The organism is Vibrio plantisponsor (genome assembly GCF_013041605.1).
Taxonomy (GTDB): Bacteria; Pseudomonadota; Gammaproteobacteria; order Enterobacterales; family Vibrionaceae; genus Vibrio; species Vibrio plantisponsor.
Window position 1 is genome coordinate 9,117 of record NZ_JABEQC010000014.1, and the last position, 57,671, is coordinate 66,787.

Genomic DNA, 57,671 nt, shown 5'->3' on the forward strand with positions numbered 1-57,671 from the left:
TAAGTCTATTCCTCGTTGGCGTTGGGTCGATGCGACACCGATTCGTGAGGACAACCCAGAGCAAATGAAGCAGTTATATCGTGCGTATACAGACCTCATCAAGTTAATGGAAGCGCGTGATTTCGAAGGACTCAAAATGGCGTATTCGCTGTCGATGCGAGAATATGCGATGGCCGACGGATATTTTTCCTCACCAGAAGACTGGTTTGATGCAGTTGGGTTTGAAACCAATTTCAGCCATTGGGAAGACGCGGAAGTAGAACCTCGCCGTGACTGGAGTGAATATGAGCTGAAGTCGTACATGGGAGGGCGTCTTGTTCGCCTAATGGATAACCGAAGCCATTCCCCGCTGAGAATCGGTTCCAACGAAAACAACAAAATCGTGTCCATTCTTCCATATTTTTCAATGATCGACGGCCGGGTTGTCGTTTCTCGTTAGGAGGCTCTATGCCAGGTGCAGCAAGACTGGGCGACATCGGCTCTGAACATGACTGTTTTCCGCCAACGTCCATAACGGCGGGGAGCTCTGGGGTCATGATTAATTACCAGCCGGCGATTCGACAAGGAGACCCGTTGCAAGATCATGGTTGTCCCTGTGACAAAACGCCGCACGGTAATCATCCCAGAGCGGTGTCTGGCGGTTCATCGGGTGTGTTTATCGATGGGAAGCCAGCGGCTCGTTTAGGTGATGCGATTGATTGCGGAGGCACGATAGCCTCCGCATCTTCGGATGTGATGATTGGGTAGTAAAGTGATAAAAAACATACTCGTTTCCTTATTTTTACTTTCTATGCCTCTCTCGATTGTGTCGGCGATCATTTTTAATGAACAAGGTGGACTTATTATCGCGCTCTGGTTTGCCATTGCGATCGGACTCACTGGGTTTGGGGCAGTTCGTCGATTTAGAGAGGAGCTGTCTTGGCGGTATGGAGAAACGACGGGGATCATCGTCGAATTTGAGGAGTCCGTTAGATACGAGCAGGCTGGAGAGTCAATCACTGATCGAGAGTACTATTACACACCGATCATTGAGTATACGTGGGAGGAAACAGTCTACCGAACGGAAACACTAGTGGGGTACGGGCCGAATGCCCTTCGGCTTTCAGGGCGAAATGTCGGAGATGAGGTTGTCTTGCGTGTTCCGATTGAATGTCCTGAGCAAGCGAGGGAGAAGACTTTCTTCTCCGTCTACGTTCATTTGTTTATTGGTATAGTATCGTGCTCTCTGTCTTTGGGGCTCATCTGGATGATTGTTTTAATGCCTCGCCCGATATAGACGCAAATCACTTCTAGTGTATAGGTTGGGGCGTCTGAAGAGACGCGCCTCAAAGGGATACTAGCCTCTCTACTCCGTGATGATTTGACTCTTAATCAAACGCCATACCTGATCGACGTATGACCAAATGAGACCAACTGACTAAGGGAATAATGACAGTGGGTAATCATGAACGCCGCATAGACTAGTGCAATTTTGACTAAGAGGTGTTTATTAGAGCATGAGTTATTCTCAAATCTACGAGTAAGGTATTTTTCATTGTCGATTATTCTATGTCATCATCTTTTAATCTTGCCCTATTTTGATTGAAATCATGCCATTCTTTATCAATAATTTTACGTATGGTGGTTTTTATAGGTTTTCCATTCGACATTATTTTTAGCTTTCTATAGTGATCTTCAGTTAATTCAATTGAAAAATCAGGGGTGTTTTTAGTTTCAAAAGCTATTTTTTTTCGAGAAAATTTGCTTTTTATATTTTTTAGTTCTTTGTCCCTGTCTTCAAATTTGTTGAGGAATATTATAATATCTAAGTAGTTTTGTATAAAGATATTAATGTGGTCACTATCAGGTTCTGCATAATGATGTATGTTTAAACTTGATTTTAAATTATTGTATACCCAAGAGCTCAGTTCGTAATTCGATGAAGTGGTAATATCCCAGTTTTCAGGAATTTTTAATCTGACCTTATCATAGCTTTCTTTGATGCTAGATATTGTTTCAAATAGCCAACACTCACCCTTTCTCGATGATGTTTGATATTTAATAAAGGCATCTATAATTATCTCATCTATATTTTTATTATTTTCGTTTAATGTTAAAAGTTGTGATAAAAATGGAAATCCAAGATATTTCCTTTTCTGGCTAATACCTAATCCTAATGTATATGTTCTTGTTCTGTTTTTTAATTTATCTTTTTTTGAATGGCATTCATTTGGATGGTTTACATCTAATTCGATGATTAATCTTATTATCGTTAGAGTAAAGAACGTTGCTCGTGGATTTTTGTTTATCCAAGATATATTTTTCCTAAGATCGCTAAGAGTTATTAAATCTCTTCTTAATTGGTCAAGACAATAGCTAATGTCTTCTATCTCTTTATTTCCTAAATGCCCTTCAGAAAAATCAATACTTGTTATTCCAACCTTTATATAGAGAGATGAGGTGAATTTTTCTTGAAGTTGACTTCTTTTTAAATTAATTAAATCTTCATTTTCCTTTATTACTCTTTCTCCGCTATAGGAATTTAAAAGATTGATCATGTCGATTAGGTTTTCATTAATTTCATTATTGAATTCCCTTATTCTATTTCTAATAAATGTAATTTTATTGTTAATCATTCTATTGTCATTCTCTGTGGTTTTCGTACATTAATTTCTACATTTTTATGTAGAAATGTCGAGGTTTTGTTGTGAAAAAAGTGAGATTTTTAACGCTTTTTTATGTCGATAAAATGTAGAAATCTTTTGATAGACCCCCGTGATAACTAGGTTTGTTCGGTTGAGAGGGAGTGGAGGTGAAACGGATTATTGGCTTTTTCTATCAATGTCGAAATGTGGCTATCAAAGATTTTTTCACAAGTGAAATTATGAGGCATTTTATGTCCTGTTGAATTTATATATTCGGGCTTGTCTATTGGGCAATAGTTAGATTTTTAAACTTTTTAGCTTTGAAATTTAATTTTGGTATTATCTATCTGTAAATTTTAAGTGTTGCAGCGTTTTTGTAATGTGATATTTCTAACTAATTTGGTTTTAATTAACGCGATGGACTTTACTATAGGTGAGTGGTGGGGATCTTTGTTAATTTTGTATAGGGGTTCGAAATCAGTGTAGGCGGTGCTTGTTGTATATCCTGCTTAATCTGTATATATCAGAGATGAAGAATTAGGTAAATGGTCTGTAATTACTCTTTAAATGTGATTATTTTCTATACTTTAATTTGAAACCTAATCAAAGGTCTTTCTACGATGTTTTTGGGATTTTTTAATTATTAATTTTTTTATTTGAGTGTATTGAGGTCTTTTTTTGTTCTTTCTGGATTAAGTGTTTCTGTTTTTAAGTTTTAAATGTGTCTGTTTGGTTAATATTATTAGCATCTTGTTGTTGATGTCTTATCTAAAACACATACAGCACAAGTTGTTGTTAAATTTAATAGTGATGTTTACTTTAAATAACGGCATGAGGCTATCTATGAACCAACTAGTAGGAGTAGGTAGAAATGAATGTACGATCTAGAAAAAATAAGAACCTAAAAATGACAACCAAAAGTACTTTTTTAGGTAGGCCGATTCAAACAACACATGGCCCTCTGTGTATTGATTATTTAGAGAAAATACACGATACCATTGAACGGGCACTGGATGATTATCCACGCCTTATGGCTTTACGTGTGGATCTAAAATTCCCCCAAATGCGAGAGCGAGAAGATTTGGGTTATTTAATGACGGACTTTATTCGTTCATTACAGTCGCAGATCGATCATTCCGGTCGAAAAAAGAAAAGAGAAGGGGGGAGAGTGCATCCTTGTAGGGTGCGAAGTATTTGGGTGAAAGAGCGCTCAACATCGATCAATGACCATTACCACCTGGTTCTGCTTTTTAATAAGGACAGATTCAACTGGTTGGGAAAGACTCTATCCCATCCAGAGAATTTAGGCGGATTTATCGTCGAGGCTTGGGCTAGAGTCGTTGGTGTTGATTATGACGAGGCTAACGGACTGGTGTATTTCTCTAAGGACAAGAGGAAAGATAGCGTAGTGATCCATCGTTTAGATCGTCATTCGGCGAACTTTGACGATGCATTTGATGACCTGTTCAAGCATGTTAGTTATTTGGCAAAAGAAGATACCAAACACTTTGGTAACCGTAAGCGAAATTTTGGTTACTCGCTACGGTAACTAGTTCTATCAAATATTCCAGTTCAAATATTCAGTACCTTCTTTTTTTACCTCAGGTTCTTATCTGTTGAAGAGGAGCAATAACGTGACTCATTAAGTTAAGAAGGTACATGCTATGACTCAATCACATTACACGCTTTATATTGGTGTTTCGGTCAATAAAGATAAAACTCAAGGAGCAGTCGGAGTGGCTATTTACGATGAGGAACATCAATTAGCTGATAGTTTCGCTGTGCTGGTGGATCGTAACATTGATAGTACGGAGCTAGAGCTTACTGCTATCGTCGAGTGTTTACGTTACGCATTTAATGACGATGTCATTTACAGCACTAGCGACTTCTGTGTGCGTGGCTATAACGAATGGCTAGATGATTGGAAGAAAAGAGGGTGGCGTAAATCAGATAAGAAGCCAGTGGCCTACCGTCAGCTTTGGCAGTTGGTGGACGAAGAGCGTAGCGAAAAGTTCGTTGATGTGCGCAAACAGCGTTCGTCTCCAGAATTAGATTTAGCCTATAGATTGGCAAAAGAGGAACTAGAAGAAGAAGCTCGTTAACTTTAAAAATTGAAGAGATAGGCCAACCAGCCTTATCGGTGAGCCTATCTCTCGATGGTGTTACTTTTTGTAGTTCACTTCCAGTTTGTCGGCCAAGGGATACTTGGCAATTTCATAATCAGGGTTCAAGGTTGCCAATTTGTGTGCAGCGATTGAGGCGGCTGAAGCCAGTCCAAAAATGGCCGCAGGACCTGATGCTAATGCGGCTACCATAGTCGCGGAGCGCCCAGCGGTATACACACGACATTTCAGTCCCTGACGTTCTATAAGATCTTCAATTTTCTTCACGGTTTGAGAGAAGTTTTTCACGTTGGTGAGTGTGAATGATTCTCGACGAGAGATGTGCTCTTTCAGAGCGGCTTCGTCAAGGTGGTGTAATACATTGCCTTTACTCATAATTTGTCCTTAGCGCTCTCGTCTGAAAGCATGATAGTGGGTTGACGTTAGAATACGAACGAGTGAGACATAGGCTGTCTCACTGAAATTGGTTGATGCGCTTTTGTGAACTAGCTCAGATTTTAGAGTGCAGAGCCGATTTTTCATGGCTAAATTAGCAGGGATAAGAGTGGTTTTTTTGTAAATGGGCTTTTGGTTAAGTTGTTGTTATTTAATGATTTTGTTGTGCCCGAAGAACGACCTAAGCGCTTTGTTTGAATAAGGGGGATTGGTTCCCCCATCTGTTGACTGTATTCGATTTACTCTCTGTGCTCGGGGCTAAAGGTGGCGAAGTTTTGGGCATCTTTACCTTGGGTTTCGAGCTGTGCTTTAAGCCAGTTAAATACTTCCAGAGTGCCAACCGGACCATCTGTATGGATACGGTCATCGGGGTCAAACGCGGTTTCTATCAATGTCACGCCTGCCAATCTTTGTTTGGCTGTTTCACGCAATTTTTCCAAATCTCGTGGGCGCACCATATCGACCTTGTTTAGACAAACGACAATCGGTTTGTCCAAACGGGTAAGCTTATTTAAGATTTGTACATCAATATCAGAAACGCCTCTGGCAAGGTCTATGATCATGACAAAGATATCGACGTTGTGCAGATGTTCGTGAGTCAGGCTGTTGACCGACGGGTTAATATCATTAAAACCCGGAAAGTTGATTAAGTTAATTGCGTAATCTTCATCGAGTGGATAGAGCTCAGCTTCACTCGTTGCCCCTGCAATCGGGTCGACATTTTGTGTATCTAACCCAAACACGGCATTAAAGAAAGCATCTTTCCCTACCGAACCATCACCGACTACGCCAATATTAATTCTGTTCAGGACAAGTTGTCTTAACGCGGCGATGTGAACAACAGCAGGAATCGTTTTGCGGTAAGCGGGACCTGCGAGAGCCGTAGCAGCCCAGAGCCCACTAGCCGTCCATCCCACAGGACCTAAGAATGACGACACGGCTCTGGCTATGATTGGGCTTGCAGCAAAAGGAAGTCCTTTACCAATAATGGCCTTGCTAATCCAATGTGCGACGATGATGGAATATTTATAGACGACAAATCCCCCGTATTTTTTTAAAAGCAGTTGAATGAGTAGTATGCTGGATGCACCAACAGGGATTTCTTGATAGTCGATACCTAGGCTGCGAAAGAGTGCATCCCTTTCACTTTGACTCATCTGCTCATAAGCATCGACAAACAGTTTTTCAATGATCCGCTTTTCGAGCTCTTCCGTGGAGTATTGTTCGTAGTTTGCGCCTTGAATGAGATCTACGGCTCCAGAAACAAAAGCGCCTGTGTTGGAAGTGATGCCCCCTATGGCATCGACAATAGAGTCGGCGGATTGACTGATAAACGATGAGTAATTAGGCGTGGCTTCTGCTTTGACTTTTTTAGCCACATCTATCACCACTTCTCGATAAGTGGCGACGTCGGTGTCCGTGTCTTTTCCTAGGGCTTCTTTGAGCTTGTGCTTTGCCATTCTTGTCGTGGTGGCAAGGGTGTTGCTGCCCGCTTTACGTAGGTGCCAAGCAATACGCTGAGCATCTTGCCGTAAGGTATCGGGTTTAAACTGACATTCGCTCTCGCTGAGTTTGAGGTATTCCAGAATAGGAAGCACTTCTTCAGGATTGTAAGCCAGAGCGCGTTGGAGTACATCGACTTCACTGAGGGATTGCGGCATAGGGAGGCTCCGTGGTATTGGCTATCGTGTGAGCCACCAGCATACGGATGAGCGAGACATATCGTGTCTTGCTTGTTAGCGGAGGTGAATGTCGAGTAGGAGTTGTGAAAAGAGTCACAAAAAAAGGTGGGAGATTTCCCACCTTGGTCGTTGGCAAGTGGTGACTAATTACCAACTAAGTTTAAGCAGCTAGTCATGTCCATGACAGTAAGGCTCGTTTTATCCAAACCACACGACACGGTATAGGTGCCATTCGCGGCGGTGTTGGTTATTATCCATAGCCCAGTCGAGCGATGCTCGGTGTAAATCATGCTGCCATCGTTGAGATAATCCCAAGCTGAGCGTATCCAACTGAGCGCGCCATATCCTTCCGTTAAATCAATCTCTGGACTAATAGTGCTGACGCCATCAAAGGCGGTAGGCGCATCAATCAGTTGATTGGTCAGGGCGTAGTTCAAACCGTCGACATTGGCATTATCTCCTGACTCAAAATCAAACTGAGCGTAGGTAATGTAACGGCCGTATTGGTCTTTTGTCATGGCGGTGAGCGGTGTGCCTGAACGATTGGCATCGATATCGAGCGCTTCACATTCTGCCGCATCATTGACGCCACCTTGCGCGTTTATCGCAAATTCATAATAGACGTCACCGACTGTATTGCCTTTTTGATTGGCTCGCAGTTGCTTGGTGCAGTGATAAGCCGAACTTGGGTAACTGTTCGAAGTATATTCATCCATCACCACAAATGTCTCGCTGTCATTGTATTGACCAAGTGTGGTGTTGGTTTTTAGGTAATGAGTCATGGTGACAATGGTGTCTAAATCATTGCTGACCTGATACACGGTTTCCTGTGCGTACTCAGGGTGACCGACATACTCTTTTCGATACCAAGTATCCGCCACACTGATGTCGTTTGAGGCAGGATTACCTAGCCAATACTCCACATACGCAACATGAGCATCGGGGTAAAGGGCTTCAAAGACGCGCGTTTCTTCATACGCTTTGGCCAGACCTATGGTGAGCGACTGAGCCAATTGATGTTGAGCGGTATTGCCTTGCTTAATGAAGTCTCCATATAAGTCACTGACGGCAATGTTATAGCGGTTTGCTAAACGATACTCTTGCTCGGCAACGCGCTGTTTGATTTTTCCTTGCAAGGATGAATTGGCGGCCAGTGTTTGGCAGCCGTCCGCACCAAGTTCACTCAGCTCAGTTTTAATCGCATTCCAAATCACGGTGGTGAATGGCGTCGTGTTCAAAATGTCATTGCTGTAGTTTGATGAAAACTTCGGTGGAAAGGTGAGTCGGTAGGCTTCACTGACCACACCATAGTCGGAATCGTAAGCGCCGACAGGCACATCAATGATAACCGGCGCGTAATCGGCGCAAACACCGTCTACGCCTGAAAATTCAAACTGACCATTTTGGTCGGTCAGTGCCGAAGGTTCGTTGTCGTCTAATTGACCATTAAGATTGTAGTCGACAAAAGCGGTGGCCCCTTCGACATAGCCGTCAATAGCCACACCCGTGAGGTCCGCTTGACTGCCTGATGTGCTATTGCTGTCGCTACTGCCGCCTCCGCATGCGGTTAAGCTGGCAGTGACCAATGCTAGTAGCACCGTATTCAATTTGAATGATTGCATAATGGTGTCCTTGAATGATGAAAAATAGGAGTAACTCAGCGAACTTATCGCTGAGTGGGAATAACCGTATCGGAGAGTGAGAAGTCACTCGGGTACTCAAAAGTGAAGGTGGATATGTCCGCCTGAATAATGTCGGAGAAGGCGAGCACGTCACGCTCGTGTTTGTGTTCGTACACAAGGTAGAGCATGCCTTTTTCCCAAATCAGGCCGAGTGGGGTGAGGTAGTCAGTATGGGTGTCATCAATGAGTGTTAAGCGAACCTGACGCTTAGCATTAATGGCTTGGCTGAGCCGCTCGAACACATCAAAGTCGTAGTCGTCTTGCTTGGGTAGCGCGAGACGCACCTCAATTTTGGCTGGCTCCATCACATCGTCAATTTGCAGTGGCATAAAAGTTTCGTGAATGCCTTGCTCAAAGTGAACCGGCAGCAGACCTTTCACCGATGAAAAGCACAGCCCGAGCAGCATGGTTTCCCATGAAGCAGACGAGACTTTGTTGTGGTATTTACGCTTGTAGGTGTAACTGTTACGCGCACGTTCAAACCGTTCGACTTGGAAATAGTCGGGGTAGTACATGATGACGTTGAGGTAGCGCTGAATGGTGCGCTTAGTGCGATTGACGCCCAGCTCGGATAAGCGAACTCGCAGCTCTTCAGCCGAAATTTCTCGCAATCGCGGAATGTGTGAATAGATTTCAAAGATGAGCTTAAAGTGCTCATCGGTTGTGAGTGTGTAGTCTGAGGGTTGCATGGCATCACCAACTTTCGTCTACCCAGCCACACGCACTGAGCGCAGTGCTTCAGTGAATGTCACGGATAGGGGTTAAACGAAGACTGGTGGCCACACAGTCTTAACGGGTCCTTATTGCAATGAGGCTAGGGTATGGATGAGCGAGACATATTCTGTCTCGCTCGGTGGAGAGGTTGCATATCTGTGATTGAGTTGGCATTTTGCGACGTATTACAGCATTGCTTGGCGGATTTCTTTGAGTAGATAACCGCGCTCGAGCAGTTCGCGCACGGCGGCCCAGCGCAGAGCCTGAGTCGATGAGCAAGACCGGACGAGCTCAAGCAAGTCATGGTCACTGTGTTCTCTCACCTCATCGCGAGCCTTTTGGTATTGAGCATGAAGATAATGACCGCCTTTTGTGATGACTTGCAGTAAGAGCACAGACAGCGTTCGGCGTAGTGATGGGGGATGTTTGTTCATGGGCTACCTTTTGATTATTGAGCGGTGATGTTTATCTCATCAAAGGCGTCCATATCGACGTAAGCCAGAAAGTTACTTTCCCATAACTGGTACAGCTCTTTTGCATCAGGGCGGCCTTGCATGGGCAACCAACCTCGATGAGCGACAAAGAACTCACCGACACGAAAATCAAAATCTAAGGTTCGTTCAAGCTCCGGGTAGTAATTTCCGATGTAGGCAAAATCGGTGATGTACTCGATGCTCCAATCGCCGCTGGTGGTGTGACAAATACCCACCTCAACCGGATGAAAACCACCTTCATCCGCGCTGTAACTCTTATCGCGAAAGTTGAACACCAGATAACGACTGGCGGCGAGTGTGCCACTGCTGTCATTGACTAACTGCTCGGTGAGTTGCTCACTCAGTAGGGCATGCAGTTTGTCTGAAATCGGTAAGAGGGAAGATGTAAAGGTTAATGAAGACATAGCAAGACCTCCTTAGGTCAGGATGAAGTCGAAAAAGAAAAAGGAAATGGAGATAAAATAGGTGTGGAGCTAAAACTCACGAACCATGGTTAGCTGCACCTCATCAAACACGTTGCGTGAAAGGTGGCGAGCAAAGGCTTTCATCCACACCATGAGCAGTTCAAGTACCTCAGGGTGAGATAGGTCAGCGGCCCCCGAATCGGGTTGATAGCACCAACGATTGACTAGATGGAAATAGAGCTCAGGTTCAACCGCGATACTGCTTTCATTGGGATAAGAAAAACTGGCAAAACACACTATCTGCCAATCACTGGATGGTGACTCACGTTTAAGCTGTACTTCAATCGGGTGCAATCCTTGTCGATGTAAGTAATAACCTTTTTGGCGGCAGTTCAGCACAATGCGCTCAGCAGACTCTGAAATGCAGTAGCGAGCCAACAATTGCTCTAGTGCCTGGTGAAGGGCTCCATCGAGTTCAATGTCGCCATAGCATTGTTCAATCATAACCAGCCCCTCTCAGCAAAAGAGACACTGTCTTTCCCCACTACTATGTGGTCCAGCACTCGGATATCCACCAGCGCTAAAGCGTCTTTCAACCTTTCGGTAATGCGTCTGTCGGCTTGTGACGGCGTTGCATCTCCAGAAGGGTGGTTATGGGCCAATATCACGGCCGCGGCATTGACTTCTAGCACCGTTTTCACCACTTCACGCGGATAGACGCTGGCCGCATCAATGGTGCCGTGGAACAGCTCTTTAAACTCAATCAGTCGGTTTTGGTTATCCAGCAGCAACAAGGCAAACACCTCGCGCTCATAGGTCCCGAGTTTGCAGCGAATGTACTCCTTAGTGGCATCTGGATTGGTGAGCGCGTCGCCGCGCACGTAACGGTGAGCGAGTATCTCAGCGGCATGTTCAAGAATTTGGTTTTCTTGATAACGCTGCTCTTTTGTGTAATCGGTCATATCAGGCTCCAAGTGAGGTTCATTAACGGGATACACGTTAATGACATATGCCTGAGAATTTTTTGATTAAGCCTTGATGCGACAAGGCTTAACACATCACCGTCTTTTTTTACGCCAGCGCTTTATCCCATGAGGACCACAGACATAGGAGAACGTCCCATGAGATTTCTAAAGCTAAAAGAAGTAATGGAAAAGACAGCACTGAGCCGTTCGGCAATTTACCGCAAGATGAATGACGGGGAGTTCCCAGAATCGGTGAGTTTGGGTGATAGGGCGGTGGCTTGGGTGGAAAGTGAAGTGGATGAGTGGATGGTGGAGTGTCTGAAAAATAGATAACAATAGGAAGATTCGTAACAGGAAAGGTGAGAATTATTTATCAATTTGATTTTACGATATTTTTGAACTTTATTAATTGGTGGATGATTTACTTACATTAGGGCATAAAGGGTATGGCTACGCTTACAAAAACAAGAAAGGAAAAACTTTCAATTTATCTTGCAAGAGATAGCCATAAACCAATATCAGAACTCATCAGATTAGATAATGTGAAAAGGCCAATTCAGCTAAATTTACCAGATACAGAGTTGGCAGAGCTTTACATTAAAATCCAGCCTCCCAAAACCGTGCCACCTTGGACAAAAATCTTTACTGATAGCAATCAAGTTGAATCTGAAGAATTTGGCACATCTTCTAACGTCGGAGCTGTACTCGTGGTGATAGTGGCTGGTTCAACTTTCGTATTGTCATTTGGTATGGGATTTCACCTAATTAAACAAGAGGCTATTGAACGAGATTTTGGGCTCAAGGTGACCTTGAACTCAGTCGATCCAGACAAGCTCAGAAGCCTAGACAAAGCAAGCTATGACCACAACCCTTTAAACTCTAGAACCCAGAGTACTAGAGATGTGGATATATTTAACCTTCACCTCGATTCAGAAAGCGAGATGCTGTACGCCATTACTGGAGTTTCTCAAGTCGATCTATTTGGTAGTCATGTAACCGGTCGTGATGCCTTGACCATTGCAGTCGAAACCGATTTAGCTAATCTTCCTAAAATACTGTTGGAGTCTGTGCAGCGTTATCGAGCAAAACTACCGGCTAAGTTTAGTTGGGTTGAAGACATAAACAGAGTTCGAGATCTTGATGAGGTAGAAGTTCTCGATATGGAACTCGATAGTCACTTTGAGTTGGGGCAATACGATGGGTTTTGGCTAGGTGAACCTGAAGTGGTTGATTGGGAGTCTCAAATTGGTTACTCCTTCCATATGTCCTCAAGAGCGGTTCGCCATGTAGTGCTTTCTTTAAACGATTATCTTGTTTACTTGGAAGGCGCTGTACCAAGCGTAGAAGCAATGAAACATCATGTTGTTCACGTTAACAATAGTGAATATAAGTCTGTGAAGAGTTGGCCTGTATATCGTTGCTTATACGCAGAAATTAGCTATGGTTCAGACCAGTACATTTTGCGAAACGGCATTTGGTACAAGGTTAATCAAGATTTCGTTACTAGGGTAGATGATTACCTTGCGAGTTTGAATGTTCATCCTTACCAGTTTCCTATTTATAATCATGATAGGGAGGAGGATTACAACCAGCATGTGGTTGCCAATGATTCTAGTTTCTGTCTTATGGACAAGAAAAATATCAAGATTGGAGGTATTTACGACAAATTAGAACATTGTGATCTGATTAGAAATGGTAATGAGTTTATTCATGTGAAGCTGTATAGAAGCTCAAGCACATTGAGTCATCTTTTCTCTCAAGGCTTTGTTGCGGCAGAAGCGTTTATCAAAGACGAATGGTATCGAGAAAGGTTGAATCCTAAGTTACCAGCATCAATCAAGCTTCAAGCGCCAAAAGATAGACCTGATCCTAGCAACTATCATGTGGTCTATGCTATTGCGACAACAAAAAATATTCCTGATGAACTTCCATTTTTTTCCAAAGTAACACTGAAAAATGCGCTAAAAACTCTAGTCGCGCTCAACTACCAGATCTCACTAGCAAAGATAGATGTAGATCCTTTGCTATTAATGAAGAAGAAGTGCAAGCCTAAGCTATAAGTAGCAATCTTCTAAAGTCAAATTGACTTAATTGTATATCAATCGTTCGAATGAGTGATAGATGCGATGTCCATTATTGTCCATTCCCCAATTTTCCCATATTCTCTCACCATTAATTCTGATGAATAAAACCAACATGAGATAACACTCTGAATGGTAGACCAAATTTTAACCTTGAAAGAGGTAGCGGCGTATCTAAAGCTTGCTGAAAAAACCGCCTATCGGCTTGCTAGTGAAGGTAAGCTACCTGGCTTTAAAGTGGGTGGCTCTTGGCGCTTTAAACGTGAAGATCTCGAAGCCTGGATAGAGAAGCAAAAAGGTGTGGCCGAATAGCCTATTGGCAACCAAGCCCATCTATCTTTAATCCATTATCGAATTTAACGGTTCCGCACTGGCTGAACACAATCATTGAGAAAACTATGCAAAAACTGACGCTTAATAAACTGTCCAGCAAGCTCTTCAAAGCTTGTGACATCCTTCGGGGCAAAATGGATGCCTCTGAGTACAAAGAATACATTTTCGGCATCCTGTTCCTTAAGCGCATGTCAGATCAATTCCATAAGGACTATCAAGCGAAAATCAGCGAGCTAAAGAAAGAGGGGCATGACGATGATGAGATCGAACTTCTGCTAGAAGACGAAGAACAGTTTGATTTCTTCGTGCCTGAAAAAGCGCGTTGGGAAAACCTCAAGCACTTGAAAACCAACGTCGGCTCTGGGCTTAACAAAGCGCTGGAAGCATTGGAAGAGAGCAATACCAAGAAAGGCTTGGAAGGCGTACTCAAGCACATTAACTTCAACCGTAAGGTGGGTAAAAAGCCTATCCCCGATGAGCGTCTGGTTGAGTTTATTCAGCACTTTGACAGCATCCCTCTCTCAAATGACGATTTCGAATTCCCCGATCTATTGGGCGCAGCCTACGAATACCTAATCAAATACTTCGCCGACAGTGCAGGCAAAAAAGGTGGTGAGTTTTATACCCCTGCTGAAGTGGTACGCTTGCTGGTGGAAATTCTTGAGCCAGCTGAAGGCATGGAAATCTACGATCCGACCTGTGGCTCGGGCGGTATGCTCATCCAAAGTCGCAACTACGTGCAGGAAACGGGCGGTAACGTTAAGAAAATTCACCTGTTCGGCCAAGAAGACAATGGTGGCACCTGGTCTATCTGTAAGATGAATATGATCTTGCACGGAACAGGTGGCGCAGACATTGAAAATGGTGACACGCTAGCCACACCGCTGCACCGAACCAAAGATGGTGAAGTACGTCCTTTCGATCGCGTAATTGCTAATCCTCCGTTTTCACAAAACTATAAGAAAGCGGATATGCAGCTCAAAGAGCGCTTCAACACCTTTATGCCAGAGTCTGGTAAGAAAGCGGACTTGATGTTTGTGCAACACATGGTGGCTTCGCTCAAAGCCAACGGTAAAGCTGCTGTGGTGATGCCTCATGGCGTATTGTTCCGTGGCGCAGAAGAGCGTACTTGCCGCCAAGACTTTATTGAACGTGGAATTCTTGAAGCCGTGATTGGCCTACCGCAAGGTTTGTTCTACGGTACGGGCATTCCTGCCTGTGTGTTGGTGTTGAATAAAGCAGGGTGTAAAAACCGTGATTCGGTGCTGTTTATTAACGCTGACCGTGAATATCGTGAAGGCAAAAACCAAAACAGCCTACGCCCTGAAGATATTGAGAAAATCACCAGCGTCTATAAAGCCATGCTGGAAGATGATAAGCATCCTGGCGTCGAAAAATATGCGCGTTTGGTTCATAAAGACGAACTCAAGCGTGAAGACTACAACTTCAATATTCGCCGCTATGTCGATAACAGCCCAGCACCTGAGCCTCAAAATGTTAAAGCGCACTTAAATGGCGGTATTCCAACCCAAGAAATTGATGCGCTGCAAAGCACTTGGAATGATTACCCAGGCTTGAAAGAAAGCCTGTTTTTTCCGCGTTCTAACAACGAGTTCCAAGACTTTTTTGAAGAGTTTGAAGCGCTGTCTTCGCTCAAACCACATATTGAAAGCTACCCAGCAGTTCTGAAAAAACATGCGGATTTCCAAGCCGCGTTGGATGATTGGAAACAAGACTTTGCGGGCTTTGAAGCGTTGGGCGACAAAAAGCTCGGCGATGAAGGTGTATTTGCTCTGCGCCGTGAATCTCTGAATACCATTGAAAAGCACCTAATGCCAATCAACCTACTGAACCAATACAAGGTGCGTGGCGCATTGGCAGATTGGTTTAAGACTTTGGAAGCAGATTTCAAATCTGTTGCTGCAAGCGGCTGGAATGCTGAGCTTATTCCTGACGAAGTGCTGTTTGCCAGCCAGTGCGCGGATGTAGTGGAAGAGCTGGAGACCAAACAGGCGCGTATCAGCGAACTACAAGCCTTTGTGGATGCAGCAGATGAAGAAGACTACGAGCCGACCGATGAAAACCCTGCGTTGCCATCTCAATATGTTAAACAGCTGAAAGACGGCCTGAAAGATCATAAAGCGACAATCAATTCTAGCCTGGCAGTGCTGAAGGCTCAGATCAAAGATGCGTTCATCCAACTGAAAAACAGTACCGAGTTACCCACAGGCACCAAGCAAGGGGATTTTACGAAAGGGCTGACGGGCAAAGAGCTGAACTTTGCTGTCCATAGCGAGATCTTTGCGCTTGCGGATGAACTAGAAGTTCAGTTGGATAACCTTGAGCTGCTCAAAGAGCACGCGCGAAAAGGTGCAGTTGCTGTGGCTGAAGCAACAGCGATTGAAACCAAGCTGGCAGCACACAAAGCGTTAGAAGATGAGTTGAAACAGCTGAAAGCGGAAATCAAGGAAACTGAAAAGCTTCGTGATGAACTGCTTGAAGTTGCGCGCAATGAAATTACTGCTGAAGAAGCGAAAGTGTTGATTCTGGACAGGTTCAAAACCGAATTAGACCGCCAATACCAAAGTTATGTCCGTGCATTGTTGCTTGACCGTATTGCTGCAATCGAGAACCTACATCGCAAATACCTAGTTACCGCCAAAAGCATTATTGCTAAGCGAGAACAGGAAGCGTGCAAATTAGCTGGCTTTATGAAGGAGCTTGGCTATGAGTGACTTTTGGGAGGTTCGGATTCAAGATATTGCTGAAGTATTGGTCAGTAATGTAGATAAAAAAAGCTATGCGGGTCAAAAGGCTGTAGTTCTTTGTAACTACATGGATGTCTACTCGAATGATTATATTTCTTCTGATCTTAACTTTATGGAATCAACTGCCTCAGAGGCTGAGATTAAGAAGTTTTCGCTGAGGAAAGGCGATGTCGTTATAACCAAAGATTCAGAGTCCCCTTTCGATATTGGGATTCCGTCAGTTGTAACTGAAGATATTGATGATCTGGTTTGTGGTTATCATTTGGCCATAATTCGACCAAACCTAGATAAGGTTGATCCGTTGTTTTTGGCTAAACAATTGAGTAGTGAAAAAAGCACTCGGTATTTCGCCCGAGTTGCAGCTGGTTCGACACGCTTCGGATTGTCGATTGGTTCCATCCATGCTTTACCGATACAAATTACTTCTCTGGAAGTACAGAAAAAAATAGGCGAAATAGGGCTGACCATCGACAACCAAATTGAAGCCACTCAAGCCCTTATCGACAAATATACTGCCATCAAACAAGGCATGATGGCGGATTTGTTTAGCCGAGGTATCGACCCAGATACCAAAGCCCTTCGCCCAACGTTTGAAGAAGCGCCAGAGCTTTATCATGAGACACCATTGGGAATGTTGCCAAAGGGATGGAATGTCGACACGTTATCGAAATTAGCTGAAAAAATTACTGATGGAGATCATCACACTCCTGAGCGAAGTTCCGAAGGTCGTTATTTGTTAAGCGCACGAAATATTCACGATGGTTATCTAGATTTCTCTAAAGTGGATTATGTCCCAGAGTATGAATACCAGAGAATGATAAAGCGATGCTTCCCCGAAGCTGGTGACATCTTTATTTCTTGCTCAGGTTCAATAGGGCGAGTTTGTGAAGTTCCTGAAAACTTTAGTTGTGCCTTAGTCCGAAGCGTAGCGTTAGTAAAACTGGATAACAACTTGGTGCAGTCCAGTTACATATGCTGGTGGCTCAGGACAGAGAAAATGCAAAAAGCCATGATAAATTCGGCATTACAGGCAGCGCAACCTAACTTGTTTCAAGGTGCTATCGAACAGTTGGACGTAGTTATATGTGCTCCTGAGGAACAACTTTTAATATCAGAAAGGCTCAATGTAATAGAGAACATGATGCTCTTGAATAAAAGTGATTTAAAAAAACTTAAAGTTCAGAAAGCAGGCCTAATGCAAGACCTCTTAACTGGCAAAGTCCCCGTATAACAAAAAAATAAGAAAATGGCAGCAGGCAAATGCCTCGCTGCCAGTAATAAGGATATCAAACAATGTCAGAGTACCAATTGGTTGAAAAGCCGCTGCTAAACCAGCTTAGTAGCATGGGCTGGGATGTAACGGATTTAGGGCAAGGTGTGCCCACCGACCCAACCACCAGCTTTCGCAGCTCTTTTCGTGAAGTCATCTTAAAAGACATTTTTAAAACCGCAGTACACCGCATTAATACCACTGATGACGGCAAGCCTTGGCTGACGGATAGCCAACTCGATGTCTTGCTCGATGATGTTACCGACTTTGGTACTCACAAATTACTGGCGGCCAATGAAGAGTTTATTGGTCGTCTCCACAAATGGCAGCTCGATCGCAACGAACTGACCGGAGAAGAAGATCCGGTTGTTAAGCTGATTGATTTTGATAACTGGGAAAACAACACTTTCACCGCCATCAATCAGTTCCGTGTTGATACCCCAGGGCTTGGGAAAGAGCACATTCGCCCTGACATTGTACTGTTCGTCAATGGCCTGCCGCTGGTGGTGATTGAGTGTAAAGAGCAGTCACAGCATTGCTGTAATCCCATGGCAGCAGGCATTGACCAATTGCGTCGCTATGCAGACTTGCGCGAGCCTGAACACAGCAAACTGCGTGAGGGTGAACCCGCACTGTTCTTTACCAACCAGTTGATGATCAGCACCTACGGTGATGATTGTAAAGTCGGCACCATCACCTCAAATGAAGATTACTACTTCAACTGGAAAACCATCTACCCCGATACCGAGCCCTATGTAGCACCCGAAATCGGCACCCATCGCAGTCAGGAGAAGCTAGTTCAGGGCATGCTTCACCCACAACGGCTGCTTGATATCACCCGTTGTTTTACCCTGTTTATGGATACTGACAACGGCCCACGTGTAAAGGTGATTTGCCGATACCAACAATTTCGCGCGGTGCAGAAAATAATTGAGCGTATGGAGCAGGGCGAAACGGGCATTCAACGTTCAGGCGTGGTTTGGCATACCCAGGGAAGCGGGAAAAGCCTGACCATGGTGTTCTTGGTGCGTAAGCTTCGTCGCCATCCAGAGCTGAAAAGTTACAAGGTACTGATGGTTAACGACCGGAGTGATCTTGAAGAGCAACTGACCAATACCGCAGCGTTAATTGGCGATACGGTAGTTGAGATCAAGAGCACCAAGGATGCAAAGGAGAAGCTGGCGAACGACACCTCGAACACCAACATGGTGATGGTGCATAAGTTCCGCGAGCAAGACAGCAGCTTCCTGCCGGAATCCGTTCGTAAGCTGTTATCTAAGCATCTCGCAGAAGCAAAAGAAGCGGGTGACGTTGAGCGCATTGAAGAGCTGGAAGCGGATTTTGATGCTGAAATCGTCATGCATCGACCTTTCGGCGTGATCAACGCCGGTGAAAAAGTCCTGATCTTGGTGGATGAGGCGCACCGTACCCAGCGAGGCGGCAAAGACCGCCCCAGCCTTTCTGACAACCTGTTTGATGCTTTCCCAAAATCAACCCGAGTGGCATTCACGGGAACGCCGCTTATTGCTGACCATCACACTTATCCAACCTGGAAGCGTTTTGGCGTCAGCCAGGAAAAAGCCTATATCGACAAATACAAGCTTCAGGATGCCGTCGATGATGGCGCGACGTTAAAAATCCTCTACGAAGGCAAAACCGCAGATAGCGCGATTTACGATAAAGCGGGGTTTGATACCAAGTTTGAAGATCTCTTTGCGGACAAAACAGAAGAAGAGCTAAGAGAGATCCGTAAGAAATACGGTGCGGAAGGGGATATTCTTGAGGCAGAAAAGCGCATTGAAGAAATCGCTGAGGACCTAGTAAAACACTACATAAGGCAGATTTTACCAGCTGGCTTTAAAGCACAGGTGGTGTGCTCTTCCAAGCAAGCTGCTATTCATTATCAAACCTACATTGAAAAGGCGCTGGCGAAAGAAATCGAGCGATACAAAAAGCAGCCAGAGCAATGTATCGACAAAGCCTGGCTTGAACGCCTTGAGTTTTTGAAAACGGCGGTAGTGATTTCCAGTGATGACACTAATGAAGCGGCGTCTTTCACCTATGCCAGAAAGCAAGCCAAAGAGCTAAAAGCCGTTGAGAGCTTCAAGAAGAAGTTTGATCACAGCAAGCCCAATACTGGCGTTGCTTTCTTGATTGTCTGCGATATGCTGTTAACAGGCTTCGATGCGCCTATTGAACAGGTGATGTACCTCGATAAAAAGCTGCGAGAGCATAACTTGCTGCAAACCATTGCCCGTGTGAACCGCACTGCGAGAGAAAAGCAGCGTGGGTATATCGTCGATTATATTGGTCTGGCTCATCACCTGAGAGATGCGTTGTCAATGTACTCGCAGGATGACCAAGACGACATTCTGGAAAGCTTGCAAAACATTGATAGCGAAGTGCCGGTTTTGGAAAGCCGTTATCGCCGATTGCTTCAGCTGTTTACCGAGCTCAAGGTCCACAACATCGAAGCGTTTGTGAACCAGAAACTTAGTGTCGATGAACACTATCAAGTTCAACTTCAAGCGATCGCAGTACTAGAAGATCCTCGCCAGCGTGACAGTTTCAATGTGTTCTTGAAGAAGTTCCTTCAAAGCATGGACATCATTATGCCCAATTCCCTGGCGGACCCTTATAAAACGCCGATGTACCAGTTTGTACATATTCAAGCGAAAGCGCGCCAGCGTTACCAAGATGACAGTATGAGCTTCCAAGGCGTGGGCGCAAAAATTCGCCACCTTGTGAACGAGCATCTTATCAGCCTGGGTATCAACCCTAAAATTAAGCCGATTGACCTGTTCAGTGATGCGTTCATGACGCACATGGGCAAAGAGCCGGATTTACAAGCGCAAGCGAGTGAGATGGAACACGCCATTCGTAAGCACTGCAAAGTCAATGCGGATGATGACCCAGTCTTCCACAAAAAAATGAGCGAGAAGCTGGATGAGATAATCAAAAAGCACTCTGGCAACTGGGAGAAGATGATCCTAGAGCTGAGTGCTTTGCGAGATGAAATCGACGCGGGACGCGGCCCTAACGCTCAAATCTCCGACCCATTCTTCGATCTGATTGTCAGCATTGCATTCCCAGATGGCGAGCCTGTTAAGCCTCTGGACAAGGTGAAAGCCTGTGTCGATGCCATTATGGAAGAGCTAGGTGAGAATATCAGTAGCCTAGACTTCTGGGAGCGTGAGGACTTAGTGTCTGAGTTGAGAGGGCGTATTAAAAAACGCTTTATACTCAGTAAAGTACCGCAATTGAAAGACGCGCGTGAACAGCTAACGATAGAAGTGGTGGCGCTGGCGCGTAGACGGGAGCAAATGCTTTTGTCTGATCATGAGCTGACCATCAAAATTGAAAGGCTCATTAACGCCATAAAAGAGCTAAGTATAGTAGGGACAGCGGAAGACGATCGAAGAATACTGGACATGCTGAAATATTCGGTAAGTGGCTCGGAGCTCTATTTAGCAAGCGAACTTGAGCAATATGAGCAGTTCATCCGAGTGGCTTCTGTGACTGTCAGAACTGACATTGACGTACCCAATGCGCCGGAAGCTCTCTTATCAGAAAGTACCATGCCTTATGAAGTGAAAACAGAATATGACCTTATGTCAGCACTCTCTCAAGAAGCTCTATCAGATATTGTTTCCGCTTTACAAGATGAATTAACAGTAGATGGACTTGGTACCCCTCTCATTGCTCTCAAACAGACAAGAAGAGGGAGCCAAGATTTTGATGTTGTAGCATTTTATCAGTTATCCGCTATGGCGGGGATTATTGGCAATGTCGCAACTTATATTGTAGTGGCTGCATGCAAGAAACTTTTTAAAAGAGTTGCAGAACTCCCAGAAATGTTAGCGGGCGCGATGGAAAAGAGCAGAGTGAAGAGGGAACGCATTGAACCGACTTACAATGCACTCGAAGTGAGGTCGCAAAAGGAACTTGAGGAAGCTGTTGAAGAACGGAAAAAATTGAAAAAAGAGCAGCTGCACTAACATGCAATATAAAGATATCAAATACAGCTTGAAACAAAGCAAGCGAAAGACCACCAGCATTCTTATCGAACGGGATGGGAGTGTTACTGTGCTTGCGCCCGAAAATTACGATATTGAAAAAGTAGAGAGCATCGTTGAGGAAAAACGGAGCTGGATTTATCGCAACCTTGCAGAGTGGGAAGATCTCAACCGCACGAAAGTCGAGAGGGAGTTCGTGAGCGGTGAAGGCTTCCCCTACCTGGGCTGTAATTATCGCTTAAAGCTGGTGGACGAGCAGAAAGAGGATTTGATCCTGAAAAATGGTTACTTCTTGATGCGCCGCGATAAAGCGGAATATGGTAGCGAGCTATTCAAACACTTCTATCGCACCAAAGGGCTATCTCGCATTAGTAAACGGGTAGAGCATTTCGCCCCAAAGCTAGGAGTGGATTATCGTGCAATCCGAGTCATGGAGCTTCAGCACCACTGGGCCTCTTGCTCACCAAAGGGCGACTTAAACTTTCACTGGCGTTGTCTGATGGCACCACTCGCAGTTCTGGATTACATCGTGGTGCATGAGCTAGCACATCGCATTGAGCGCAATCATAGTGCTGCTTTTTGGAACCTTGTCGATAAAATTATGCCGGACTACCAAAAACATGTTTCTTGGTTGAAGCATAATGGTGCAGGGATGGATCTTTAAATTAATAGGGACAGAGTAGCTTAGTTCCCAACGGCAGCGAAAGATGCTAAGGATTGATAATGATAAACACTATATATCGCCTGTTGCTGACATTTAACGCTACGTCATTGTTAGTGATAATCTTCTTAGTGCAGAAAAAGTACACCTTGGGTCATTTTTACCCCCAATATCTTTTGTTAGCTGAGATGCCTAATTTTGTGTCATATGTCGGGTACTTTTTGATTCCCGTTTTATTGACGGGATTTAGTATTTTTCTGAGCTCTTTGCTTGGTCAGGATGATTTTAAACCACAAGAAATTAGCAGCATTGAGCATGCAAATAATAGCTTCCTTCCAAGCTATCTTGGATACTTTTTCGTCGCGTTGAGTGTTGGCAACTGGGAAACACTTTGGTTTGTGTATGGAGTCTTGTTTGTGTTCACATTTCTATCGCAAGCTTTGTATTTCAATCCATTATTCTTGCTTTTTGGCTTTGAGTTTTACAATATCACTACAAAAAGTGGCACATCTATTTTCTTAATAAGTCGATATAAATACAAGAAGCCCGATGAAGTGGATGTTCCATTGGCAAGTCGGATCAACAATTATACGTTTATAGAGCGAGGTGGTAATGGATCATGTGTTGGCGAAGGTTAAAGGCTTGCGTAAGAAGCCTTATTTTAAGCTTATATCCAATAATTGCTTGTTTGATGAGGTTCAAGTAGATGTTGCTACCTGTGTACCTTATGACCCAGATCATAACTTGGATGAAGATGCTTGGTTCAAAGTTGAAGGATTCAGTAAAAAAATTTTTTGTCTTGATTTGCTAAAGTCCCAATTTGACTCTAAGGATTATGACGATCTGAAAAAAGAACAGTTTGGGAAGATTGGTTTTGTTTTTTCAGTTCAAGGTGGAGACTTTTACTTTCAGAAGGTTACGCCATCACTATTTATTCGTCGTAAAACACTTGTCTTTGGTGAAGCCGCAACAATTGAGGAGGGTGCAAATCGTTTGGTTATCAACTCCGAACCGGATGCAATTTATTGTACTCAATCAGATACGCTCATATTTACTAACCTCGCGGCGATTTCGAGTATTTTTAAGGGAATTGATATCCTTTATAAAGAAGCTACAGATCAAGAGGTTGAGCAGTTTTTGAAAGAAGACTTCATTGAGTTAGCTGACGATTATAACCTGGCAAAGGTATCAAAACCGAATAGAAAGCGTATTGCCCTAGCAATGGATACATTGAACGCAATGGAACCAGAAGAGCGGGATCAGATGCTTTCATATATTCACAGCTATTGTGATCAAAAATTACGTTTCGATGCCGATAACGGAAAATTCGAAATTAAAACTGACGATGAACTAAAATATCTCCTTTACGGTATTGAGCAACGTTTTTACACTACGCCTCTAAGCCATGAGAGGCGTTTAGCAAACTCAGTTCAGTCGATGGATTAAATCACTTTTAATTGCTTAGTCCCTGTCACAGAGAGACTGCCTTTGGCGGCCTCTTCTATATATCCGCTCCACCAGCACATCATTGGCTTTCTACGCTCAAGGTAGTCAGTACGGTTATAAGCACTGCGTACCTGGTTATCGTCCACGTGTGCTAACGCTGCTTCAATTAAATCGCGATCAAAACCTTGTTCATTAAGTGTGGTACTTGCTAAGGAACGTAGACCATGGCTAACCAGCCTTCCAGCAAAACCCATACGTTTTAGAGCCATATTTGCCGTTTGGCTGTTACATGGTTTCTTTGGATCGCGATCTGAAGGAAAGATAAATTCACGATGGCCGCTTATCGGCTTCATTACTTCTAATAGCGCCAGCATCTGCTCTGTGAGCGGGATGCGGTGCTCTCTTCTTTTTTTCATTCTCTCGGCAGGAATGGTCCAAATTTTCTCATCCCAGTCAATTTCGTTCCAACGCGCGCCAGAGGCTTCTGCAGGACGTGTCATAGTGTGAAGTTGCCACTCAATTAAACAACGAGTAGTACGCTTTATACTGGCATTAGCGATAGCTCCCATGAGTTCAGGGAGCTCTGTCGGCGCTAATGCGGCCATATTTTCTTTTTTGGGCTTTTTAAAAGCAGCACGAATACCAGTCAAGGGGTTGGCTTGGATGAGGCCACAGTTGGCAGAATAGTTCATTACCTCATTTAGCCTTTGAACTAGTCGCTTAACTGTTTCCAAGCTACCTTTGGCCTCAATTGGCTTAAGAAGGTCTATGACTTGTGGAGCTGTAATTTGTTTAACCGGTGTATCAGCGAGGGAGGGGAAAATGTGTAAATCAAGAGAACGCCAAATATCAACGGCATAGTCAGGGGTGACATCGTGTTTTTTGATTTCAAACCATTCTTTAGAAACATTCAAAAATGTATGTTCATGAATCGCTTTGTGTTCCTGTAACTTTTGCTCTTTATGTTCCTGAGGATCAATTCTTTGTGCGATCAACTCTCTTGCTTCTAGAGCACTTTTTCGTGCTTGTACAAGAGAAACATCTGGATAGCGTCCTAAGTTGAGATTTGCTCGTTTACCATTTGTTGGTCTGTAGTAATTGAGTTGCCATTGCTTAGAGCCACTTGGCAAAACCCTCAGTTTGAGACCTTGGCCGTCAACAAGGCTGTACTCTTTTTCTTTAGGCTTCGCGTTTTTGACTTCTGTTGCTGTGAGCGGTTTCGTTTGTCTAGGCATGTTAGGAACCAAAAGTAAGGAACACAATACTAAGGTTCCTACAATGGTTACTAAAAGTCAAAGATGTAGTGAAACACCTTGAGATACTATTGGATGCTAAGTTATTGATTTTTCGTTGGTGCGGGTACAAAAAAAGACGTCCTGAGACGTCTTTAAATGTTGAATTGGTGGAGCTGGCGGGATTTGAACCCGCGTCCGAAAATCATTCACCATTGGTACTACATGCTTAGTCGATCTTTAATTTCGCCACCCACCTGCGAACCGACACGCTAATGAATGACTATCCTGAATTATAATTCGCTGTTCATCTCTCAGGCGGGAGAATCCGAGCTAGCTTGTTTGGGTTTGACTCTTTGTTATTCCCCGTCTTACGAGCGGAAGCTAGGGCAAAGAGGCTCTTAGCAGGGTATTAAGCTGCTAGTGCGTAGTTTTCGTCGTTTGCGACTATTTTTTTGCGGTTTGTTAACGAGGCCTACCGCACCTCGGCATGCACCTCAGACTTCAAAATTCCCGTCGAATCCAGAATCAGCCCCAAGGTTGTTGATGCATAGTACCAGAAAAGCATTGCCTGTCTAGCGCTGTGCGTCTGTTTGGTCAAGATTAACGCAATGAGCTCTTCATTACGCGTGCTTTCTCTCTCGCCCAATCTTTTTCTTTTAAATCATCACGTTTATCGTGAAGTTTTTTACCTTTCGAAACGCCAACTTTGAGTTTTACCCAAGAGCGAGACCAGTAAAGAGACAACGCAGTTAAAGTCATACCTTCACGGTTAATTCGACCGAATAGGTTGTCGAGTTCACGACGACTTAATAGCAGTTTACGAACGCGAGTAGGGTTAGCTACAACATGCGTTGAGGCTTGTTGTAGCGGAGTAATAGTCATACCAGAAACAAAAGCTTCTCCGTCTCGCATGAAAACGTAGCTTTCAGCGATATTTGCTTTGCCTTGACGAAGAGATTTAACTTCCCAGCCTTGTAGCTCAAGCCCTGCTTCTAGTTCATCTTCAATAAAGTATTCATGGCGAGCTTTTTTGTTAAGCGCGATAGTGTTGCTACCCGCTTTTGTCTTTGAATTTTTCTTTACCATAGTGGGCGCATTATACGGATTTGGTGAATAGATAGGAAATGCTTTTCTTTGCGTAGCATAAGGTTAACTGCGTTGCCTAACAAGTAGCAATGTGCGTTTACTTGAGGTGACATAAGTATGACAGTACAATCAGCGCTAACCGATATGTCCGGGCAAAGATGAGGAGTAAAGATGAAACAAATTAGTCGTTCTGCGTTGGTGTCGTTTAGTGCAGAGCAGATGTTTCATTTAGTTAATGATGTCGCTCGCTACCCTGAGTTCTTGCCGGGTTGCTCAGGTACTCGTGTATTGGAATCATCGCCGGAGGCAATGATAGCATCTGTTGATGTGTCTAAAGCCGGTATAAGCAAAACATTTACTACATCAAACGAGTTGCGTCATGGAGAGTCTATCATGATGAAATTGGTTGATGGCCCGTTTAAAACCTTACGCGGTGGGTGGCATTTTACGCCACTAGACGATCAGGCTTGTAAGGTCGAACTGAAGTTGGAGTTCGAGTTTTCGAGCAAGATGATTGAACTGGCGTTTGGTAAAATTTTTAATGAGTTGACCAGCAACATGGTTAATGCTTTCACGAAACGCGCAAAGCAGGTGTACGCATAATGAGTATTGAATCGGATATTATTCATGTTGATGTTGTTTATGCCTTGCCAAATGAACAACGAGTGCTGAATCTTGTCGTAAACAAAGACATGACGGTAGAAGAGATCATTCAGACGTCTGGTATTTTGTCCATGTATCCAGAGATTGACTTGAAAGTAAACAAAGTGGGTGTGTTTAGCCGTAACGTGAAGCTTGACTCAACAGTGCGTGACAGAGACAGAATTGAAATTTACCGCCCGTTGTTGGCTGACCCGAAAGAAATTCGCCGTAAGCGAGTAGAGCAGCAAAGAGCTCAAGCAGCCAGTTCGAAATAATGTATGCGAATAAAAAAGAGCTTGTATGAAACAAGCTCTTTTTTTTTTGCATTTAAGGTCTGAAATTCTGTAGAGAAACCTTATATGGTAATTACTCTAGTTGATGCCTTCGAAAAACGAATCACCCGCTGGAAAATCACCCGAAACGTTGGTCAACGTACCCGCAGGGTTGAAATTGACGATAAGGTTCTTTTGCTCGGAATCTTTGTGCCCTTCAGTATGGTGATAGATATAGTACCAAGTGTCAGGGTAACCATTTTCTATCAGCATTGGTGATCCAAGAACGAAACGTACCTGCTCTTTGCTCATACCAAATTTCAATTTATTTACGGATTCTTGTTCAACATAGTTGCCTTGGTTGATGTCGATTCGATAAACCAATTTTTCTAGTAATGAGCAGCCAGACAAGGTAGTCACTGCTAGGGGAATGGCAATAAGCCATTTGGTAAACTGCATATTCAAACTTCTATAAACCGTAAAATAAAACTCGCAAGATAATAAACAAGCTCACAGCGAATGTAAAAACATCAAATCACTATGAGCTAGTTGAGACTACGAATTTTGAATTTGGTTGCAAAGCGTAGACAAAAAATCGCTACTTTTGTGTGCTATGCAGCAATTAGCAGCTCTTTTGCGTTGGCTAGTGTCGATTCAGTAATCTGACTACCACCGAGCAGACGTGCTAATTCAGAGACTCGTTGCTCGTTATTGAGTTTTACCATCTGTGTTTCGGTTTTACCGCCCTTGGTTTGTTTTGCAACAAACATTTGGTTATGACCGCAACCCGCAACTTGAGGTAAGTGAGTCACACAAAGAACCTGTGTTGATTCCCCTAACTTTCTCAGCATTTTGCCAACCACAGCCGCCGTTGGACCTGAAATACCCACATCCACTTCATCGAAGATCAAGCTAGGTGTATCGACTTTCTGTGCAGTGATCACTTGGATAGCGAGTGATATACGAGATAGCTCACCACCTGATGCTACTTTAGCAATAGGTTGAAGCGGCTGGCCTGCGTTGGTTGACACCAAGAAGGTCACTGAGTCGATACCTAATGGGGTTGGGTGATCCACTTGGCTATGAATATCAATTTTGAATTGGGCTTTCTCCATGCTCAATTCATGCATGCTTTGACTAATCAGTTTATCCAACTCTTTAGCGTAGCGAATGCGAGATTTATTTAACTTCTCAGCTTGAGTAAGAAACTCTTGATACTGTTTTGCTACGTCAGCTTCCAGTTCAGCGAGTTTTTCATCAGAGCTATCAAGTTGCTCAATTTGTTTGAGTAGATCTTGATGATGCTGATACAACTCTTCAGGGAGAACGTGATGCTTACGCGAAAGAGACATGATTTTTGAGTAGCGTTCTTCTACATAAGCCATTCGTTCAGGGTCTACATCAATATGATCGAGGTATGAACGAAGTTCGTTGTTTGCTTCTTCCAACTGAATAATCGCTTCGGCAATCATATTTGGTAGCGCTGAAAGTGAGCTGTCCATTTCTGCCAGTTCTATTAAGGTGTGACTGGTGGACTGTAATAAGCTCAGTGCGTTCACTTCTTCACCTTCATCAATCAAAGTGATCGCTTTTTGGCAGTTCAATGCAAGATCGCCACTGTTAGATAAGCGCTTATGCTCTTGTTCTATTTCGCTATATTCTTCTTCACCAATAGAAAGCTCATTCAGCTCTTTAATTTGGTATTCCAAAAGTTGTAGCTGCGCTTGGTTTTGTAAGCGGTTTTCTTTGAGTTGCTTCAATTGGTTATTCGACTGACGCCAGTTTTGGTAACTGATACGCGTACTTTCCAACAGGTTTGTGTGGTTAGCATATTGATCCAACATCGCCAGTTGTTGTTCTGGTTTCATCAGTTGTTGATGCGCATGTTGACCATGGATATTTATCAGTAACTGACCTAGCGCTTTTAGTTGAGAGCCCGGAACAGGGCTACCGTTGATAAATGCGCGTGAACGACCATCTTTAGTAATGGTTCTGCGCAATATGCAGTCTTTGCCGTCCAGCAGATCGTTGTCTTCCAACCAACGAGTGGCGTTAATATTGTTATCTAGGATGAATGAAGCGCTGACTTCGGTTTTGTCTTCACCTTGTCGAACCATGCTCGCTTCTGAACGCCCACCAAGACATAAGCTTAGGGCATCAATAGCAATAGATTTACCAGCGCCTGTTTCGCCAGTAATGGTCGTCATTCCTTGTGAAAGCTCAAGCTGCAAAGATTTCACGATTGCAAAGTTGTTTACGCTTAAATGAGCCAGCATTTTCCGTCACCTGTACAATTAAACAATACTGTATTTTTGAACAGTATATACTGTTTCTTTATACAGTAAAGATGGATGTGTGAAAATTTTTAGCGTTGGAAATGGTACTGTGCTTGGTCCATTTGATGAGGCTTAAGTTGAGTTGCTTGGTAGCGCTGGCTTTCTCGAAATAGACGCTTTGTTTAATGCGAGATTCGGTTTTGTATTGATTACTAAATGTGCATTAAATAGTTTGACGAGGTTCACAAAAAAGATAGAATACGCAACCTGTATACAATGTGACAAGGTGTAGTAAATCATGAACTCAGCACTTCTTTCGCTTTTAGAAAAGAAAAGCACTTCGGAAAAAAGTAAATCGCAATCGACATTGGCTGACAAACTATCAAGTATCATGATGTTTGGCGCGACACTTGCTGTAGTTGGTGTATTAGGGCTAACGTACATTGCATAAATTCAAATAAAAAAGACGCTTTAAGCGTCTTTTTTATTATCTAGCGAATAGCGCTTACTTGGTCGCTATCACTTCAATTTCCACTTTCGCATCCATAGGCAGGCGAGCGACTTCTACGCATGAGCGTGCTGGAAAAGAGGCTTGGTGGCTTTCAAAAAACTCGCCATAGACTTTGTTTACGACTGGAAAGTCATTTAAATCTTTGACGAAAACCGTAGTCTTAACAATGTTGCTTGCACTTAAACCGGCTTCTTCAATGATAGCCAAAGCATTATTGAGTGATTGCAAGGTTTGTTCTGCAACATCTTCAGGCATCTGTTTCGTTTCTGGATTAATTGGTAATTGCCCCGAGGTAATGACCATTCCACCCAGATTGACACCTTGTACATAAGGTCCAATTGCCAGTGGTGCTTTTGTTGTATTGAGTATTTCTGCCATGGTAAATCTCGTAATTAGTGGGTTGTCATTGGTGTAGTAAATCTGACTTAACCGCTGAATGTAGGTAATAGGTTCATCATTGACATAAAGTGGAACACAGCGGTTGCGATACCAAATAAGATCAGCATGCCGATCATGGCGTTGCCACCCGGTGCCATAAATCCTTCTTGTCCACCTTCTAAAGTACGTGATTTACGAGCCAATAAAGCCGGAATTAAACACGCCCAGATTGTTGCTGCTGCACCGGCATAGCCAATCGCCAGAACAAAGCCGAAAGGGAACAATAAAGAAAGGACGAGTGGTGGAACAAATGTTACGACCCACGTTTTAGTGCGGCCTTGTTTGTTGTCTTCAAATTTGAACAGGTCTGCCAGAAAATCAAAAACACCTAAGCCTACACCGATGAACGACGAAAGAATGGCTGCCATAGAGAAGGTGTTGATTGCGTGCGATACCTTGTCTGAATCAATCACAGAACCTAATGCAGCTAGCAGAACTTCAACGTTACCGCCTTGCTCGATCACTGGACCGAAGTTGCTGCGTGGTAGGTTACCGTAAATACTGACCATCCATAGGAAGTACAGACACAGCGCGATAACAGTACCACCGAGAATGGCGTATTTTGCGCGATGCTCACATCCGTAGTAAGAACGCATACTGGCTACTGAGTGATGATAGCCAAACGAAGTTAACGCCACAGGCAGCATAGCCATAGCGTATGGAGCGTAATTAGATTCTTCGCTGATGCGGTCGAACAGTACGCTCGCATCGATGTTGACGGCTAAACCCGAAACACCAAAAACAAAACTCAGTACCATAAAGGCTATAAGAACAATAGAGATCCTGTCGACTGCTCGAGTAGAGTGCCAAACGAAAAGAGAGAAAACAGCAACAAACAGGACTGACGCGATTTTATTATTAATGCCTAAGACACCTTCCAGAATTAAACCTGAAGAAGTGATGTACGCATAAAGTAAGATACCGCCTACAAAATACACCGCTAAATTATTAATTCGGTTGACGTTATCGCCGAGAATATCTTTGGTTACAGTGTTAAAAGACACTTTAAGATCATAGCGTTTGAATGCTTCCAATAGCATCCAGCCTGAGAGTGTCATCATGATCATGGTGAAGGTAATTGCGATAAGAGACCAAGTAGTCCAAGCGCCTGCTCCTGCGCTCGGTAAACCTAACATTCCAGCCCCTACACAGACGCTTGCTATGATACAAGCTCCGCCTACTAAAGATGGATTATTGTTCATAATCGTTACTCTTGTTTAAGTTTCATGTTGAGGAAAAAGCCCGCTAAATTTATAGATTTTGTTTTGCTCGATTTAGAGGGAAATAGCGCGCCAATTAGGCGCGCTTGATTTAGTTATTATTCAATTTCTTTTAGACGAGCGGTGAAGTGGCGTAGCACTGGTGGCTCGTAAGTGAAATCGAGTCCCTTCACGTTGTGAGCATTCTCTTTTACTTTCCCAAATGCTTCGATAACGAAGTCCATATGTGTTTGAGTGTAAGTAGCACGAGGAATGGTTAAACGTAACAACTCAGCAGGACAAGGGTGTTGTTTACCGGTTGCAGGGTCACGACCCAACAGTAACGAACCGATTTCCACCGCGCGGATACCTGCTACTTTGTAGAGTTCACAAGCCAAAGCATGAGCTGGGAACTGATGTGAAGGGATGTGAGGTAATAGTTTGCCAGCATCAACGAATGCAGCGTGACCGCCAGCCTGCTGACATACAACCCCAATGGCTTCAAGGCCATCAACAAGGTACTGAACCTGACCGATTCGGTACTCTAGCCAGTCTTGACGCATACCATCGTAAAGACCGACAGCAAGGCGTTCCATTGCACCGCCTTCAAGGCCACCATAAGTAGGGAAACCTTCCTGAACCACACAAAGCGTACGACACTCAGTGTAAACGTCCATCATTGACTCATCTTTGAAACACAACAGACCGCCCATTTGAACCATCGCGTCTTTCTTAGCAGACATCGCTAAGCCATCTGCATATTTGTAGGTTTCACGAGTGATTTCTTCGATAGTCCAATCTTGGTAGCCCGGCTCACGTTGTTGGATAAAGTAAGCATTCTCGGCAAAACGAGCAGAGTCCATGATGACTGGAATATCGTAGCGTTGAGCAATTTCGTATACCGCTTTTAAGTTAGCGATAGAGACAGGCTGACCACCTGCCGAGTTACAAGTAATCGTGCTGACAATGTAAGGTACGTTTGCAGGTCCTGCTTCTTCAATCGCCATTTCCAGTTTCGCGATATCAAAGTTACCTTTGAAATCTGCGTTTACCGAAGTATCGAAAGCTTCATCGGTATAAACGTTTTTCGCTACACAGCAGTTTACTTGTGTGTGACCTTGAGTGGTGTCAAAGAAGTAGTTAGATAAAGCGACCATTTTTGAACGATCTAGGCCTTTTTCTTTCTCACGTTTATTAATCAGTACAGGAATATAGATTTGCTCAGCACCACGGCCTTGGTGAGTTGGGATAGTTAACTCATAACCGAAGATATCTTTCACAGCATTCGCAAGTGCATAGTAGCTGCGGCTGCCACTGTATGCTTCGTCACCCATGAGCATTGCTGCTTGCATTCTTTGTGTAATAGAACCGGTACCACTATCTGTTAAAAGGTCGATAAACACATCATCACTGTCTAGCAGGAATGGGTTCATGCCCGCTTTAAGAATGGCTTCTTCACGATATTCACGAGTTGTACGTTTTACTGGCTCAACAACACGAATGCGGAATGGTTCTGGTAAGTGTTTAAAGTTTTCCATGATAATACCTTTGAATATTTTAATTTTTTCAGGCGATATTATTCGACACCCGTTATATATTTAGGGTGCAAAATATCGCGCTAAATAATTAGCGATAAAATTCGAGTTAAATAAATCTATTTAAGAATGACCAAGCCATAACTTTAAATTAATAAAGAAGAATGCAAGTATCGAAAAACGATATAAATAGATTTAGCGTTGATACTGATTGTTTAAAAGATTCGGAAGAATGCAGAAACAACCTAGCAGACTAGGCGTGTGCAAAAGAAGGTAAGATTGAGATTTGATAGTCGTGCGTGTACCAAGCTAGGGAGCTTGACCATAACTTATTTTGAATTTTTAGATTTTTACTCATATCTAAATCCGCTGTGAGTTATAGCTGGTTGACTGATGGAAGGATTCTTAACCAAGTTTATTGGTAAGTAAATTGACGGAAATAATAATTGTGACCGAAGTCCTTAACTTGAATGTGGAATAAATCATGGCTCACAAATAAGTCGCAAGGGCTAAATAAATTTATGATGGAAAATAAATTAAAACTAAAAAAATCTATCAAATATTAATATTTTTCTATAAAAAGACCTCGGTATTATTAACCGAGGTCGATAGTGACTAGAAAGTGAAGTGGTTGGTTTAAAACAATTTACTCGACCAACCCAACTTGCTTCTCAATACACTGTAGTAACTGTAATCCTTCGGGTGGATTAACTTGAGTACATTGGGGCTTTGATAAATGATCACTTCATCACCCGGAGATACTGGTAGTGATATTTGACCATCGCAACTGACTTCCTGAGTACCTCGGTTGTCTGGTGACACCACCAATTTAATACGGCGCTTACCATCAACCACTAATGGACGACAAGAAAGTGTGTGTGGGAACATTGGCACCAGTGTAATCGCATTGAGGCTAGGGGAGACAATAGGACCGCCACCAGAAAGAGAATAGGCTGTGGAACCTGTTGGGGTAGAGATGATCAGACCGTCTGAACGCTGAGAGAAAGCGAACTTGTCATCAATATACACCTCGAACTCGATCATATGGGCAATTTTGCCAGGGTGAAGCACAGCTTCGTTCAAAGCCGCATTGTGGCTTTTGATTTGTCCGTGGCGATGAACTTCCGCTTCCAATAAGAAACGCTCTTCTTTCATATAGTCGCCTGCCAATACCGCTTGTAAGCGTGATTGGAAATCTTCAGGGTTTAAATCGGTTAGAAAGCCCAAATTGCCACGGTTGACACCGATAACGGAAATATCAAAGCGAGATAGTACGCGAGCTGCGCCCAGCATATTGCCATCACCACCGACAACAATCGCAAGGTCTGCCTTTTTGCCAAGTTCGATTAAACTAGAAAAGTGTTGTTGAGGAATATCCGTTAAGATTTCTTTGAGCCTGTCGTCAATAAATACGGAATAACCTAGAGTTGTAAGCCACTGATACAATTCTTTGTGAGTCTGAATTGCTTGTTGATCTCTAGGCTTGCCAATGATGGCGATGACTTCAAATGGTTTTTTCATAAGTTTCCAACTGAATTAGGCTTGAATCAAAATTCTTCATCCCCATAATAAGGGCAAGTTACGCTTTTATGCGAATTTTTGTGTCAAGAACGTAAAAGAGAATTCAGTTCCTTAGCGGTTATTACGTAAAAGAGATAACTGAAGGAATGCAGGAGATATCATGAGCAACGAAGAAAACAAAGTTAAAGATGAAGAGCTGAAGCCAGAAGCGGTTGAAGTTGAAGCTGAAGCTGTCGGCACTGATGCTGATATCGATTGGAATCAAGATGACGCGCAAGAAGGCGAAGTGCTTGATGAGCAAGAAGCAAAAATTGCTCAGCTAGAAGCAGCATTGCTTTCTACTGAACAGCGTTTGAAAGATCAGCAAGACAGCGTTCTACGCGCTAAAGCTGAAGTTGAGAACATGCGTCGTCGTTCTGAGCAAGAAATTGATAAAGCACGTAAATTTGCTTTGAACCGTTTTGCTGAAGAACTGTTGCCGGTTATCGATAACCTAGAACGTGCGATTCAAGCGGCTGACATGGAAAACGAAGCAATTAAACCTGTGATTGAAGGTGTTGAACTAACACACAAAACGTTCATTGGTGTAATTGAGAAGTTCGGTTTGAAAGAAATTAATCCAGAAGGTGAAGCTTTCAATCCTGAATTCCATCAAGCGATGTCAATTCAAGAAAGCCCAGACCACGAATCAAACACGGTTATGTTCGTAATGCAAAAAGGTTACGAGTTAAACGGCCGTGTAGTTCGACCAGCAATGGTAATGGTTGCTAAGTAATCTTATTGAAAAAGAACGAAAACGGGAGGCAAGCGCCTCCCGTTTATTTTGTCGCAAGACAATCATTATCTGGTGAAATTTGCTTGTAGGGTGCTGAGTTTTTATCCAGCATCAAAAAAATCACTCGAAAAGCCGATAATTTTAATTTTTTTTCATTTTTCCCCTTGAAATGCTTTTTGCCGCCCTTATCTATGGGGCATACAAGAAGCAAACATACATGTTTAGCTTTGTGGCCCGATAAGGGCATAACAAACGAACAGAGAATTTATTTCGGAGATAGCCTGATGGGTAGAATCATTGGTATTGACTTAGGTACGACTAACTCATGTGTTGCTGTACTAGACGGCGACAAACCTCGCGTAATTGAAAACGCAGAAGGTGAGCGTACCACCCCTTCTATTATTGCATATACAGACGGCGAAACATTGGTCGGTCAACCTGCAAAACGTCAAGCTGTAACGAACCCAGAAAACACGCTATTTGCTATTAAGCGTCTTATCGGTCGTCGTTTCGAAGACGAAGAAGTTCAGCGCGATATCGAAATCATGCCATACAAAATTGTACGTGCTGATAACGGTGATGCATGGGTTGAAGCGAAAGGCCAAAAAATGGCTGCACCTCAAGTTTCAGCAGAAGTTCTGAAGAAAATGAAGAAAACTGCAGAAGACTTCCTAGGTGAAGAAGTAACTGGTGCTGTAATCACAGTTCCTGCTTATTTCAACGATGCTCAACGTCAAGCAACGAAAGATGCTGGCCGTATTGCTGGTCTAGAAGTTAAACGTATCATCAACGAACCAACTGCAGCTGCTCTAGCTTACGGTTTGGATAAGAAAGGCGGCGACCGCGTTATCGCTGTATACGACCTTGGTGGTGGTACATTCGATATTTCAATCATCGAAATCGATGAAGTTGAAGGCGAGAAGACTTTCGAAGTTCTTTCTACCAACGGTGACACTCACCTAGGTGGTGAAGACTTTGATAACCGTCTGATCAACTACTTGGTTGACGAGTTCAACAAAGAACAAGGTATCAACCTGAAGAACGATCCGCTTGCAATGCAACGTCTAAAAGAAGCGGCAGAGAAAGCGAAAATCGAACTGTCTTCAGCACAGTCAACTGACGTGAACCTACCATACATCACGGCAGATGCGACTGGTCCTAAGCACATGAACATCAAAGTTTCACGTGCGAAACTAGAATCTCTAGTTGAAGACTTAGTTCAACGTTCACTAGATCCACTAAAAGTTGCTCTAGCGGATGCTGATCTGTCTGTAGGCGACATCACTGACGTTATCCTAGTTGGTGGTCAAACTCGTATGCCTATGGTTCAGAAGAAAGTTTCTGAGTTCTTCGGTAAAGAGCCACGTAAAGACGTGAACCCTGATGAAGCAGTAGCGGTTGGTGCTGCAGTTCAAGGTGGTGTACTTGCTGGTGACGTTAAAGACGTACTTCTTCTAGACGTAACTCCACTGTCTCTAGGTATCGAGACTATGGGTGGCGTTATGACTAAGCTAATTGAGAAAAACACAACCATTCCTACTAAAGCGAATCAAGTGTTCTCAACAGCTGAAGACAACCAAAGCGCAGTAACGATTCATGTACTACAAGGTGAGCGTAAGCAAGCGACTTATAACAAGTCTCTAGGTCAATTCAACCTAGAAGGTATTCAACCTGCACCACGTGGTATGCCTCAAATCGAAGTTATCTTCGACCTAGATGCGGACGGTATCCTGCACGTATCTGCGAAAGATAAACAAACTGGTAAAGAGCAGAAGATCACTATCCAAGCTTCTGGCGGTTTGAGCGATGAAGAAATCGAGAAAATGGTACAAGAAGCAGAAGCTAACAAAGAAGCGGACAAGAAGTTCGAAGAACTAGCAACTGCACGTAACCAAGCTGACCAAATGATTCACGCAACTCAAAAACAAGTTGCTGAAGCAGGTGAAGCTCTTCCAGCAGAAGACAAAGAGAAAATCGAAGCCGCTGTAGCAGCACTAGAAACTGCGAAGAAAGGCGACGACAAAGCAGAAATCGACGCAAAAGTTCAAGCGTTGATGGAAGCTTCTCAAAAGCTAATGGAAATTGCTCAACAGCAAGCACAAGCACAACAAGGTGCGGGCGCTGAGCAGCAATCAGCATCTAAAGACGACGATGTTGTTGACGCTGAATTTGAAGAAGTGAAAGACGACAAGAAATAATTTGTTGTAAACGGATGGCTTGTTTAATGACAAGTCATCTGTGTTCACGATTCATTCTATTTACTTGCGGGCGTCAGAGTTTCTCTCTCGCCCGCATGTTTCTAGTTGTAGAGTCTATCTAGATAATACTATTTGCTCGTCAACTGATAGCGTCAACATATTGATTGCTAAGTAAAAACTAAATTTGTTGTCAGTAATATTATCTAGATTGATTGATAAAAGACGGAGAAGCACTGCGCTTCTCGCTCAAAGTAATTGGTAGTTTAAAACATGTCAAAACGTGATTTTTACGAAGTATTAGGCGTTAGCCGTGATGCCTCAGAGCGCGATATTAAAAAGGCGTATAAGCGTCTAGCAATGAAATTCCACCCAGACCGTAATCCGGGTGATGCGACTGCTGCGGATAAGTTTAAAGAAGTAAAAGAAGCGTACGAAATTCTGACAGATGATCAGAAAAAAGCCGCTTATGACCAATATGGTCATGCAGCCTTTGAACAAGGCGGCATGGGCGGTGGCGGCTTTGGTGGTGGCGGTGCCGATTTTGGTGACATCTTCGGTGATGTGTTTGGTGACATCTTCGGCGGTGCTCGTCGTGGCGGCGGCGGTCCTCGTGCGCAGCGTGGTGCTGATCTACGTTACAACATGGAACTGACTCTAGAAGAAGCGGTTCGCGGTTGTAGCAAAGAAATCGAAGTACCAACACTGGTTCATTGCGATACTTGTAATGGCTCTGGTGCTAAGAAAGGCACATCTGCACAAACCTGTGGAACCTGTCATGGCCACGGTCAAGTGCAAATGCGTCAAGGCTTCTTTGCTGTACAACAAACCTGTCCTACCTGTAATGGTAAGGGCAAGATCATTAAAGACCCATGTAATGACTGCCATGGTCAAGGTCGCAAGCAAAAAACTAAAACGCTTAACGTTAAGATCCCAGCTGGTGTGGATACAGGCGATCGCATCCGTTTATCTGGCGAAGGAGAAGCGGGCGAAATGGGTGCACCAGCAGGTGATTTGTACGTACAAGTCCACGTGAAAGAGCACCATATTTTTGAACGTGATGGCAACAATCTGTACTGTGAAGTACCTGTAAGCTTCGCTATGGCAGCTCTTGGCGGTGAAGTTGAAGTACCAACTCTTGACGGTCGTGTAAACCTTAAAGTGCCAGAAGAGACGCAAACAGGCCGTATGTTCCGCATGCGTGGTAAAGGCGTGAAGAGTGTACGTGGTGGCGCAATTGGTGACTTGCTAGTGAAGCTGGTGGTAGAAACACCTGTGAAACTCAGCTCTCGTCAAAAAGAACTATTACGTGAACTGGAAGACTCTTTTGGTGGTGAAGCGGGTCAAAAGCACAAACCTAAATCAGAAGGTTTCTTCAACGGTGTTAAGAAGTTCTTCGATGATCTAACCAGCTAATCTCTGGTGACTAGATATAAAAATAAGGCCAGCATTGCTGGCCTTATTTGTACTTGAAACTTACAACCAGCAACCGCTGGGTAAGCTTTCTCCTGTATGTGATAGCGTCAACTTGGTATAGGTATTCCCTAAGCAGGTGTCGTTGTTCTGTCCTTTTGTTGCTTTTGGTGTTGCTGTTATTAAATAACCTGTTTTACTGACGGTCGCCGATATCTCATATCTGTCACTATCAACTTCGCAAAAGCTGTTGCAAATACCGTTCGTCATTATGGTATCGGCTGAATAACCATTGTCGTAGTGCTCTTCCAAGTAGAGCTGCAATTTAGACATATCGGCCATTGCCTGTTTTCTATGTGCTTTTCTAATATGGTCACTGTAGTTGGGGTAGGCGATAGACCCTAGAATTCCAATGATGGCAACAACTAAGATTAATTCGATGAGTGTCAAACCTTGATGCTTACGTGACGCTATCTTGCAGTAAAATGTACGAATCATTTCTATTACTTCTCCATATCAACCTACGCCATTTTTAGTACCTGTTAGTATTGTTGCAAGTTGATTCATATTAATTGCAAGACTTACAGAGGAATTTGGGAAATGCTTCGCGGGTTCACTTTACTGGAGATGCTGATTACGATTTCCGTTATGTCGGTGTTGTTAGCTTTTGCTGCACCGAATCTTTATCTCTACCAACAGAAACACAAAATCATAAACTTAGCTTCTGAATTGCATGGGTTTCTTGTTCAGGCGAAATCAGAAGCTGTCTTTCGTAACGCAGATCTCTGGGCACATATTGAAATGGATAGTAATCCGACGGTCACAGGGAAGTGGTCTATCCGTGTAACTGATTCTGAAACTTTAGGTGCTGGGGAGACGATACAAGTTATGACAGGAGACAGGTATCGAAACATATTTTTCCAATCCAATTACCTATCGAATCAAATTAAGTTCAATGGCATCAGAGGCAAGATAACCAATGGCACCTTACGTTTTGCATTAACCAATGTGATGGAGGAACCGTTGAATCTAAGAAGTTCGTTTGGTGCTAGTCGAATCATTGTTTGTGCAGAAGGAGGAGAGTTCTATGGTTTCTCGCAGTGCAGTTCGCAAATTTAGTGGTTTTTCCATTGTCGAATTCATGGTTGCAGCTCTACTAGGAGGAATAGCGTTAACGACCATGGGGAGTGTGCTCCTTTCAACTCAAAAATCTGCTAGTGAAAAAAGTAAGCAAATTATGCTGCTGCAGAACATATCAAGTACATTGTATCAACTTAAAGAGGACATATTGAGAGCTGGGTACGATGATGGAATTGATACATCAGCACGATTTTTGGGCGAGTCAAAGGTCACATATGTCCATAGCCAACCGAATGCCCTGGGGTATGTCTATAAAGTTCGCTCTAGTTCTCCTTCCGAGTATAGACACGTGTTGTATTGGTTAAACAGTAAAACATCTAGTCTGATGTTCTGTGAAAAAAGTCGGCCAACGCTGATCTCTGTTTATTCTGCCGCCACTCAATTTGGCAATTGTTATTCACTGTTTGACCCTAACCAAGTATCAGTAAGTGAGTTTACAGTTAAGCGTTACGACATTGACAGTAATGATGCGGAAAGTGCTTTTGTTACTGTTCGTATGAAAGCGCATCTGACTAAAGACCCCGAAATTAATCAATATCTAGAGCTCAAAGTGACGCAGAGGAACTGGCAATGAGTAGGAACTTACAAAAAGGTGTTACCACTTTAGCGGTTACTTCTATTTTATTGATGGTAGCGTTAACGGTTACACTGGGCTCTCAGAAATCACTCTTCTACCAAATTAAACGCTCCCAAAATGAAATTAAATCCCGGCAAAACCATTGGTTAGCGGAAGGTGCTATCGAGTGTGGTTATGCGCAGTTTCGAGCTGAAAATAAGGTTCCACAAAATATTACTGATTGTGGATCTGGGCATGGTGTGATTGCTTCTTTTGTGCCTTCAATTTATGGACAGCGAGTGGTGGCAAAAAGTGGATACAGTACTGTAGAAAAAGAAATTCAAATTAAGAATAGACTGAGCTCAGGAGCAATACAGTCAAACGCAGATCTGTATTTCCATTCTAGCTTGTCATTTGCGACACCTGATCCCGGCAAGTTAACAGAAAGAGGTTGGGAGTGTGTCGCGCTTCGTTATGGAAGCCGCTTTTATTCACCATCGTTGGTTAATCAGGGAGTGGTTCACGGCAGAAAACCCTATGAAGATTTTAGTAACCCCGGTTACAAAGACTGTCTTAGTTCTCATCGCTCTTTCGGTCAATCGTGGGGACATTTAGGAAAAGATTTCGTACAAGATGCCCATTTATCTCTATTTGAACAGTTCTTTAATGTCCCTGCTCACGAACATGACAAGGTGAAAATGAGTGACAAAGTAACTGTGATGGAGGGCGTTGGGTATCCTAAGCAAGTGTATAATTGCGGCAGCGCTTTGGCATCGCAAATTCGCTCTGGCAAACATTTCCTCTGGGTTGAAGGGGGATGTGAGATCAAAATGTCTGAATACAATAACTTGGTCAATGCGGCTGCTGCTACTAACGGCGTTTTAATACTTGTCCACGAAGGTGTTTTTTCTGTGATGGGCAAGCCTCCCGGAGGCTCGTCTGAGCCGTTCAAAGGGGTTTTGTTTCATTTTAATCGAGAGTTTATTGCTTCTCACCATCAATGGAGAGGCTTTGTTGCGGATAGGATGTTGAATCATCCTACTTCTGTTATTGAGCGGTCTTATCGCAACATAGCTTCATATTATCAATATGGTGCGTTCAGTTTATCTGGTGGGCAATACTTTGATACACCAGGGCAGGCAGCGGTGTTTAATGATTCATTAGAGGTCAATTTTAATGGTGATGTCATCAACAACGTACAGGCAAATGTTAATCCACCAAGGTGGAGAGAAGGATCTTGGTATGCAGAATAAAAACAAACAGTCAGGTTTTAGTTTGATTGAAGTGATGATTACTTTCGCTTTGATTGGTGTTAGTGCTTTGGGTCTTATTAAGCTCCAAGCTTATATTGAGCAACGTGCCGATTATGCTTTACACAGTATTAAAGCGTTGAATGTTGCGGAACAGAGATTAGAGTGGTTTCGAACACGAGGCTCGAAAGCGACACATCTACGAATTAAAACGCCCGACTATGATAGTAGTATTGCTTCCTATGTATGTAACCAAGATCCTATTTATACCGTGAGGTGGGACGTGAATGAACCTAATTCCACATTGGGGGTAAAAACGATCACTATGGAAGTATCTTGGCTTGACCGAAACGGAAGTAAGCAAACGGTCGCTCTGCAAACCATGTTGTCCAAATACAGTGAGTTTAATACCTAGGTGTTTGAGCGAGCTAAAAGCATCAATCGATACAAAAGCCCGCATGTCGCGGGCTTTTTGAATTGAGATAAATCAGTACTCAGTTTTTAGATATTTAGCGTGAAACTCTAGGTGATCATCGATAAATGTCTGAATGAAGTAGTAGCTGTGGTCATACCCTGGCTGAATACGCAGAGTTAAGTTTGCCTTTGCTTCGATAGCGGCTGATTGTAATGTCTCTGGTTTGAGCTGCTCAGTTAAGAAACTATCTGCGTTTCCTTGGTCAACCAATATTGGCGCTGTCACTAGATGAGTTTTCATTAGCTCGACTGCGTCATACTGTAGCCATTTGCTCTTGTCTTCACCTAAGTAATTGCGAAACGCTTTTTGTCCCCATGGTACGGCCATCGGATGACATATAGGGCTAAATGCAGATATCGACGAATAAGCCGTTGGGTTCTTGATGCCAATAGTCAATGCGCCGTGACCACCCATACTATGCCCTGAAATGGCTTTGCGCTTACTAACGGGGAAGTTTGCTTCTATCAGCTGTGGCAGTTCATCAACGATGTAGCTGTACATCTGATAATATTCCTGCCATGGTTCTTGGGTAGCATTAAGATAAAAACCTGCACCGAGGCCAAAATCGTAAGCTCCTTCCGGATCATCAGGAACACCTTCACCTCTAGGGCTGGTATCTGGAGCGACAATCGCAATCCTTAACTCTGCGGCTTTTTTGAAAGCGCCCGCTTTCTGCATAAAGTTTTCGTCAGTACAGGTGAGACCTGATAACCAATACAACACAGGTACCGGTTTATCTTCGGTCGCTTCTAACGGCAGATAAATGGCAAAGCGCATTTCACAATTGAGTGTGCTGGATTGATGAATGTATTGCTTGTGCCAGCCATCGAAAACTTTCGCTTGGCTATGATTAATTAAACTCATTCTTCCTCCTATACCCAGTTTTTTGTAGTGGCTGCTAAAGTTCGCAGCCACTCGAAGTTATAGGGTATACGCTGTTTTTAGATATCGTTCTGCACTACTTATTGAAGTGAACGACAGAGCGAATACTTTCGCCAGCATGCATCAAATCGAACGCATCGTTAATCTCATCTAAGGCCATTGTGTGAGTGATAAACTCTTGCAGGCCAAACTCACCAGCAAGGTATTGCTCAACGATGCCCGGAAGTTGTGAACGACCTTTAACGCCGCCAAATGCACTACCACGCCATACACGGCCAGTGACCAATTGGAATGGGCGAGTAGAGATCTCTTGACCTGCACCAGCAACACCGATGATAACGGATTCGCCCCAGCCTTTATGACAGCATTCAAGAGCCTGACGCATCACGTTTACGTTACCGATACATTCAAATGAGAAGTCAACGCCGCCGTCTGTCATCTCAACAATCACTTCCTGAATCGGCTTGTCGAAGTGTTGCGGATTGATACAGTCTGTTGCACCAAGCTGTTTCGCTAGTTCGAATTTCTTCTCGTTGATATCGATACCTATGATGCGACTTGCGCCAACCATGCGAGCACCGATAATCGCCGAAAGACCAATACCGCCTAAACCGAAGATAGCGACAGTGTCGCCTTTCTTCACTTTAGCTGTGTTGATTACCGCGCCCATACCCGTTGTGACACCGCAACCTAATAGACAGATTTCTTCTAGTGGTGCTTCTTTATTCACTTTCGCAAGAGAAATTTCAGGCAGTACAGTGTATTCAGAGAAGGTTGAGCAACCCATGTAGTGATAAATAGGCTGACCATCTTTGTAAAAGCGAGTTGTACCATCAGGCATTAAACCTTTACCTTGTGTTGCGCGAACCGCTTGGCATAGGTTGGTTTTACCTGATTTACAGAATTTACACTCGCCACATTCTGCGGTGTAAAGAGGAATCACGTGGTCGCCAACTTCAACAGAAGTAACACCTTCACCCACCATCTCAACAATACCGCCACCTTCGTGACCAAGAATAGATGGGAACACGCCTTCTGGGTCTTCGCCGGATAACGTGAATGCATCAGTATGACAAACACCTGATGCCACAATTCGTACTAACACTTCACCTTTACGAGGAAGCATCACATCCACTTCTTCAATTTTAAGTGGTTGGTTTGGACCCCACGCAACCGCAGCGCGTGATTTTATGAATTTGTCTTGTGACATGTGGTCATCCTTTCAATCAATAACGAGGAGTGTTTGGTGTACTCCCAACACCATCAGTAGTCTTTTAGTATAGAAGCTTCTCTTTGGTTAATAATTGGGTGAAAATGAGAATAACTTTTACACTATTGTAATAATCAAAAAGAGTTGTTGATGGCAGGTTGGGAAGGAATTAACGAATTTATAGCGGTTGCTGAGTGTGGAAGCTTCACTCAGGCCTCGCTGCGCTTAAACACTTCGGTGGCGAACATCAGTCGCCGTGTCGCAACGCTTGAAGAGCGACTGAAAGTGAAGCTGTTGGTAAGAACGACACGCAAGGTGTCTCTGACTGAAGCAGGGCTGGTTTACTTTCAGCAATGTCGAGTGTTGGTTGAAGGTTTAGAGCAAGCAGAGCAAACCGTTACTCAAATGCAGCAAACGCCGCAAGGCAAACTAAAAGTGACTGCACCAGTGACTTACGGAGAGCAAAAAATTGCGCCTCTGCTTCATCAGTTTCTTCAGCAACATGAACAGCTAAATTTAGAGTTAGTGCTCACTAACCAAAAGCTCGACTTAATTGAACAAGGTGTTGATCTGGCAATCCGTTTGGGGCAGTTAGACGACTCCAGTTTTCGTGCAAAGAAACTGAGTAATCGACAGTTATATGTTTGTGCAACGCCAGAATACTTGGCTCGCTTTGGCGTGCCTCATACATTGTCTGAGCTTAATAAACATCAATGTTTGATTGGAACTTATGATCACTGGCGTTTCAAGGAACACGGTCAATCACGCTCTATTCGGGTGAAAGGCAATATTAACTGTAATAGCGGGATCGTTTTGTTGGATGCTGCACTGCGTGGAATGGGCATGGTTCAGCTACCGGATTACTACGTCAGTGAACACTTAGCTTCAGGAGCATTAGTCGAAGTACTTCCTTCCTATCGTGATGACAGAGAAGGAGTGTGGGCGCTTTATCCTCACAATCGGCATCTCTCGGCCAAAGTCCGCCTGCTGGTGGATTACCTTGCGCAAAGCTTATCAGCCGAAGCTGTTGTATAATTTCGTCCAATAAAGGGCAAGCAAACCCAAGTCCAACAAGAGAGAGAATAATGACGGAATCCCAAGCGGAATTTAGCCCACAAGACGAAGACTTTATGCGCCAAGCGATGGCTTTAGCCGCTAAGGCTGAAGAGCAAGGAGAAGTTCCTGTAGGCGCGGTATTGGTTAAAGATGGTGAAATCATCGCTCAAGGCTGGAACCGTTCAATTGGTAATCATGACGCAACGGCTCACGCTGAAATTCAGGTATTACGTCAGGCGGGAGAGAAGTTAGAAAACTATCGCCTGTTAGATACAACGTTGTATGTCACGCTGGAACCTTGTCCTATGTGTGCTGGTGCTTTATTACATAGTCGAGTTAAGCGAATTGTCTATGGTGCTCCTGATCTTAAAGCCGGTGCTGCAGGTACGGTATTGAACATCTTTGACAGCCCCGCGGCTTATCACTACGCCACGATAGAAAAAGGTTTATTAGAGGATGAGTGTCGCCAGCAGCTACAAGCCTTCTTCAAGCGCCGTCGCAAAGAAATTAAAGCATTAAAAGATGAACAGAAACGAGATCAAACGGTTGATAAATAAAAGTAACAAGTGGGAAGTCGCGGGATAGAACAAAATAAGACGAGTGAAAAAAGAGTGGTAGTGGGTCTTTGGCAAACATCTACATTCGTAGATGTTTGCGTCCCTAAAATATCAGCTGATTACAAGTACTGTTCTTCCAAATGTACATACGCTCGATGACGTGCTAGCACTTTCTTTTTTGTATTGGCTAGCATACGGCGACGGCGGTTAGCTGATACTGCTTTGTTAAGGAGTTTAGGCCTGCGTTTAAGCATAAAACGTCCCCCTTTCAGTACTAACTATCACAACAAACCCCAATTATTCATCCAATCAGGGCGCCAAACTATCAAACTTATTTGACGTTTTTATGTATCCGACTCTTACTTGTTTTTATTTGTAGAGTAAGAGCGGATGCACATATCTATTTATGGGTTCCGAAGAAAAAAATCAAGTGTTTATTTTTGAATTGATGCAGGGTTATCGCTTGTAGATTCTGCTTGCTCAGAATCTAAGCTCTCTTCATCGTTTTGCGAATCATCAATAGACTCATCAAGGGTACTTTCATCACTTTCATCCTCTTCCGGTAAATGAATCACCGTGATGTCATCGGTGCCAGATTCGACACTAACCACTTTCTGCTGCTCTAAATGGCCGATGATACTTTGGTAGTAACGACGTATGTTCTCAACATAGTTTCTCGCCTCATCACCACGTGCATAACCATAGATGGTCTTCGAGAAATATTTCTTCTGACGTAACAAAGGTAGTCTGTCTTTTACTTCTGCCCAAGTATCCGGATCACTGCCCTGAAGTTTGGTGAGTCGACGAGCATCCATCATATGACCGTAACCGACGTTATAAGACGCAAGGGCAAACCAGATTTTTTCGTGATCAGAAATCGAATCAGGAACTCGTGCCACCATTCTTCGTAAGTATTCGACCCCACCTCTGACCGACTGTTCAGGGTCAAGACGGTTGGAGACATCAACACTTTTCGCTGTTGGTAGCGTCAGCATCATCATGCCACGTACACCAGTTGGCGATTTAGCTCTAGGGTTCCAGTGAGATTCCTGATAAGCCAGTGCCGCAATCAAGCGCCAGTCAAATTCATCCGAATATTTCTGGAATAGTGGTGCCCATTTAGGCAGTCGGTTATCAAGTGCCCGAATAAATGCACGCGTATCTACATAGTCGAAAGTGCCAATGTGACCAATATACTTTTCTTCTAATGATGCTAGCGAGCCTGATTGTTTCAGTTCACCAAAGAACTCAATCATCATGGCATACAGGCTTTCGTCTTGTGAACGACGCATAAACCAAGAGATAGGTTGGTCTTCCGTCACTTCAAAGGCAGACGCGAGGTCAGGGTAAATACGCTGAGAAAGTGAAACTTCTACTGAATCTGCCATAGTAAACAGCAATGAACCTTCAGAAACGCTTTTGAGCAGATCGTTAACGTCTGAATTGGTATCAATATGGAAATCAAAATCAGGGTAGTCTTTCTTTAGTCCGTTGAGCGTCGTTTCAAAGTGAGAATCATCAACCACACTAAAAATAGGGTGGCCGTCATTTTGTTCTTCAAGCTCTTGTTGCTTATCGACAAGCTGCTGAATATTACGCGGACGCCATTGGCCTTTTTTATACACCACTTGTTGAGATACGTAGTAGTAAGCAGGACCGGCGCGGTAGTCTTTCAGGCGTTCTTCCGATTGGCTAAGACCTGCGGCAATGATATCTATCTCGCCATTTTTGAGCGCAGGAAACAGACTTGAGAGGCGATAAGCGGGCTTCATCTCAAGTCTTACATTCAGTTGTGCTGCAAATTCTCTGGCTAATTCATAATCCAACCCAGAAGGGCCATCAGGACCGATGTAGTAAGAGAGCTGGTTGTTTAATGTACCCACACGCAAGACGCCGCGTTCACGGATCTGGTCAAGTTCACTTTTCGGTTCGGAATCAATTTGGCAGCCACTCACAAGAAGAGTCATCAAAAATAGAGTGAAGCCACGGCTGAGTGAATGATAAAAAAGCTTTGTCATTAATTCGAGATCTCTTACATCAATTAGTGCCTTTATATCAAAGGCTGCTCGTATGGCAAAGTGATAGCTTGTTACTAAGCTTGTTGTGTCTGAAAATTGTTCAAACAGGGTGAAATTCAAAATTAATGAAAAAAATGACGCAAACGGTTGCTTTTGATGTTACGTCACAAAAAAAAATCCTCTATAATGCGCTCGCATCAAAGAGATGAAATCGGCATAAGTTCCAATTAATTAGTTTAACGTACTGATAATTAGATGAATTTATGCCAATTACACCTCAATCAATGGATATAGAGACCTTTGCACATGAGAATTTTGCGTGGTTCCCCAGCTCTTTCTGAGTTTCGTGTCAATAAACTACTCGAGACGTGTCGTGAACAAAACTTACCTGTGACGGGTATCTATGCAGAGTTCATGCACTTTGCAGATCTCAAGGCAGATTTAGACGACAGTGAAATCGAAAAACTTGAGAAGTTACTGACTTACGGTCCAACAATTCAAGAACACGAGCCACAAGGTTTGCTACTTCTTGTTACTCCTCGCCCGGGTACAATTTCTCCTTGGTCTTCTAAAGCAACAGATATCGCACACAACTGTGGCTTGGCAAATGTTAAGCGACTAGAGCGCGGTACGGCTTACTACATTGAGTCTGAAGGTGAACTTTCAGCTGACCAAATCGCTAGCATCAACGCTTTAATTCATGACCGCATGATGGAAGTGGTGTTTACTGAACAAGAGCAAGCTGCTGCACTATTCAAATCTGCAGAACCTGCGCCTGTTGCTTACGTTGATCTACTTTCAGGTGGCCGTAAAGCGCTTGAAGAAGCAAACGTTACCCTTGGTCTCGCTCTTGCTGAAGATGAGATTGACTACTTACTTGAAAGCTTTGTGACTAAGCTTGAGCGTAACCCAACTGACATCGAATTAATGATGTTTGCACAAGCAAACTCAGAGCACTGTCGCCATAAGATCTTCAATGCAGATTGGACAATCGACGGCGTGAAGCAAGACAAATCACTGTTCAAGATGATCAAGAACACAATGGAGATGACTCCTGATTACGTTCTGTCTGCTTACAAAGATAACGCTGCGGTAATGGAAGGCTCTGAAGTTGGTCGTTTCTTCCCGAATCCAGAGACTCGTCAATACGGCTACAGCCACGAGAAAGCACACATTCTTATGAAGGTGGAAACACACAACCACCCAACGGCTATTTCTCCATGGCCGGGTGCTTCTACTGGTTCAGGCGGTGAAATTCGTGATGAAGGCGCAACGGGTATCGGTGGTAAACCGAAAGCTGGCTTAGTCGGTTTTACAACTTCTAACCTTCGTATTCCAAACTTTGTACAGCCTTGGGAAACGGACTTCGGTAAGCCGGGTCGTATCGTTAACGCTCTGGATATCATGCTTGAAGGTCCTCTAGGCGGCGCAGCATTTAACAACGAATTTGGTCGTCCTAATCTATTAGGCTACTTCCGTACCTATGAAGAGAAAGTGACTTCTCACGCGGGTGAAGAAGTTCGTGGTTACCACAAGCCAATCATGATTGCTGGTGGTTTAGGTAACATCCGTGATGAACACGTACAGAAGAAAGAAATTCCTGTAGGTGCAAGCCTAATCGTGCTTGGTGGTCCTGCAATGAACATCGGCCTTGGTGGCGGTGCTGCTTCTTCTATGGCTTCTGGTCAGTCTGCGGAAGATCTTGATTTTGCTTCTGTACAACGTGAAAACCCAGAGATGGAACGTCGTTGTCAGGAAGTGATCGACCGTTGTTGGCAGCTTGGTGACGCAAACCCAATCGCATTTATTCACGATGTGGGCGCGGGCGGTATTTCTAACGCATTGCCAGAGCTAGTAGATGACGGCGAGCGTGGCGGTATTTTCCAACTACGTGACGTGCCAAATGATGAGCCGGGAATGAGCCCGCTGGAAATTTGGTGTAACGAATCTCAAGAACGTTATGTACTGGCAGTTGCGCCAGAAAACATGGCGGCATTCGATGCTATCTGTAAGCGTGAACGTGCTCCATACGCAGTTGTAGGTATCGCAACTGAAGAGCGCGAACTGAAGCTGGAAGACTCACACTTCGACAACACGCCTATCGATATGCCAATGGATATCCTGTTAGGTAAAACACCTAAAATGCACCGTTATGCGAAAACCGCGAAGGTGAACAGCCCAGCGATTGATCGTTCAGGTATTGAATTGGGTGATGCGATTGAACGTGTTCTTCGTCTGCCAGCCGTTGCCGAGAAAACATTCCTTATCACCATTGGTGACCGTACGGTAACTGGTCTTGTGGCTCGTGACCAAATGGTTGGTCCATGGCAGGTTCCTGTTGCGAACTGCGCAGTAACAGCGGCAAGTTACGACACTTACCACGGTGAAGTTATGGCGATGGGTGAACGCACGCCTGTAGCATTACTGGACTTCGGTGCGTCTGCTCGTCTAGCTGTTGGTGAAGCAATCACTAACATCGCTGCAACTGAAATCGGCGATATCAAACGTATCAAACTATCTGCAAACTGGATGTCTCCAGCGGGTCACCCTGGTGAAGATGCTGGTCTATACGAAGCAGTGAAAGCGGTAGGTGAAGAGCTGTGTCCTGCACTTGGTCTGACTATCCCTGTGGGTAAAGACTCAATGTCGATGAAGACTAAGTGGAACGAAAATGGCGAAGACAAAGAAGTGACTTCTCCACTTTCATTGATCATCACTGCGTTTTCTCGCGTAGAAGATGTTCGTAAGACAGTGACTCCACAGCTTCGTACAGATTTAGGCGAATCAAGCCTAGTGCTTATTGACCTAGGCAACGGTAAAAACCGTCTAGGTGCAACAGCACTGGCTCAGGTTTACAAGCAGTTGGGTGATAAGCCTGCTGATGTAGATAACGCAGAGCAACTAAAAGGTTTCTTCAACGCTATTCAAAACCTAGTAAGCAACGACAAGTTGATTGCTTACCACGATAAAGGCGACGGCGGTCTATTTGTTACTCTTGCTGAGATGGCATTCGCTGGTCACTGTGGTGTGAAAGCAAACATCGAAGCTTTAGGTGAAGATACACTGGCTGCGCTGTTTAACGAAGAACTGGGTGCAGTTGTTCAGGTTAAGAACGATGAACTTGAGTCTGTACTGGCAACACTAGCTGATAACGGTTTAGCTGCATGTTCACATGTTATTGGCGCAGTAGAAGCTTCAGACAAGTTAGTGATCACTTCTGGTGACACAGTTTTAGTCGACCGTTCAAGAACAGAACTTCGTACTATCTGGGCTGAAATGACGCACAAAATGCAAGCGCTGCGTGACAACCCTGCGTGTGCAAACCAAGAGTTTGAAGCGAAGAAAGATAATTCAGACCCAGGTCTGAACGTGAAACTCAGCTTCGATACCAACCAAGATGTAGCAGCGCCTTACATTGCGAAGGGCGCTAAGCCTAAGATGGCAATTCTGCGTGAGCAGGGTGTTAACTCGCATGTTGAAATGGCAGCAGCGTTTGACCGTGCAGGCTTTGAAGCTACCGATATCCATATGAGTGATATCCTGACAGGTCAGGCTGTATTGGAAGAATACCAAGGTCTTGTGGCTTGTGGTGGCTTCTCTTACGGTGACGTACTGGGTGCCGGTGAAGGTTGGGCTAAGTCAGTGTTATTTAACGCACAGGCTCGTGACCAGTTTGAAACCTTCTTCAACCGTGAAGATACCTTCTCTCTAGGTGTGTGTAATGGCTGTCAGATGCTTTCTAACCTGAAAGAACTGATCCCAGGTGCTGACTTATGGCCTCGTTTCGTTCGTAACGAATCTGAGCGTTTTGAAGCTCGCTTTAGCTTGGTAGAAGTTCAGAAATCGGATTCTGTATTCTTCGACGGTATGGCTGGCTCTCGCATGCCTATCGCAGTATCTCACGGTGAAGGTCGTGTAGAAGTTCGTGATGAAGCACACCTAGCGGCTATCGAAAATTCAGGTACAGTGGCGGTTCGTTTTGTTGATAACTTAGGTAACCCAACACAACAATACCCGAATAACCCGAATGGTTCGCCAAACGCAATCACTGGTTTAACAACTGCTGATGGCCGTGTAACCATTATGATGCCTCACCCTGAGCGTGTATTCCGCACAGTGGCGAACTCTTGGCATCCAGATAGCTGGGGTGAAAACGGTGCTTGGATGCGTATGTTCCAAAACGCTCGCAAGAACTTAGGTTAATTACAGACCTGTGAATTAAAGCTACTAAATTTCAGATAATTAAAAACGCAAACCCTTGGGTTTGCGTTTTTTTACATTCTACATCATCAATTTCGAAGATTAACGAAATTGCCCCGCCTCTGGGAGGAACTCAAAGCCCGCTGTGGCCAGCTTGGCTTCAAGTGCGGTTCGGTCAATATCGAAGTAGGAAACCAGCTTGTCTAAATCACCGTTAAAGTCGTCACGCAGCTTCATGTTCACAATGCTCATTAGCATGACTGTGTCCATAGAGGCGAAATTGGCGAGATTCATTATTTGTCCTCGAAATCAGAAATCAGTAAGTTTGCCGCAGCAAAGGCGGCTTTTTCTCTTACTTCTTTTGGTAAAGAAGTATCTGCTGCCACATCGTTCAAAGCACGAACCGCGCAGCTAATTGCTTGAGGAATATAGGCTTGATCGCCACTACCAATTTGAGCGTATAACTCACGAACTAAATCACAACAACCGTAAACTTGCATAACTCTATCCTACTTTTACAGAACGACCTGCTTATAAAGAATGAATAATACAGAACGAGACGTCTGCCTTATAAATGATAACTGCTCTCAATATACACAGAGAGCAGAATGAAGACAAAAGTTACCTTTGAGCTGGCTCAATGTTGAGTTTCAGCCGGTGAATTATTCACCGTTTATCTGTTGATGAATGTTATTTACTAACTCTTCACTTAAACCGAGTTGCTTCGCCAGTTCTTGCAGATACGCTTTTTCCATAAAGTTTTGCTCGTCGGCAACCAAGGCTGAAGCAAGATAGATTTCCGACGCTTGAGCCGGAGTTTGCGCGAGCGCAGCGATTTCATTCGGGTCTAACGGTTTTTTCAACTCTTGTTGGAACAGGGTTTGAACGTCGTTATCGGCACCAATCTCATTAATTACTTGGTTTATCTTAGCCATTTCTTGCTCATCTACGTGTCCATCCGCTTTGGCAGAAGCGATCATCGCTTTAAGAATGAGTATTTCATGGCGAGGATTTGATTGGTCAAAGGTCGCTGGCTGAGTTGGCTCATTTTGATTGGCTTGCCAGTCGTTATACATCTTATAAGCGAGAGCCCCCAGAGCCGCAGAACCACCGATGGCGAGCGCTTTTTTGCCCAACTTCTTGGTTTTCTTTGAACCCATTAAAAGGCCTATGATACCCCCGCCGAGTGCACCTGCACCAAGGGTGGCAAGCTGGCTTTTATCCTGAGCTAAAGACTGAGCTTGCTGTTTACCGGATTGAACCAAATTGGAGTTGAGTGCTTGATTGAGTAGGGCTTTGAGATCCATGTCTTTCTCCTTTTTGTTTTTATGCAGTGTAGAAGAGAAATGATGAATCCAGCATTAATAAAAAAGGCTGCCATTTGGCAGCCTTCAAAGATAGACGTTCGAGATTAAGACATTTGCGACTTGATGTGCTCGACGATATCAGCCATTGCCACTGGAGTTTTGTCACCAGTGCGACGGTTTTTATATTCGAAATTACCTTCGTCCATACTACGATCACCGATAACGATCGTATGAGGAACACCAAGTAGCTCCATATCAGAGAACATAACACCTGGGCGTTCTTTACGGTCATCGAATAGAACTTCGATACCAGCTGCTGTCAGTTCAGCATATAGCTTCTCTGCGGCTTCTTGAACGCGCTCAGATTTGTGCATGTTCATTGGAACGATAGCCACTTGGAACGGTGCAATAGCGTCTGGCCAGATGATACCGTATTTATCATGGTTCTGTTCAATAGCAGCAGCCACTACACGAGTAACACCGATACCGTAACAACCCATTTCTAGAATAACGTTTTTACCGTCAGCGCCTAGAACACCACAGTTCATTTTCTCAGAGTAGTTAGTACCAAGCTGGAAGATGTGACCAACTTCGATACCACGCTTAAGCATGATAGTGCCTTTACCACATGGGCTTGGATCACCTTCCACAACGTTACGTAGGTCTTCAACTTGACCTAGTTGAACGTCACGTCCCCAGTTAATACCGAAGTAGTGTTTACCATCAACGTTTGCACCAGCACTGAAGTCACTGGTTACTGCAACTGTGCGGTCAACGATGAATGGCAGTTTTAGACCTACTGGACCTAAAGAGCCTGGACCTGCACCGACTAGAGCACGAATCTCTTCTTCAGAAGCCATCTCTAATGGAGAAGCGACTTCCTTCAAGTTTTCTGCTTTTACTTCGTTTAGCTCGTGATCACCACGGATGATCAGGGCAATGATGTCTGCGTCAACTTCATCTGATGCTTTAACGAAAAGCGTTTTAACTGTTTTCTCGATAGGCAGTTCAAATTGCTCAACAAGTTCTGCAATAGTTTTCGCATTTGGCGTATCAACCAGAGTCATCTCTTGAGTTGGAGCTGCGAGTTCTGCTGCTAGTGCAACCGCTTCTGCTTTTTCAATGTTCGCTGCGTAATCAGATTCAGTAGAGAATGCGATTAAGTCTTCGCCGCTTTCCGCCAATACGTGGAACTCTTGAGAGCCGCTACCACCGATAGCGCCGCTATCCGCCAATACTGGGCGGTAATCCAGACCCATGCGGTCGAATGCTTTACAGTAAGCATCGTGCATTGCGTCGTAAGATTTTTGTAGACCTTCTTTATCGATGTCGAAGCTGTACGCATCCATCATTGAGAATTCACGAGAGCGCATCACGCCAAAACGAGGGCGGCGTTCATCACGGAACTTAGTCTGGATTTGGTACAGGTTCAACGGAAGCTGCTTGTATGAACTCACTTCATTACGCACAAGAGCAGTAATCACTTCTTCTGCTGTTGGGCTCAGTACAAACGGACGAGTGTGGCGGTCAGTAAAGCGAAGCAGTTCTGGGCCCATCTTTTCTGAGCGACCAGTCTCTTCCCATAGTTCAAACGGCTGCACAACGGGCATTAGTGTTTCGATAGCCCCTGCATTGTCGATTTCTTGGCGAATGATGGTTTCGACTTTACGCAGTACGCGAAGACCGGTAGGTAGCCAAGTATAAAGACCTGAAGCTAGCTTACGGATCATACCCGCACGTAGCATGAGCTGGTGGCTCACTACTTCTGCGTCGTTTGGAGTCTCCTTCAGAGTAGAAAGAAGATATTTACTGGTACGCATTTATGGTATCCGTTTATCAAAGGTGGTAATAAATTTAGCCGCTAATAATATCAGCCAAATGCGAATGTCAAAAGTGTTCAATAGTAGTAACTGTCACTAAGTTACCAGATATGGTGAATTTTACGTTCAAATTGTACAAATGTACCGCGTATTGCTTATCGTCGGGCTTATTTTTCTTGTAAGCAGGACGTGGATCTTGTGCTAGAACTTCGCTAATCACCGCTTGTTTGACGGTTGAATCTGGTAGCGAATGTAAAATAGCCAGAGCTGTAGGGCTGAATTCAACCTCAACGGTTGAAGGCTCCGCATCTGCGTATCCACCTTTTGCTTCCGGCACGGAGTCAGAGTAGGGGATATAAGGTTTGATATCGATGATGGGAGTACCATCAACCAGATCAACACTGCCCACTTCTATATAGATTTGCTCGCCTTCTTTATTTATGCCTCGAAATTCCACTGCAGACATACCAATTCCGTTCGGACGAAATGTTGAACGGGAAGCCAAGACTCCCACTCTTTCATTTCCTCCAAGACGAGGTGGTCGAACCGTTGGTTTCCAACCTGCTTCAAGATTTTGATCAAATAAGAACAATAGCCATAGATGACTGAATTGTTCTATCTCACGTACCGCTTCCAAACAGTTCAACTCGCCGAGTAACTTGATGCGAGCTCTAGCGCTCGGCACCAATCGAGGTTGACGAGGAACAGCGAACTTCTCTTTGTATGGGCTTTCGATAGTCGCAATAGGAGTGATTTTATGCATTGGTCTTTAATGAATTTCTCGTAGCAATGAAAGGGAAAAATATCATACCTAACAAAGAACCGTAGTAATTATTATTGATAGTAATTATCTTTTGTTATGTTATATTATAACAATTGTTTTTTCACCGAGGTATTGAAAATGAAAGTACTAAGTTCTTTAAAAAGCGCAAAAAATCGTCACCCAGATTGTCAAATTGTTAAGCGTCGCGGACGTCTCTACGTTATCTGTAAAGCTAACCCTAGATTTAAAGCGGTACAGCGATAAATGCCTGCCTAATATTAAATATAGCGATTGACCTAAAATTTTTAATATTTACATTTATGTAGTTTATAACACTATGCATGGTGCTGATTTGGTTTATTTTGTGCTCAAATAGAAATACTCTGTAACATCTTTGATTTTGTAATGTTCACTCCCTAAAGTACTCTTCGCCGCGTTTTTGACATTTTTGTCACAAATGCTCAGAGAAAACTACAAGGAGGAAACAGATGAGTTCGTCTGCTTCAATAAACAAACCAGCACCTAAAAAGTCACTTTTTACCCGCTTCTTAGATGGTGTTGAGTATTTAGGGAATCTATTACCCCATCCGATTACATTATTCGCTATTTTCTGTTTAGCGATTCTTATTTCATCAGGTATTGCAGGCTACTTTGAAGTCTCAGTTATGGACCCACGTCCAGAAGGCGCTAAGGGCCGTGCCGCTGATGGTATGATCCACGTTGTTAGCCTGCTTAATGCTGAAGGCCTGCAACTGATCGTAACTAACCTAGTGAAAAACTTTGTTGGTTTCGCACCTTTAGGCACAGTGCTTGTTGCTATGCTTGGTGTGGCAATTGCTGAATATTCTGGTCTTTTATCTGCTGCAATGCGTGGCCTTGTTATGGGCGCATCTGCTCGCATGGTGACAGTTACAGTTGTATTTGCAGGTATCATTTCTAATACAGCATCTGAACTTGGCTACGTGGTATTGATTCCACTTGCAGCTATGTTGTTCCACTCTTTAGGTCGTCACCCTCTGGCGGGTCTGGCTGCCGCATTTGCAGGTGTATCTGGTGGTTACTCTGCAAACCTTCTGATTGGTACTGTTGATCCACTGCTTTCAGGTATCACTGAAACCGCAGCACAAATGATTGACCCAACTTACACAGTTGGCCCAGAAGTGAACTGGTACTTCATGTTTGTTTCTACCTTCTTTATTGCAGGTATGGGTGCTTACGTAACTGAGAAGATCGTTGAACCTAAACTGGGTAAATACAACCCAGAAGAAGCAGCAGAAGACCTTTCTAAAGACAAGATGGGTACTCTGACTGATATTGAAAAACGTGGTTTGAAGCTTGCTGGTATTGCAGTACTTGCAGTAAGTGCTCTTCTTGCTTGGACTATCGTTCCTGCTGACGGTGTTCTTCGCTCTGCTGAAGGTACTGTTGCTGGTTCACCATTCCTGAAAAGTATTGTTGCTTTCATCTTTGTATTCTTCGCAATCCCTGGCTACGTTTATGGCCGTGTTGTGGGTACGATGAAAACTGACCGTGATGTTATCGATGCGATGGCGAAATCAATGTCTTCTATGGGCATGTACATTGTATTGGTATTCTTTGCTGCTCAGTTTGTTGCATTCTTCAAGTGGACTAACTTTGGTC

54 protein-coding genes, 1 other RNA gene and 1 pseudogene (1 of these 56 only partly in view) are annotated in these 57,671 nt (G+C 43.9%); 28 read left to right on the top strand and 28 right to left on the bottom strand.

Annotated elements, in window-relative coordinates; all coding sequences use genetic code 11:
• Nucleotides 1–439 (top strand): annotated as a pseudogene (locus HKI82_RS17195) (glycosyl hydrolase family 26); the annotation flags it as partial.
• A gap of 8 nt (nt 440–447) precedes the next feature.
• Nucleotides 448–747 (top strand): type VI secretion system PAAR protein, encoded by a 300-nt coding sequence (locus tag HKI82_RS17200; RefSeq protein WP_032474967.1) that lies wholly within the window; start codon nt 448–450, stop codon nt 745–747.
• Between the two features lie 794 nt (nt 748–1,541).
• On the opposite strand, the gene HKI82_RS17205 is transcribed toward HKI82_RS17200, so the two are convergent.
• The gene (locus HKI82_RS17205) at nt 1,542–2,615 is read right to left on the bottom strand and encodes a hypothetical protein (RefSeq protein WP_171138694.1); all 1,074 of its coding nucleotides are present in this window, start codon (nt 2,613–2,615) and stop codon (nt 1,542–1,544) included.
• Nucleotides 2,616–3,495: 880 nt separating this feature from the next.
• Between HKI82_RS17205 and HKI82_RS17210 the strand changes: the two genes are divergently transcribed.
• Nucleotides 3,496–4,173, top strand: coding sequence for an inovirus Gp2 family protein (locus HKI82_RS17210; protein ID WP_113620413.1), 678 nt, complete (start codon nt 3,496–3,498; stop codon nt 4,171–4,173).
• A gap of 115 nt (nt 4,174–4,288) precedes the next feature.
• Nucleotides 4,289–4,726 carry an RNase H family protein gene (locus tag HKI82_RS17215; RefSeq protein WP_055467093.1) on the top strand — a complete coding sequence of 146 codons (438 nt, stop codon included), beginning with the start codon at nt 4,289–4,291 and terminating at the stop codon, nt 4,724–4,726.
• Nucleotides 4,727–4,786: 60 nt separating this feature from the next.
• On the opposite strand, the gene HKI82_RS17220 is transcribed toward HKI82_RS17215, so the two are convergent.
• From HKI82_RS17220 to radC, 8 genes are all read right to left on the bottom strand, one after another.
• Nucleotides 4,787–5,122, bottom strand: coding sequence for a hypothetical protein (locus HKI82_RS17220; RefSeq protein WP_113620414.1), 336 nt, complete (start codon nt 5,120–5,122; stop codon nt 4,787–4,789).
• Between the two features lie 299 nt (nt 5,123–5,421).
• Nucleotides 5,422–6,843, bottom strand: a complete 1,422-nt coding sequence (locus HKI82_RS17225; protein WP_171138695.1) for a GTPase — start codon at nt 6,841–6,843, stop codon at nt 5,422–5,424.
• A 164-nt stretch (nt 6,844–7,007) separates the two neighbouring features.
• Entirely contained in the window at nt 7,008–8,486 is a 1,479-nt protein-coding gene (locus HKI82_RS17230) for a hypothetical protein (protein ID WP_113620416.1), read from the bottom strand.
• A 44-nt stretch (nt 8,487–8,530) separates the two neighbouring features.
• Nucleotides 8,531–9,235 (bottom strand): WYL domain-containing protein, encoded by a 705-nt coding sequence (locus HKI82_RS17235; protein WP_143679332.1) that lies wholly within the window; start codon nt 9,233–9,235, stop codon nt 8,531–8,533.
• 210 nt (nt 9,236–9,445) lie between these two features.
• Entirely contained in the window at nt 9,446–9,694 is a 249-nt protein-coding gene (locus HKI82_RS17240; protein WP_113620418.1) for a hypothetical protein, read from the bottom strand.
• A 14-nt stretch (nt 9,695–9,708) separates the two neighbouring features.
• Entirely contained in the window at nt 9,709–10,158 is a 450-nt protein-coding gene (locus HKI82_RS17245; RefSeq protein ID WP_113620419.1) for a DUF2787 domain-containing protein, read from the bottom strand.
• Nucleotides 10,159–10,227: 69 nt separating this feature from the next.
• Nucleotides 10,228–10,662: a DUF2787 domain-containing protein gene (locus tag HKI82_RS17250; protein ID WP_171138696.1), complete on the bottom strand. Its 435-nt coding sequence runs from the start codon at nt 10,660–10,662 to the stop codon at nt 10,228–10,230.
• Nucleotides 10,659–11,120: a RadC family protein gene (gene radC, locus HKI82_RS17255; RefSeq protein WP_000133299.1), complete on the bottom strand. Its 462-nt coding sequence runs from the start codon at nt 11,118–11,120 to the stop codon at nt 10,659–10,661. The genes HKI82_RS17250 and radC overlap by 4 nt, the downstream gene beginning before the upstream one ends.
• Before the next feature lie 159 nt (nt 11,121–11,279).
• Here radC and HKI82_RS17260 point away from each other — a divergent pair, with 159 nt between their 5' ends.
• The 9 genes from HKI82_RS17260 (at nt 11,280) to HKI82_RS17300 (ending at nt 23,698) form a co-directional block, all read left to right on the top strand.
• Nucleotides 11,280–11,456 carry an AlpA family transcriptional regulator gene (locus HKI82_RS17260; protein WP_001211489.1) on the top strand — a complete coding sequence of 59 codons (177 nt, stop codon included), beginning with the start codon at nt 11,280–11,282 and terminating at the stop codon, nt 11,454–11,456.
• Nucleotides 11,457–11,569: 113 nt separating this feature from the next.
• Nucleotides 11,570–13,183, top strand: coding sequence for a TIGR04141 family sporadically distributed protein (locus HKI82_RS17265; protein ID WP_171138697.1), 1,614 nt, complete (start codon nt 11,570–11,572; stop codon nt 13,181–13,183).
• Between the two features lie 153 nt (nt 13,184–13,336).
• Nucleotides 13,337–13,516, top strand: a complete 180-nt coding sequence (gene mads1, locus HKI82_RS17270; protein ID WP_102566318.1) for a methylation-associated defense system helix-turn-helix domain-containing protein MAD1 — start codon at nt 13,337–13,339, stop codon at nt 13,514–13,516.
• Between the two features lie 86 nt (nt 13,517–13,602).
• Nucleotides 13,603–16,272 (top strand): type I restriction-modification system subunit M, encoded by a 2,670-nt coding sequence (locus tag HKI82_RS17275; RefSeq protein WP_171138698.1) that lies wholly within the window; start codon nt 13,603–13,605, stop codon nt 16,270–16,272.
• The gene (locus HKI82_RS17280; protein WP_171138699.1) at nt 16,265–17,536 is read left to right on the top strand and encodes a restriction endonuclease subunit S; all 1,272 of its coding nucleotides are present in this window, start codon (nt 16,265–16,267) and stop codon (nt 17,534–17,536) included. Before HKI82_RS17275 ends, HKI82_RS17280 begins: the two co-directional genes overlap by 8 nt.
• Before the next feature lie 62 nt (nt 17,537–17,598).
• Nucleotides 17,599–21,573: a type I restriction endonuclease subunit R gene (locus HKI82_RS17285; protein WP_240956749.1), complete on the top strand. Its 3,975-nt coding sequence runs from the start codon at nt 17,599–17,601 to the stop codon at nt 21,571–21,573.
• A gap of 1 nt (nt 21,574) precedes the next feature.
• Nucleotides 21,575–22,255, top strand: coding sequence for a M48 family metallopeptidase (locus tag HKI82_RS17290; RefSeq protein ID WP_171138700.1), 681 nt, complete (start codon nt 21,575–21,577; stop codon nt 22,253–22,255).
• Between the two features lie 59 nt (nt 22,256–22,314).
• Nucleotides 22,315–22,890, top strand: coding sequence for a hypothetical protein (locus HKI82_RS17295; protein WP_171138701.1), 576 nt, complete (start codon nt 22,315–22,317; stop codon nt 22,888–22,890).
• Complete coding sequence (locus tag HKI82_RS17300; protein ID WP_171138702.1) at nt 22,865–23,698, top strand: ATP F0F1 synthase synthase; 834 nt, start codon at nt 22,865–22,867, stop codon at nt 23,696–23,698. Before HKI82_RS17295 ends, HKI82_RS17300 begins: the two co-directional genes overlap by 26 nt.
• Here HKI82_RS17300 and HKI82_RS17305 read toward each other — a convergent pair.
• The 3 genes from HKI82_RS17305 to smpB form a co-directional block, all read right to left on the bottom strand.
• The gene (locus HKI82_RS17305) at nt 23,695–24,933 is read right to left on the bottom strand and encodes an integrase domain-containing protein (RefSeq protein ID WP_171138703.1); all 1,239 of its coding nucleotides are present in this window, start codon (nt 24,931–24,933) and stop codon (nt 23,695–23,697) included. The genes HKI82_RS17300 and HKI82_RS17305 overlap by 4 nt on opposite strands.
• Nucleotides 24,934–25,098: 165 nt before the next feature.
• Nucleotides 25,099–25,466, bottom strand: a transfer-messenger RNA (tmRNA) gene (gene ssrA, locus HKI82_RS17310).
• Nucleotides 25,467–25,533: 67 nt separating this feature from the next.
• Complete coding sequence (gene smpB, locus HKI82_RS17315) at nt 25,534–26,019, bottom strand: SsrA-binding protein SmpB (RefSeq protein WP_171138704.1); 486 nt, start codon at nt 26,017–26,019, stop codon at nt 25,534–25,536.
• A gap of 171 nt (nt 26,020–26,190) precedes the next feature.
• Here smpB and HKI82_RS17320 point away from each other — a divergent pair, with 171 nt between their 5' ends.
• Together HKI82_RS17320 and HKI82_RS17325 are read left to right on the top strand one after the other, a co-directional pair.
• A complete protein-coding gene (locus HKI82_RS17320) occupies nt 26,191–26,622 on the top strand; it encodes an SRPBCC family protein (RefSeq protein ID WP_102940292.1) in 432 nt (143 codons plus the stop codon).
• Nucleotides 26,622–26,936, top strand: coding sequence for an RnfH family protein (locus tag HKI82_RS17325; RefSeq protein WP_102940291.1), 315 nt, complete (start codon nt 26,622–26,624; stop codon nt 26,934–26,936). Before HKI82_RS17320 ends, HKI82_RS17325 begins: the two co-directional genes overlap by 1 nt.
• 96 nt (nt 26,937–27,032) lie before the next feature.
• On the opposite strand, the gene bamE is transcribed toward HKI82_RS17325, so the two are convergent.
• Both bamE and recN read right to left on the bottom strand, forming a co-directional pair.
• Entirely contained in the window at nt 27,033–27,392 is a 360-nt protein-coding gene (gene bamE / locus HKI82_RS17330) for an outer membrane protein assembly factor BamE (protein WP_042489066.1), read from the bottom strand.
• Between the two features lie 152 nt (nt 27,393–27,544).
• Entirely contained in the window at nt 27,545–29,209 is a 1,665-nt protein-coding gene (recN, locus tag HKI82_RS17335; RefSeq protein WP_102940290.1) for a DNA repair protein RecN, read from the bottom strand.
• A 298-nt stretch (nt 29,210–29,507) separates the two neighbouring features.
• Here recN and HKI82_RS17340 point away from each other — a divergent pair, with 298 nt between their 5' ends.
• On the top strand, nt 29,508–29,660 hold the full coding sequence (locus tag HKI82_RS17340; protein ID WP_171138705.1) for a hypothetical protein: 153 nt from the start codon (nt 29,508–29,510) through the stop codon (nt 29,658–29,660).
• A gap of 54 nt (nt 29,661–29,714) precedes the next feature.
• Here HKI82_RS17340 and HKI82_RS17345 read toward each other — a convergent pair whose 3' ends face one another.
• From HKI82_RS17345 to nadK, 4 genes are all read right to left on the bottom strand, one after another.
• A complete protein-coding gene (locus HKI82_RS17345; RefSeq protein WP_102940289.1) occupies nt 29,715–30,098 on the bottom strand; it encodes a Rid family detoxifying hydrolase in 384 nt (127 codons plus the stop codon).
• A 47-nt stretch (nt 30,099–30,145) separates the two neighbouring features.
• Nucleotides 30,146–31,360, bottom strand: a complete 1,215-nt coding sequence (locus HKI82_RS17350; RefSeq protein WP_102940288.1) for an aromatic amino acid transporter — start codon at nt 31,358–31,360, stop codon at nt 30,146–30,148.
• Nucleotides 31,361–31,476: 116 nt separating this feature from the next.
• Nucleotides 31,477–32,895 (bottom strand): tryptophanase, encoded by a 1,419-nt coding sequence (gene tnaA, locus HKI82_RS17355; RefSeq protein WP_102940287.1) that lies wholly within the window; start codon nt 32,893–32,895, stop codon nt 31,477–31,479.
• Nucleotides 32,896–33,528: 633 nt separating this feature from the next.
• Complete coding sequence (nadK, locus tag HKI82_RS17360) at nt 33,529–34,413, bottom strand: NAD(+) kinase (protein ID WP_171138706.1); 885 nt, start codon at nt 34,411–34,413, stop codon at nt 33,529–33,531.
• A 160-nt stretch (nt 34,414–34,573) separates the two neighbouring features.
• On the opposite strand from nadK, the gene grpE reads away from it, so the two are divergent.
• The 3 genes from grpE (at nt 34,574) to dnaJ (ending at nt 38,799) form a co-directional block, all read left to right on the top strand.
• A complete protein-coding gene (gene grpE, locus HKI82_RS17365) occupies nt 34,574–35,188 on the top strand; it encodes a nucleotide exchange factor GrpE (protein ID WP_042489049.1) in 615 nt (204 codons plus the stop codon).
• Between the two features lie 284 nt (nt 35,189–35,472).
• Nucleotides 35,473–37,386: a molecular chaperone DnaK gene (dnaK, locus tag HKI82_RS17370; protein WP_102940286.1), complete on the top strand. Its 1,914-nt coding sequence runs from the start codon at nt 35,473–35,475 to the stop codon at nt 37,384–37,386.
• A gap of 270 nt (nt 37,387–37,656) precedes the next feature.
• Nucleotides 37,657–38,799 (top strand): molecular chaperone DnaJ, encoded by a 1,143-nt coding sequence (gene dnaJ, locus HKI82_RS17375; protein ID WP_102940285.1) that lies wholly within the window; start codon nt 37,657–37,659, stop codon nt 38,797–38,799.
• A 60-nt stretch (nt 38,800–38,859) separates the two neighbouring features.
• Here dnaJ and HKI82_RS17380 read toward each other — a convergent pair whose 3' ends face one another.
• Nucleotides 38,860–39,300 carry a type IV pilin protein gene (locus HKI82_RS17380; protein ID WP_171138733.1) on the bottom strand — a complete coding sequence of 147 codons (441 nt, stop codon included), beginning with the start codon at nt 39,298–39,300 and terminating at the stop codon, nt 38,860–38,862.
• Nucleotides 39,301–39,396: 96 nt separating this feature from the next.
• Between HKI82_RS17380 and HKI82_RS17385 the strand changes: the two genes are divergently transcribed.
• Genes HKI82_RS17385 through HKI82_RS17400 form a run of 4 tightly spaced genes read left to right on the top strand, consistent with a single transcriptional unit; the run spans nt 39,397 to nt 42,157 of the window.
• The gene (locus tag HKI82_RS17385) at nt 39,397–39,915 is read left to right on the top strand and encodes a GspH/FimT family pseudopilin (protein ID WP_102940283.1); all 519 of its coding nucleotides are present in this window, start codon (nt 39,397–39,399) and stop codon (nt 39,913–39,915) included.
• Nucleotides 39,884–40,510 (top strand): pilus assembly protein PilW, encoded by a 627-nt coding sequence (locus tag HKI82_RS17390; protein ID WP_102940282.1) that lies wholly within the window; start codon nt 39,884–39,886, stop codon nt 40,508–40,510. The genes HKI82_RS17385 and HKI82_RS17390 overlap by 32 nt, the downstream gene beginning before the upstream one ends.
• A complete protein-coding gene (locus HKI82_RS17395) occupies nt 40,507–41,745 on the top strand; it encodes a hypothetical protein (RefSeq protein ID WP_171138707.1) in 1,239 nt (412 codons plus the stop codon). Before HKI82_RS17390 ends, HKI82_RS17395 begins: the two co-directional genes overlap by 4 nt.
• The gene (locus tag HKI82_RS17400; protein ID WP_171138708.1) at nt 41,735–42,157 is read left to right on the top strand and encodes a type IV pilus modification PilV family protein; all 423 of its coding nucleotides are present in this window, start codon (nt 41,735–41,737) and stop codon (nt 42,155–42,157) included. The genes HKI82_RS17395 and HKI82_RS17400 overlap by 11 nt, the downstream gene beginning before the upstream one ends.
• Before the next feature lie 72 nt (nt 42,158–42,229).
• Here the strand turns inward: HKI82_RS17400 and fghA are convergent, their stop codons facing one another.
• Nucleotides 42,230–43,081: an S-formylglutathione hydrolase gene (fghA, locus tag HKI82_RS17405; RefSeq protein WP_171138709.1), complete on the bottom strand. Its 852-nt coding sequence runs from the start codon at nt 43,079–43,081 to the stop codon at nt 42,230–42,232.
• A gap of 94 nt (nt 43,082–43,175) precedes the next feature.
• Nucleotides 43,176–44,309, bottom strand: coding sequence for an S-(hydroxymethyl)glutathione dehydrogenase/class III alcohol dehydrogenase (locus tag HKI82_RS17410; RefSeq protein ID WP_102964425.1), 1,134 nt, complete (start codon nt 44,307–44,309; stop codon nt 43,176–43,178).
• 150 nt (nt 44,310–44,459) lie between these two features.
• Here HKI82_RS17410 and HKI82_RS17415 point away from each other — a divergent pair, with 150 nt between their 5' ends.
• On the top strand, nt 44,460–45,344 hold the full coding sequence (locus tag HKI82_RS17415) for a LysR family transcriptional regulator (RefSeq protein ID WP_102964424.1): 885 nt from the start codon (nt 44,460–44,462) through the stop codon (nt 45,342–45,344).
• 50 nt (nt 45,345–45,394) lie between these two features.
• Complete coding sequence (tadA, locus tag HKI82_RS17420; protein ID WP_102940276.1) at nt 45,395–45,922, top strand: tRNA adenosine(34) deaminase TadA; 528 nt, start codon at nt 45,395–45,397, stop codon at nt 45,920–45,922.
• Between the two features lie 119 nt (nt 45,923–46,041).
• On the opposite strand, the gene HKI82_RS20630 is transcribed toward tadA, so the two are convergent.
• Both HKI82_RS20630 and mltF read right to left on the bottom strand, forming a co-directional pair.
• Entirely contained in the window at nt 46,042–46,176 is a 135-nt protein-coding gene (locus HKI82_RS20630) for a hypothetical protein (RefSeq protein WP_255209411.1), read from the bottom strand.
• 180 nt (nt 46,177–46,356) lie between these two features.
• Nucleotides 46,357–47,940 (bottom strand): membrane-bound lytic murein transglycosylase MltF, encoded by a 1,584-nt coding sequence (gene mltF / locus HKI82_RS17425; RefSeq protein ID WP_171138710.1) that lies wholly within the window; start codon nt 47,938–47,940, stop codon nt 46,357–46,359.
• Nucleotides 47,941–48,246: 306 nt separating this feature from the next.
• Between mltF and purL the strand changes: the two genes are divergently transcribed.
• The gene (gene purL / locus HKI82_RS17430) at nt 48,247–52,143 is read left to right on the top strand and encodes a phosphoribosylformylglycinamidine synthase (RefSeq protein ID WP_171138711.1); all 3,897 of its coding nucleotides are present in this window, start codon (nt 48,247–48,249) and stop codon (nt 52,141–52,143) included.
• Nucleotides 52,144–52,242: 99 nt separating this feature from the next.
• Here the strand turns inward: purL and HKI82_RS17435 are convergent, their stop codons facing one another.
• The 5 genes from HKI82_RS17435 to tsaA form a co-directional block, all read right to left on the bottom strand.
• Complete coding sequence (locus HKI82_RS17435; protein WP_171138712.1) at nt 52,243–52,434, bottom strand: DUF4250 domain-containing protein; 192 nt, start codon at nt 52,432–52,434, stop codon at nt 52,243–52,245.
• Nucleotides 52,434–52,640: a YaeP family protein gene (locus HKI82_RS17440; protein WP_042488988.1), complete on the bottom strand. Its 207-nt coding sequence runs from the start codon at nt 52,638–52,640 to the stop codon at nt 52,434–52,436. The genes HKI82_RS17435 and HKI82_RS17440 overlap by 1 nt, the downstream gene beginning before the upstream one ends.
• A 162-nt stretch (nt 52,641–52,802) precedes the next feature.
• On the bottom strand, nt 52,803–53,447 hold the full coding sequence (locus HKI82_RS17445; RefSeq protein ID WP_102940273.1) for a tellurite resistance TerB family protein: 645 nt from the start codon (nt 53,445–53,447) through the stop codon (nt 52,803–52,805).
• A 104-nt stretch (nt 53,448–53,551) separates the two neighbouring features.
• The gene (locus tag HKI82_RS17450) at nt 53,552–55,267 is read right to left on the bottom strand and encodes a proline--tRNA ligase (protein WP_171138713.1); all 1,716 of its coding nucleotides are present in this window, start codon (nt 55,265–55,267) and stop codon (nt 53,552–53,554) included.
• Nucleotides 55,268–55,334: 67 nt separating this feature from the next.
• On the bottom strand, nt 55,335–56,030 hold the full coding sequence (tsaA, locus tag HKI82_RS17455) for a tRNA (N6-threonylcarbamoyladenosine(37)-N6)-methyltransferase TrmO (protein ID WP_102940271.1): 696 nt from the start codon (nt 56,028–56,030) through the stop codon (nt 55,335–55,337).
• A gap of 138 nt (nt 56,031–56,168) precedes the next feature.
• Between tsaA and ykgO the strand changes: the two genes are divergently transcribed.
• A complete protein-coding gene (gene ykgO / locus HKI82_RS17460; RefSeq protein ID WP_102940270.1) occupies nt 56,169–56,294 on the top strand; it encodes a type B 50S ribosomal protein L36 in 126 nt (41 codons plus the stop codon).
• A gap of 224 nt (nt 56,295–56,518) precedes the next feature.
• Nucleotides 56,519–57,671: the 5' portion of an AbgT family transporter gene (locus HKI82_RS17465; RefSeq protein ID WP_102940269.1), read on the top strand. The gene runs 434 nt beyond the window's last position; only the first 1,153 of its 1,587 coding nucleotides appear in the window; its start codon is at nt 56,519–56,521; its stop codon lies off the right edge, out of view.

Coding starts and splice junctions, on each gene's coding strand:
- HKI82_RS17200 (WP_032474967.1), top strand. CDS start 448: ATGCCAGGTGCAGCAAGACTGGGCGACATCGGCTCTGAACATGACTGT.
- HKI82_RS17205 (WP_171138694.1), bottom strand. CDS start 2,615: ATGATTAACAATAAAATTACATTTATTAGAAATAGAATAAGGGAATTC.
- HKI82_RS17210 (WP_113620413.1), top strand. CDS start 3,496: ATGAATGTACGATCTAGAAAAAATAAGAACCTAAAAATGACAACCAAA.
- HKI82_RS17215 (WP_055467093.1), top strand. CDS start 4,289: ATGACTCAATCACATTACACGCTTTATATTGGTGTTTCGGTCAATAAA.
- HKI82_RS17220 (WP_113620414.1), bottom strand. CDS start 5,122: ATGAGTAAAGGCAATGTATTACACCACCTTGACGAAGCCGCTCTGAAA.
- HKI82_RS17225 (WP_171138695.1), bottom strand. CDS start 6,843: ATGCCGCAATCCCTCAGTGAAGTCGATGTACTCCAACGCGCTCTGGCT.
- HKI82_RS17230 (WP_113620416.1), bottom strand. CDS start 8,486: ATGCAATCATTCAAATTGAATACGGTGCTACTAGCATTGGTCACTGCC.
- HKI82_RS17235 (WP_143679332.1), bottom strand. CDS start 9,235: ATGCAACCCTCAGACTACACACTCACAACCGATGAGCACTTTAAGCTC.
- HKI82_RS17240 (WP_113620418.1), bottom strand. CDS start 9,694: ATGAACAAACATCCCCCATCACTACGCCGAACGCTGTCTGTGCTCTTA.
- HKI82_RS17245 (WP_113620419.1), bottom strand. CDS start 10,158: ATGTCTTCATTAACCTTTACATCTTCCCTCTTACCGATTTCAGACAAA.
- HKI82_RS17250 (WP_171138696.1), bottom strand. CDS start 10,662: ATGATTGAACAATGCTATGGCGACATTGAACTCGATGGAGCCCTTCAC.
- radC (WP_000133299.1), bottom strand. CDS start 11,120: ATGACCGATTACACAAAAGAGCAGCGTTATCAAGAAAACCAAATTCTT.
- HKI82_RS17260 (WP_001211489.1), top strand. CDS start 11,280: ATGAGATTTCTAAAGCTAAAAGAAGTAATGGAAAAGACAGCACTGAGC.
- HKI82_RS17265 (WP_171138697.1), top strand. CDS start 11,570: ATGGCTACGCTTACAAAAACAAGAAAGGAAAAACTTTCAATTTATCTT.
- mads1 (WP_102566318.1), top strand. CDS start 13,337: ATGGTAGACCAAATTTTAACCTTGAAAGAGGTAGCGGCGTATCTAAAG.
- HKI82_RS17275 (WP_171138698.1), top strand. CDS start 13,603: ATGCAAAAACTGACGCTTAATAAACTGTCCAGCAAGCTCTTCAAAGCT.
- HKI82_RS17280 (WP_171138699.1), top strand. CDS start 16,265: ATGAGTGACTTTTGGGAGGTTCGGATTCAAGATATTGCTGAAGTATTG.
- HKI82_RS17285 (WP_240956749.1), top strand. CDS start 17,599: ATGTCAGAGTACCAATTGGTTGAAAAGCCGCTGCTAAACCAGCTTAGT.
- HKI82_RS17290 (WP_171138700.1), top strand. CDS start 21,575: ATGCAATATAAAGATATCAAATACAGCTTGAAACAAAGCAAGCGAAAG.
- HKI82_RS17295 (WP_171138701.1), top strand. CDS start 22,315: ATGATAAACACTATATATCGCCTGTTGCTGACATTTAACGCTACGTCA.
- HKI82_RS17300 (WP_171138702.1), top strand. CDS start 22,865: ATGGATCATGTGTTGGCGAAGGTTAAAGGCTTGCGTAAGAAGCCTTAT.
- HKI82_RS17305 (WP_171138703.1), bottom strand. CDS start 24,933: ATGCCTAGACAAACGAAACCGCTCACAGCAACAGAAGTCAAAAACGCG.
- smpB (WP_171138704.1), bottom strand. CDS start 26,019: ATGGTAAAGAAAAATTCAAAGACAAAAGCGGGTAGCAACACTATCGCG.
- HKI82_RS17320 (WP_102940292.1), top strand. CDS start 26,191: ATGAAACAAATTAGTCGTTCTGCGTTGGTGTCGTTTAGTGCAGAGCAG.
- HKI82_RS17325 (WP_102940291.1), top strand. CDS start 26,622: ATGAGTATTGAATCGGATATTATTCATGTTGATGTTGTTTATGCCTTG.
- bamE (WP_042489066.1), bottom strand. CDS start 27,392: ATGCAGTTTACCAAATGGCTTATTGCCATTCCCCTAGCAGTGACTACC.
- recN (WP_102940290.1), bottom strand. CDS start 29,209: ATGCTGGCTCATTTAAGCGTAAACAACTTTGCAATCGTGAAATCTTTG.
- HKI82_RS17340 (WP_171138705.1), top strand. CDS start 29,508: ATGAACTCAGCACTTCTTTCGCTTTTAGAAAAGAAAAGCACTTCGGAA.
- HKI82_RS17345 (WP_102940289.1), bottom strand. CDS start 30,098: ATGGCAGAAATACTCAATACAACAAAAGCACCACTGGCAATTGGACCT.
- HKI82_RS17350 (WP_102940288.1), bottom strand. CDS start 31,360: ATGAACAATAATCCATCTTTAGTAGGCGGAGCTTGTATCATAGCAAGC.
- tnaA (WP_102940287.1), bottom strand. CDS start 32,895: ATGGAAAACTTTAAACACTTACCAGAACCATTCCGCATTCGTGTTGTT.
- nadK (WP_171138706.1), bottom strand. CDS start 34,413: ATGAAAAAACCATTTGAAGTCATCGCCATCATTGGCAAGCCTAGAGAT.
- grpE (WP_042489049.1), top strand. CDS start 34,574: ATGAGCAACGAAGAAAACAAAGTTAAAGATGAAGAGCTGAAGCCAGAA.
- dnaK (WP_102940286.1), top strand. CDS start 35,473: ATGGGTAGAATCATTGGTATTGACTTAGGTACGACTAACTCATGTGTT.
- dnaJ (WP_102940285.1), top strand. CDS start 37,657: ATGTCAAAACGTGATTTTTACGAAGTATTAGGCGTTAGCCGTGATGCC.
- HKI82_RS17385 (WP_102940283.1), top strand. CDS start 39,397: ATGCTTCGCGGGTTCACTTTACTGGAGATGCTGATTACGATTTCCGTT.
- HKI82_RS17390 (WP_102940282.1), top strand. CDS start 39,884: ATGGTTTCTCGCAGTGCAGTTCGCAAATTTAGTGGTTTTTCCATTGTC.
- HKI82_RS17395 (WP_171138707.1), top strand. CDS start 40,507: ATGAGTAGGAACTTACAAAAAGGTGTTACCACTTTAGCGGTTACTTCT.
- HKI82_RS17400 (WP_171138708.1), top strand. CDS start 41,735: ATGCAGAATAAAAACAAACAGTCAGGTTTTAGTTTGATTGAAGTGATG.
- fghA (WP_171138709.1), bottom strand. CDS start 43,081: ATGAGTTTAATTAATCATAGCCAAGCGAAAGTTTTCGATGGCTGGCAC.
- HKI82_RS17410 (WP_102964425.1), bottom strand. CDS start 44,309: ATGTCACAAGACAAATTCATAAAATCACGCGCTGCGGTTGCGTGGGGT.
- HKI82_RS17415 (WP_102964424.1), top strand. CDS start 44,460: ATGGCAGGTTGGGAAGGAATTAACGAATTTATAGCGGTTGCTGAGTGT.
- tadA (WP_102940276.1), top strand. CDS start 45,395: ATGACGGAATCCCAAGCGGAATTTAGCCCACAAGACGAAGACTTTATG.
- HKI82_RS20630 (WP_255209411.1), bottom strand. CDS start 46,176: ATGCTTAAACGCAGGCCTAAACTCCTTAACAAAGCAGTATCAGCTAAC.
- mltF (WP_171138710.1), bottom strand. CDS start 47,940: ATGACAAAGCTTTTTTATCATTCACTCAGCCGTGGCTTCACTCTATTT.
- purL (WP_171138711.1), top strand. CDS start 48,247: ATGAGAATTTTGCGTGGTTCCCCAGCTCTTTCTGAGTTTCGTGTCAAT.
- HKI82_RS17435 (WP_171138712.1), bottom strand. CDS start 52,434: ATGAATCTCGCCAATTTCGCCTCTATGGACACAGTCATGCTAATGAGC.
- HKI82_RS17440 (WP_042488988.1), bottom strand. CDS start 52,640: ATGCAAGTTTACGGTTGTTGTGATTTAGTTCGTGAGTTATACGCTCAA.
- HKI82_RS17445 (WP_102940273.1), bottom strand. CDS start 53,447: ATGGATCTCAAAGCCCTACTCAATCAAGCACTCAACTCCAATTTGGTT.
- HKI82_RS17450 (WP_171138713.1), bottom strand. CDS start 55,267: ATGCGTACCAGTAAATATCTTCTTTCTACTCTGAAGGAGACTCCAAAC.
- tsaA (WP_102940271.1), bottom strand. CDS start 56,030: ATGCATAAAATCACTCCTATTGCGACTATCGAAAGCCCATACAAAGAG.
- ykgO (WP_102940270.1), top strand. CDS start 56,169: ATGAAAGTACTAAGTTCTTTAAAAAGCGCAAAAAATCGTCACCCAGAT.